Consider the following 57,671-nt stretch of genomic DNA (forward strand, 5'->3'; position numbering starts at 1 on the left):
GGCGAGGCGTAACGTTTGTGGCTACAAATGTTGAGCTTCTCCGAAGCTGTTCTTCGTCAATTTTGCCTCGGAGAGGCACAACCTTTGTAGAACGTGTGTTATTTGGTTTTCGGTTTTTTGAAGAGCGGTACCGTGCTACAAGGCTCGCCAAACATAAGCGATTGCACAACGGGTTGAAGTTTGCGCGTCAGTTCTACGTAAGCCGCCGTCGGAACGGGGTGTTTGCTACAACCTTTCACCACCACGCGAACATCGCGATAAGCCTCCACATCAATGCGGGCAATGGCATCAAAATAAAGTTTTTCTTCGAGGTCGTTGAGGCTACCAAACACGACGGTATTGGCGTGAGGCTCCAATTGTAGCGTCAACAGCATATAGGCCCAAGTTGGGATGATGGCGTCTTCGGTGCAAGTGATGGCCACGTTTTTGCCTGCGTACTGTGCCCAATCGTGACTTTTGAGAAACTCACGAAAGTCTTTTTCCTTGAGAATCAGCCCCATAAAAAGGTTGTCTTTTAGGTCATACACTACGCGCTCACCTTGGTGGTAGTAATCTTCCAAATCCAAGGTAACAAGCCCACTATTGGCTACTTTATTAATTATTTCTTCCATTGATACTTTTTTTCTTCCTGAATGAACACCAACTCACGGGCGAAAGTTTAAAGAAATAGTATCTTTGCAGTTTGCAAAAGCAATCCGAATGAATTTTAGTGAAGTTTTAGCCTCCAATTCCCTTTTTAAGGTCATTGCCGATAGCGCCCGTGAACTGGGTGTTGAAGCCTATGTCATTGGGGGATACGTGCGTGATTTAATCCTGAATCGTCCTTCCAAGGACATTGATATAGTAAGTGTTGGAAGTGGAGTAGAGTTAGCCGAGAAAGTAGCAGAACGGCTTGGAGTACAGGTTATTGTATTCAAAAATTTTGGCACTGCCCAACTCAAAACTGACGACCTTGAGGTGGAGTTTGTAGGGGCGCGCCGCGAGTCGTACCGCAGTGAGTCGCGGAAGCCGATTGTGGAAGATGGTACTTTGCAAGACGACCAAAATCGCCGTGACTTTACCATCAATGCCATGGGAATCAGCTTAAATATAGCGAACTATGGCGACCTCATCGACCCTTTCAATGGGATGAGTGATTTGCGAAAAAAACTCATTCGTACCCCTCTCGAACCTGGCATTACTTTTTCTGACGATCCGCTCCGAATGATGCGGGCAGCCCGTTTTGCAACCCAACTTAATTTCGACATTGAGCCCGATACTTTTGACGGCCTTGTGCAAATGGCGGAGCGTATTTCCATCATTTCAAAGGAGCGTATCAATGACGAACTCAACAAAATTATTTTAGCCAAAACTCCTTCTTATGGCTTTAAATTGCTACATCAAGCGGGAATTTTAAAATTGATTTTTCCTGAGTTTGTAGAGCTACAAGGGGCTGAATACCAAGATGGTAAGGGGCACAAAGATAATTTCTATCATACGCTTCAAGTACTTGATAATATTTCGAAACATACCAACGACTTATGGCTGCGTTGGGCGGCAATCATGCACGACATTGCCAAACCTGCTACCAAGCGATTTGACAAAAAAGTAGGCTGGACGTTTCACGGTCACGAAGAATTGGGCGCCAGAATGACCCCACGCATTTTCCGCCAAATGAAATTGCCAATGAACGAAAGTATGCGCTTTGTGCAAAAACTCGTTCGCCTTCACCTACGTCCTATCGCCCTGTCAAAAGAAGAAATTACCGATTCGGCTTTGCGTCGATTGTTGTTTGACGCGGGCGATGATTTGGAGGCATTAATGACGCTTTGCCGCGCCGATATTACGTCTAAGAATCCCGATAAAGTTCGTAAGCATTTGGCCAATTTTGACAAGGTTGAGCAAAAATTATACGACCTTGAAGAAAGAGATAAGATTCGGAACTTCCAGCCCGTCATTACGGGTGAGGTCATCATGCAAGCCTTTGGCCTCAAACCTTCGGCAGAAGTGGGGATTATCAAAACAGCCGTTCGGGAGGCGATTCTTGATGGAATCATTCCTAATCAGTACGAACAAGCATTTGGTTTGATGGTGGAAGAGGGGAAAAAACTCGGCCTCGAACTCAAAGTCATTGCTGAATCAGATTGAACGCATTAAAATATAGCTTTACTCTTTATTGCTCCAGAGGACCGACATCTTAGTAGAAAGAATGCTCCAAGTCTCCCCAAAGCCCCATCAGTGCGGCCGACGTTCGGTAAAAGATGTCACCGAGCGACGGCCGCACCGATGGGGCTTTGGGATGGTCTTCACCCCTTTTTTCTACTAAGATTTAGCCTCGCTGAGGCTACTTTTTTTAATGCTTTCAATCTCTTATGGTTGACATCATAGAGAAGAACAGATTACTTCTTATAAGCAGGCATTTCGTCAATCCCCAGGGTTGTGAGAACAGGATTAAGTACGCAAGGAGTAATAGAAATCCTAAACACTTTATACCCTGCTACTTCAAAATCGCAGTGGTATTTATTCTTCATTTTTAGCCCGCGATAGACCGCCGTGTAATTGATTTTTAGTGGCCAACCGTTGAGGGCGAGTTGGGCGGTCAAGTTCTCTACAGTCTTCTTTAAGTTTGAAAAATAGCAAACAAATGGCTCCCGTTCGCGCAGACCAGTGAGGCTACCGATGTAGGTAATTCGTACTTCGTAGATGGTTTGTTGGAGCATATATCTGTCACTTTTTTCAAGAAAAATCAACAAATGTTGATTTTATGCAATAATATGAAAAATAGTGAGATTATTTTTCAAGGCTAAAACTTTTTCTGCCTGAGCGTCGTTTTTATATCAGTTCCGTTTATCAACGACAAAAGCCGCTCTGTCAAGTAGCGGCTTTTATTATTTTGGAAAGTCAATATTTCTCAAAAGAACTCAGGCAATCGTTATTTTGGTGCCCCTCAAAAACTCTTCAATTCCCATTCTTTTCTTTCCTTCCAACTGTAGCTCGTCAATGGACAACCAGCCATCGGCAGTTTTGAAAAGCAGTAGGTGTTTGTTGTCCGTAAATAAGTGACTACCGTTGTCGGTTGGTATTTGTGTTGCCACTGAGCTTTTGTAAATTTTACACAATTTGCCATTTAAGGTAGTCCAAGCGGCAGGATAAGGCGATAGACCCCTGATAAAATTCCGAACCGCTTCGGTGGACTGATTCCAATTGATTTCGCAAGTTTCTTTAAAAATCTTAGGGGCAGCTTTGAGTACTTCGCTTTGCGATTGGGGTAACTGTGGATAGTTTCCCGCCTCAACGGCATTGACAGTCCGAACGACCAATTCCGCTCCTTTGTGCATCAATCGTTCGTACAAAGACCCAACGTTATCTTCGTAGTGAATAGGCTCGGTTTCTTGAAAAATAATGTTCCCTGTATCAATTTCGTGTTCAAGAAAAAAGGTAGTAACGCCCGTTTCGGTTTCTCCGTTGATAATCGCCCAATTGATAGGTGCTGCACCGCGAAACTGAGGGAGGAGAGAGGCGTGTAGGTTGAATGTGCCTTTGGGGGGCATGTTCCAGACAACTTCTGGCAGCATTCGAAACGCCACTACAACCTGCAAATCGGCTTGGTAGCTACGTAATTCTTCCAAAAAAGCAGGGTTTTTTAGCTTTTCAGGCTGTAAAACAGGGATACCTTGAGCAACCGCATAGTGTTTTACGGGGGAAGGAGTAAGTTGCAGCCCACGCCCAGCGGGCTTATCGGGGGCAGTAACAACGGCTACCACGTTGCACCCGCTTTCTACAAGTTTTTGAAGGCTACTCACGGCAAACTCGGGAGTTCCCATAAAAATGATTCGAAGCTTTGACATATACACTGAGAAAATCGTTTTGTCGATTATTAGATATGATTTTTAGAGTAATTTTTTGGATTCAAACTGATGTAGTCTTGATTCCCGTTGCAAATATTGCTAATTTTGTGGTTCAAATTTCGACCATGAACCGACACAACCAATTCTTTTCGGTCTTTTAGGAAGAAGTGACAGAGCTACCCCATTTGTAGTAGAGCGGTCATTTCACCGTTCTTTTTTTTTGTCTTTAGTGGAAGAAATAAGTGATAGGACAGATATATAATACTAAACAATTAACGTACACAACAGCACTATGGCTAAGTTACAATATTACACCGAAGAAGGTCTCAATAAGCTCAAGGCTGAATTGCAGGACTTAAAAACACGCGGCCGTCAGGAAATAGCTCGTGCAATAGCCGAGGCCCGTGATAAAGGTGATTTGAGCGAAAATGCCGAGTACGATGCAGCCAAAGATGCGCAAGGCTTACACGAAGCAAAAATCGCTAAATTAGAAGAAATAGTAGGTAACGCGCGGGTCTTGGATGAATCGTCGATTGATACATCGCAAGTGAGCATCTTATCAAAAGTAAAAATCAAAAATTGCCGTAACAATGCAGTTGTAACCTATACATTGGTGGCAGAGGAAGAGGCAGATCTTAAACAAGGAAAAATTTCAGCAGGCTCACCCATTGGGAAGGGCTTGATGGGGAAAAAAGTAGGCGAAAAAGCCCAAATCCAAGTACCAGCGGGGGCAATGGAATTTGAAGTACTTGATATTTCTCGGTAATTTTTTACCAATAAGACATCATATATAGATTAAGGGGACGCGGGAACGCGTCCTTTTTTGGCTTTTGTGAAAATATTTTTTTGCTAAAAATGAGTTGTAAAAAGAAAGATAAAAAGGCATTTTTTGGGAAATACCTTCAAACTTGGATGTCGCCAAAGGGAATAGTAATAAAAATAGGCATTTTTTCCTTTGGATTAGATTAAAACGCAACTGAGTGTAAAATATAAATAATTCAATAAAATATATAAAAAGTTATGAAAATAGATTTGTGTGTGCCATTTTTGTCGCATTCCAGTGGTTTTCTAAGTAGAAAAGCTAGGTATTCCAATAATCAGATTAAGTAAAATGAACTATCAACCACCTGTTTATCTGACGCCTCATTTGTACATGACCAATGAGGAAGAAGAAATTATTGATGCACTGGTTGACCATCACGAAATGCCCAAGAAGTTTGACGTTGACAAAGTGATTTCGTACTTCGAGGGTGAAAATTTTTGCCTTGTCCTTTATTTTGCCAATTTACAAGACCGAGGATTTCAAAAGTTTGTGGTGAATGACTTTTCAGTGAATGTCGAAGAAATGTATATGTTATCGGCATCATTTGGCAAATTGCTCGAACAAGAAGTAAATATTCATGTACTCAGTCAAGCCAAAAATCGGGTTGATCACGTGATACACATGGCGGGTACTTTTCGGGCGTTGTTTAGAAAAAAAGAAGTCGTCGATTAGGTTAAATTCAGTACATCAAGCATCAACAAAACCAAACACGAAGCCCGACTTAATTAGCTAAGTCGGGCTTCTGCATTTTAAAGGTTATTTTTATACACCTTGCCGTCTTTCATTATAAACTTCAAAAATTCTTCGGGCTTCGTGACAATATCTAACTTTTCGAGGGGATTCCCGTCGTAGATTAATAAATCGGCGTAGGCACCTTCTTTAATGACTCCGAGCGGGGCGGGGTATGGATTCAGCTTGCCCGTTTGGGCAAACAGTTCGGCATTGAGGGAGGTGGCTTGGCGAAGGATTTCGACGGGCCTGTACCAACGAAGCCGAGAAGTAAATTCTTTGAGAGCATCGGTTTCAATGCCAATTTTACCAAAGACATCGGTACCGAAAGCTACTTTTACCCCGTATTTTTTTGCCAAAGCCATTTCATTGAGTGCACCTTCCTTGACAAGTTTGAACTTTCGGGCGTTCGACGAAAATTGGAGCGGGATGTCAGCCCAGTAACTTTGAGGCACCAAAAAAGCGCCTTTTTCCTTCAAAAGTTGCATGGCCTCTTCGTCGATTAGGTGGCCATGTTCTATCGTTTTTGCCCCAGCGGTCAATGCTCTTTTGATAGCATCAGGATAATAAGCGTGAACCGAAACATAGGTGCCCCAATCGGCCGCCGCTTCGACTCCCGCTTGTAATTCGTCGAGGGTAAATTGAACCGTATGCAAGGGGTCAAAGACGGTAGAAATGCCTCCACCTGCCATCATTTTGATTTGGGATGCTCCTTGTCGAAGGTTTTCACGTACGGCATTAAGGACTTGTGGACGGCCATCGGCTAGGTATCCCCAGCCCTGCGTTTGTGCTACATTGACGGCTTGTCCTGTCCAATTTGGGTTTGCGTCATTGCGATTGCGTAAATCGCCATGCCCCGAAGTTTGACTGATAAAAGCGCCTGATGGATAAATACGGGGGCCAGGAATGGTACCCTCGTCGATGGCTTCTTTGATGCCAAAAATAGGGCCGCCCATGTCGCGAATAGTGGTAAAACCTAGCATTAGATACGAGTGCACAGATTTAGTAGCGCGTGCACTCACATAAGCCCAATGAGCAGTGTTGCTAACTGCACTCATCGAAACGTTGAGCATGATGTGTAAATGCGCGTCCGTTAATCCAGGAATAAGTGTTTTTCCCTTGCCATCAATGACTTTTGCACCTTTAGGAACGGTCAAGTTGCTGCCCACTTGCTTAATTAAATTGTGAACAATAATCACTTGAGCATTAGGCATCACCGACTCGGAGAGTCCATCCCAAAGAGAAACGTTTTTAATGACAACTACGCTGTCGCTGCTGATTTGAGCTAAAAGAGAAGAAGAGGCCAATAACAGTAAACCAAGTAAAATACGCTTCATAAAAAAGAGTTAAGGTGGTTGATGAACGATTAAGTTTAGGCGAAGAGACTAAGCTGGAAATTATCAAAAAAAAATGAAAAAGCGTTGTTTCGGCTAATAAAAAAGGTGCCGAAAACCCTCGGCACCTTTTTTAAAGGGAATTTTATTTTTAAACCTACACATTGAAGCGGAAGTGCATGATGTCGCCGTCTTGTACAATGTATTCTTTGCCTTCTACGGAGATTTTGCCCGCATCGCGGCAACCTGCTTCAGTTTTGTATTTTTCGTAATCGGGAAGTTTGATAACCTCCGCACGGATAAAACCACGCTCAAAGTCAGTGTGAATCACTCCTGCTGCTTGAGGGGCTTTCCAGCCGCGCTGAATCGTCCAAGCCCGTACTTCTTTGACACCTGCGGTAAAATAGGTAATCAAGTTCAAAATGGCGTACGAAGCACGGATGAGTTTGTAAAGCCCCGATTCCGTAAGACCGTATTCGCCCAAAAACATTTCACGTTCTTCGGCATCTTCCATTTCAGCGATTTGGGATTCGATGGCGGCGCAAAGCACAATTACTTCGGCGTTTTCTTCGGCCACGGCAGCTTTGAGCTGATCTACGTACTCGTTGCCTGTCTGAATGGATGTTTCATCCACGTTGGCTACATAAATAACGGGCTTGATGGTGAGCAGTTGAAGATCGGCAATGGCTGCTTTTTCATCGTCCGTCAAACCGACAGCACGCACGCTTTTTCCTTGAAAGAGCGCATTTTTGACGCGTGTCAGAATTTCGAGCTCTACTTTGGCTTTGGCATCACCTACGCGGGCTGCTTTTTCTACCCGAGCAAATTTTTTCTCAATGGAATCAAGGTCTTTGAGTTGAAGCTCAAGGTCGATAATTTCTTTGTCACTGACGGGGTTGACGCGGCCTTCTACGTGAACAATGTTGTCGTCCGAAAAACAACGAACCACGTGAATAATCGCATCCACCTCACGAATATTGGCCAAAAACTGGTTACCAAGACCCTGGCCTTTGCTGGCCCCGCGAACCAAACCTGCGATGTCAACAATCTCAACGATGGTCGGAACGGTACGTTGTGGATTAATGAGGCGTTCGAGGACAGTGATGCGCTCGTCGGGTACTTCAACCACTCCAACGTTGGGCTCAATGGTACAAAAAGGATAGTTGGCAGCTTCGGCTTTGGCACTTGATAATGCGCTAAAAAGAGTGGATTTACCTACGTTGGGCAATCCGACAATACCACATTGGAGAGACATTAGTTGATTTACGATTATTGATTGACGAATTCAGAAGCGGTCCAATCGTGGCCGTGGGTTCTTTATCGAGCAATGTGAATTTGTGATTATACAATAGCAGCCGCAAAATTAGTGCTTTTTGTGGTGGCTACAAAACCAAAAGCCTCTGGGCAACCAGAGGCAGGGCATAGGATAGGTCAGGAAAGGTTGATTAATCCCACTTCAAATCGCTACCTGTATAGTCTTCTTCTTCACGTACGGCGTACTGAGAAAAATCTATGTCGGGCATCAATTCGGTTTTAATGTGGGCTACGGTTTCTTGAAGGGCATCTACAAACTTATCGAAGTCTTCTTTGTAGAGAAACATTTTGTGTTTTTCATAAGCAAACCCATCTCCTTGCGGAAAACGGCGACTTTCTGTAATCGTCAAGTAGTAATCATTTGAACGAGTTGAACGCACATCAAAAAAGTAAGTTCTTTTCCCTGCCTTTACGCGTTTCGAGTAGATTTTTTCTCTGTCTTTGTCTTCCACTATCCTTTTGAGGTTTAGAGTTATACCAAACGCTAAAGTACGTCTTTTGTTGTTGGTAGTCAAAATATTTTCAAAATAAAGTTGTTGGTTTTTACGTTGTTATAGGCTGGGGTTTGTATGTCAATTTGTAAAAAACGTAGTTCGTGTTTGTTTTTTGCTTAATTTTCAGCCCTTAAACTCAAAAAAGGTTGCATTTTTTTGAGTATGCGTTCAAGGGGACTCCTAGTCAAATTGTCATTTTTGGTGAAAAATAACCCGAACAAATCTATGTATTCTACCACTTTTTATGTACTTGTATTGTTGTCGCTGATCAAAGTAAATCCAGCATCAGCCCAATTGTTGGGGAAGGAAGAGCAAGGAAGAGCATCATTTTATGCACAAATCTTTAACGGGCGCAAAACGTCATTAGGTGAGCCATTCAATCAGAAAGAATATACTGCCGCGCATCGTACATTGCCTTTCAACACCATGGTGGAGGTCACAAACCTTTCTAATAAGCGCACGGTGATTGTGCGTATCAACGACCGCGGGCCATACCACCGCACCCGTCTGATTGATTTGAGTCGTTCGGCCGCACAATATTTGGGAATTCTGGGTTCTGGCGTTGCCAATGTCACCCTCCGTGTAGTTGGGATGGAGGGAATGGTGCTGCTGGGCCAAAATGAGATGATTACCGATACAGGTGACATTATTGAGCGGGCTTTGTCCAATTAAAGTAAAATTTCTTCCTTCTTCCGTTTTAAGTTTACAGTCTCCAAATAATGTAGTTTATTAGCACGATATTTGTGCTTGCAACGGCTGTAAACTTAAAACATCCTTGCTTGGCTTCACACCCCAAAAACCTTTTAACGACATGAGCGCTCGCAAATTTGACATTGCAACGGTAAGACAGTACGGAAATTTAGAGTTTTTGGCGAGACAGCTCGTCGAAGGGTTTATCACGGGATTACACAAATCGCCCTTTCACGGTTTTTCGGTCGAATTTGCCGAACATCGTTTGTATAATACAGGAGAAAGTACCCGCCATATCGACTGGAAGGTGTTTGCCAAAAGCGACCGCTTGTTTGTAAAACGCTACGAAGAAGAAACGAACTTGCGTTGCCATTTGCTGGTCGATACGTCGTCATCGATGTATTATCCTGAGCCAAATCACGATAAAATTACGTTCAGTGTGTTGGCCGCCGCAAGCATCGCCAACTTGCTCCAGCGCCAAAAAGATGCAGTAAGCTTGTGTACGTTTTCGGATAAAATAGAAGTTCAAACTCCGATAAAGTCCACTCCATCGCACGTTCATAAAGTGTTTTTGGATTTGGAAAACGTTCTCAAAAAGCCCAAAGAACTCCGTAAAACGGCCGTGGCAGACGTACTGCACGAAATCGCCGAAAAAATTCACAAACGCTCGTTGGTGGTGATTTTCAGTGATATGTTTGAAGACATAAATCAAGCCGAAAGAATTTTTTCGGCCATGCAGCATTTACGTCACAACATGCACGAAGTGTTGTTGTTTCACGTTACCGACCGCCGTACCGAAGAGGAGTTTGCTTTTGATGACCGTCCGTATGAGTTTATTGATTTGGAATCGGGTGAGCGGGTGAAAATTCAGCCTGGACAAGTTAAAAAACAATACCAAGAAGCCGCCAAAAAATACTACCACGAACTTCGACTCAAGTGCGGACAATATAAAATTGATTTCATCGAAGCCGATGTTGCCAAAGGCTTAGATCAAATTTTGACGGCTTACTTGGCCAAACGAGCAAAAATGCGGTAGTCTTTAATCAAGATTACCCGTCCAGCCCAATCCCTTTAGTTCCTTGGCGTTCATCTGAACAACCCGAATCTTCAGTGTAATCGGCTTGAGCGGGGTGTCTGTTGAATCAGTTTTGACGGCAACGATGGCGTCCACAATGTCCATCCCCTTAAAAACTTGCCCAAACACCGTGTATTTATCGTCAAGACGCGCCAAACCTTTTTTGTTTTGAACAATGTAAAACTGACAACCCGCCGAAAGCATATCGGGGTTGTTGTCGCGGCCTGCCCCCACAGCGCCATACACGTGCCGAATCTTTTTGTCGAATTCTGGCTTGAGCAAATAAGGTGAATTGGCGAAACCTTCGGGGGTATCAGGACAACCGCCTTGGGCAACAAAATTATTGATGACTCGGTTGAAGGTAAACGAATCCCAGTAATGCTCTCCCGCTAATTTTTTAAAACTTGCTTTGTGGTTGGGTGTTTCGTTGTACAGCCAAAAGTAAATATCACCCATGCTGGTTTTGATGTGACCAACATCGTATTTTTTTTCTTTAAATGTGAAACCAAGTAAAACGGCTGAAAATAGAGTGGCCAGTAAAGCTTTGTTCATGAGGCGTAGGTGTTAAGTTATCTTGAATCATCAGCTAATGTACGAAAGTAAGGGGCAATTTTGCAACTAGCCTATTGCCCTTCACCCTTTGCGTACTTACTCCTTATTCCTCTTCTCCTTCGCCTTTGGTCAGTTCGGCTTGCAGGGTTTGCGCGCCTGTGATAACGATGGGTAAGGTTGGTTTTTGGTTAAAAATAACTTCTACAAAACCATCTTGTGTAGCGCCCGTTTTTACGTCGATGGGGCGATAAATACCTTGTGGAGTTTTGACAAATACGTGGGCAGTTTCTCCCGTGCGAACAATCGCAGCTTCGGGGAGAGTTTCGGCTTGACGCGGCGAGGATACCACTTTGCCATTCACGTATTGGCCTGCCAATAAGCGGGTTGTGTTGAGGGTAGCGTAAGCATCAACGGTACGACTGTTGGGGTCGAAGGTAGTTCCTAAACTGCTAATGGTGGCTGTGCCATTGTCAAACGTTACTTTTTGGCCTACTTTTATGCGAGCTACGTCTTTCTCAAATACTTTAAGTACCAAACGCGCACCCGTCTGATTAATGATTTCAAACAACGATTCTCCGCCGTTAATGGACTTTCCAAGGGTTGTTTGAACGCTCTTAACTACACCGCCAATCGGAGAGCGAAGGGCGATGGTACGAACGATTTGATTTGTTTTGAGGGATTTTGGGTCAATTCCCACCACTTGAAGTTTTGCTTCGATGCCTTGTTTGGTCGCTTCCAAAACCCGCATTTCCGATTCGGCTTGTTGTAGTTTGCGTTTGGCTCCTACTTCTTCCTGCGATAGGGTGGTTTGACGTTGGCGTTCTTGTTCGGCAAATTGAAGTTGACCTGCCGTTTTCCAATAATCTTCCTGTAACTGAATGAGTTCGAGGCTTTCGATGGTGGCAAGTGTACTCCCTTTTCCTACTGAATTGCCAGATAAGACTCCAATACTGCGGATAATCCCAGTGAGCGGAAAGCTCACACTAGCGCTTTGTTGAGGTGAGGATTCAACAACGCCATTGAGAATAATGGCGTCAAATACGGTTCGGGTTTCGGGACTTCCGAGGCTAATGCCAAAGTTCTTTTCTTGTTCCGCCGTGAGTTTAAGTTCGGTAGGAGCCTTTTCGGGGGCTGCTTCTTCGGTTTGGGCGGTTTCAGTCTTGTTGCAACTACTGAGAGCTGCTACTAAGCAAAGGGCGATAGGCAAGGGGCGAGGGGGAAAATGCAGAGAAAATAGGCGGCGTATAGAGTGAATTAATGTGTTCATTGGAATTGTGTTGAAGTTGTTAGTCGTCGTTCGTCATTCAAAAAATCGTCATTCTATTCAATACCTAGCCATTTTTCAAGCTCAATGACGGTTTGGGTAAAGCGCAATTGTTCCGTTAAATAAGCTTCACGAATTTGCCAAGCTTGACGGGTATTTTGGAAAAATTCTACGTATTCAATGTCCCCCAAACGAAATTGTTTGTAGGCAGTTTTAAGTAATAATTCTGTTTGAGGAAGTGCCGATTGTTCGTAATAATTGAGCGTTGTCTGAAGTTTTTGGAGACTTTCTCGTAAAACTTTGGTGTTGGCTTCGGTCTGAAACTGAACGGCTTTGAGTTGATTTTCGCTGGCTTGCTCGCTCACTTTTGCCGCTTCGATACGCGCTTTTTGGGGTTTATTGGTCAGCGGTATTCCTAAACCACCAGAAAGGTACATAAAGCCAAGTTTACCTTCAATGGATTGATTGGCGGCTCCAACTCTCCAGTCGGGTTTGAGTTGTGCTCGTTCTAAGTCCGTAAAATTACGACTCAATTGAGATTCTTCCGATGCAAGGGCAGTGTACCGATTGATTCCTTCTTGGGAAGGGGTGGGGCGTTGTAAATTGAGCAAGGTATCAATCATTAAGGATTCATTACTGTACAGTAAGGTTTGTAAACCCATGAATGCCAGCTGAATCTCGCGGTCAATAACCGTCCGACGGTTCTGAATTTCACGCCGATTGGTTTCGCTTGCTACCACTTCCAACTGGTTGGTTTCCCCCGTTTTGTAACGAGATTTGGCGGCCTCCAGCGCTTTTACGTACAAGGTGTCTTGCGCTTGAATGAGTTGGCGATTTTTATACAAAAATAAAATTTGATAATACTGCTGCTTGACACTGAAAGCCAGTTCATTTCGCTGGATTTCCTGTTGTTTTTGAGTTACATTCACTTGTTGGGTCAACACTTTTGCGCGATTTCGATATACGCCGAAGGGCTCAAAACTCTGCACTGCACTGAGCGTATAATCAAAGGGACGGCTTTGGGTTTGCCCCGCAGCCAAATCGGCGGAGAGTTTGGGCAGCTGCCAAGCCGATCCAATCAACGCCTTTTGTGATTGTTGGGTTAACTCCGTTGTTTTTAGGGTTAGGTTATTCTGTGAAGCTCGTTCAATCGCTTGTTGTACGCTGATTTGTGCGTGGGATGGTAATGAAAGTGTAATCAGTACCAATACGCTTGCTACTCCTTTTGTAGAAGTGGACACCTTCGAAAACAACGCATACAACACAGGCAAGACAACCAACGTAAGGAGCGTAGCGGATAAAATCCCGCCAATCACCACCGTGGCCAGTGGACGCTGTACTTCGGCTCCACCAGAGTTTGAAATAGCCATGGGTAAAAAACCTAATGAGGCTACCGTCGCCGTGATGATTACGGGTCTGAATCGTACCTCGACAGTGCGTAGGATGCGTTCTTTTAAGTTAGTGACTCCTTCTTTTTCAAGGTCGTTGAGGTAGCTGATAAGTACAATTCCGTTCAAAACCGCTACACCAAACAACGCAATAAACCCAACACCCGCCGAGATACTAAAGGGCATGTCGCGCATCCAAAGAGCGATAATTCCTCCGATGGCAGACATGGGAACGGCGGAGAATATTAAGAGCGATTCTTTTAAAGAATGGAAGGTAAAATAGAGCAAAGTAAAGATGAGGAAAAGTGCCAAGGGTACGGCAAAACTTAGGCGTCCTTTGGCGCGTTGAAGGTTTTCAAAAGCTCCCCCGTACGTATAAAAATAACCCGATGGTAAGGCTACTTTTTTCTCAATCGTGGCCTGAACGTCGTTGACGACACTTTCTACGTCACGGTTGAGAACACCAATACCAATTGTAATGCGCCGACGGGTTTCTTCGTGGGAAATTTGGGCGGGGGCTTTGCGGAAACCAATGTCAGCCAACTCTGCCAACGGAACTGTTCCTCCTTGTGGCAATGGGATGAGCAATTGTCGCACGTTTTCAATGTCTTGACGATGTTGCGCATCCAACCGCACTACTAAGTCAAAACGGCGCTCTTGTTCATAGACGGTTCCAGCGGTTTCGCCCGCAAAACCACTGCGAACGAGGCGGTTGATGTCGGCGATACTCAGGCCGTATTGGGCAATTTTCGCTCGATTGTAGTTGATACTGATTTGAGGTAAACCCACAATTTGCTCCACACGTACACTGGTGACACCCTCAATTTTTTCGATGACTTTGGCCGCAGCGTTGGCTCGTTCGTACAAAACGTCAAGGTCGTTGCCAAAGATTTTAACGACTACATCGGAGCGTACCCCCGTAATCATTTCATTAAATCGCATCTGAATAGGTTGGGTCATTTCTACGCTGGTTCCAGGTAGCTCTTCGGCCAATACTGCCGCCATTTTTTCGGACATTTCTTCACGGTTTTTGGCGTTTTTCCACTCCGAAATGTCTTTCATGTTAATCATCTGATCCACCATTTCAATGGGCATAGGGTCGGTAGGGATTTCGGAAGCACCCACACGCCCTACAATCTGTTGGATTTCGGGGAAATGTTTTCGGAGAATTTGATGGGCTTTATTGGCAGAATTAATTGTCTCTGTCAAAGAAGTCCCCGAAGCTGTGCGGAAGTCAATCGCCAAGTCGCCCTCGTCGAGGGTAGGGACAAATTCGCCGCCAAGACGGTTAAAGACAAGAAGTGAAATTATAAAAAGCCCTAAAGTAATGCCAACTGTAGCTTTCTTCCATTGTAACGACCAGAGGATGAGGGGTTCATAACGGCGGTACAACCAAGCGAGTACCCGCTCTGAAAAATTCCAGTGTTTGTGTAAATTTTTGCCCATGACCAACGACGACATCATTGGAACGTAGGTCAATGATAAAATGAACGCCCCAAAAATGGCAAAACCAACCGTCATGGCCATGGGTTTGAACATTTTTCCTTCAATTCCTACCAGTGATAAAATAGGCAAATACACCATCAAAATGATGATTTCTCCAAAGGCCGCCGAGGTACGAATGCGTTTGGCGGTTTCATACACCAATTGGTCGCGTTCGAGCGGGTCATCGACATTGTTGCGCTTGTTGTCGGCGTACCAAACTTGAAAACGATGGACAATCGCCTCCACGATAATCACGGCACCGTCCACAATAACCCCAAAGTCAATGGCTCCTAATGACATCAAGTTGGCCGAAATATCGAAGGTGTTCATCATTCCAATGGTGAATAACATGGCCAACGGAATGACCGAAGCCGCTACCAATCCTGCCCGCAAACTGCCCATGAGAAGTACCAGTACCACAATCACGATTAGTCCCCCCAAAAGCAGGTTTTCGCTGACGGTGGTAATGGTTTTATTGATGAGTTTGGTGCGCTCAATAAACGGCACAATTTCAATGCCTTCGGGAAGGCTTTTTTGAATGCGCGCGATGCGTTCTTTGACCGCATTTACGGTGTTGGCGGAGTTGGCACCTTTGAGCATCAATACAATACCTCCAACGGCTTCGCCTTCGCCATTCCGCACCAAAGCCCCAAAACGATTGGCATGGCCGAAATCAACCCCAGCTACGTCGCGTACCAAAACGGGGATTCCTCCTACGTTTTTAATCACAATTTGCTCAATGTCGCTAAGGCTTTTAACGACCCCTTCGCCACGAATAAACTGCGCTTGCCCGATTCGTTCGATGTAGCTTCCGCCCGTGTTGGCGTTGTTTTTTTGTAAGGCGTCGTACAATTCCGAAAGGGTGACATTGTGCGCGCGCAGGCGTTCAGGATTGACACTTACTTCGTATTGTTTTACGAATCCCCCAAAGCTACTGATTTCGATCACCCCTTCAATGCCTACCAATTGGCGTTTGACAATCCAGTCTTGAATGGTACGAAGCTCGGTGAGGTCATATTTGGACTTCGCCCCTTTTTTAACGGCCAATGTATATTGATAAATTTCACCCAAACCCGTTGTGAGGGGGGCAATCATGGGTTTTCCGAACTCCGCAGGAATATCAGCTTCTACGGTTTTGAGTTGTTCAGTTATCCATTGTTTACCTCGGACAATGTCCACCTCGTCCTTAAAAACGACCGTCACCACCGATAGCCCAAGTTTGGACACCGAACGAATCTCGGTCACATCGGGGATGTTGGCGAGCGACAACTCAATGGGCGTAGTTACAAACTGCTCGACTTCTTGGGCAGCCAAGGTGGGCGTGAGCGTCAAGATTTGAACTTGGTTGGTGGTGATGTCAGGAACGGCATCAATCGGCAACCGCGAAAGTGAGTACCCTCCCCAAATCACCAGTGCCACCACTGCCAATCCGATGACCAGCTTGTTTTTGATACTGTAATGAATCAGTGAATCAATCATATTTTGTTTTATTTTTGTTGAAAATTGAAGTTGTAATCCTATGCAAATCACGGTCACCGTCCCCGCAAAAAAAGCAGAAGAGTTTTTGGCGCTCATCAAGGAACTTGGTTATAAGTCCAAGTTGGAAACGCCTAAAAAATCGAAACCTAAAGAACCACGATTGTAGGGAGGCTAGAACCAGTAGCCGATGCTTTGATTGACGAATGGATTGAGAATTTGCCCGAGTGACCTATTGTTATAATAGATGAAAAGCGGGAAATGCAGCATTGAAAGGATACACTTCTCCCATCAAAGAAAGAAGCCCTAGGCTCGGGGTGGACAAATGAGTGCCTTGAATGATAAAAAGGCGTAGGAATTGAGCCAATGAAAATTGGCGGAAGTTAAGAAGGTAACGACAGTTTGGGCATCAAACGATACAGAAGCCGAAGGTAGCACAAAAAAGCTGGCTACACTGTTGAAATCAAAACTTGGAAGATGATGCTCTTTTTGTTTGGTATGCTCCGAATCGGCGGAATAGTGCATCCACAAAAAATCAAGAAAACTTAATGACGCTGGGCACTCCGCCTTGTGCTCCTCAAAATGTTTCCACACGTCAGGTGAATGCAACAACTCAGTCGCCGACCGAGGAAGGAGACTTTGTGCAAACACAATGGAGGCCAATAAAAACGCGAGCGTGGCTTTCATTCGACGGCGAAAAATGGAAAAGCAAATGTAGAGCCTTGACCAAAACAATGTATTGATTGAAGTAATAATCTTTAAAATTTAGAATTAGTATAGATATTATTTGTTGTAATGTATTGATAAACAGTTGTATGTCTGCTCGTGTGTATGGCCTGTTTGGAAAACATGATAGGTGTCATTTGATATTGTTGGCTTGAAAATGTTATTTTGTGCAGTTCTATTTAAACTCAATCTAAATAAATTGCGTTATATGACTCAAAACCCTTTTGAGAAAATAGACTGAACCACCCGTCCAATATGAAAACCATCGCCGACTTACAACTGGGAGAAAGAGCTTTTGTGAAAGAGTTTCGCCAGGAAGATTTATCGTTGAAACTACTCGAAATGGGTTTTTTGCCTGGCATTGAGGTGATGCTCGATTTTGTGGCACCTTTGGGCGACCCAATTGGTGTGCAAGTAAACGGCTATTGTCTGGCAATGCGCAAAGAAGAAGCGGCTACGGTTATTGTTGAAGAAAGCATTTAATATCCCTTGAAAAAGAATCCCATCATCGCCATCGTCGGCAATCCGAATATTGGTAAGTCATCGTTGTTTAATCAACTGACTGGATTGCGTCAAAAAGTTGGAAATTTTCCGAGTGTTACGGTAGAAAAAAAATCAGGCCCTTGGATGCTCAATGATGCCACTGAAGCAGTGGTTGTTGACTTGCCTGGGCTGTATAGTCTATATCCAAAAGCGCTGGACGAGCGAGTGGTCATTGATATTTTGGCGAATCCCGCCCACGAAGATTATCCTGATGTGGTGGTGGTGGTGGCTGATGCCTCCAACCTCAAACGTAATTTGCTGTTGTTTACCCAAGTAGCAGATTTGGGTTTGCCCGTAGTTTTGGCTTTGAACATGCTCGACGTAGCTCGGGATAAAAATTTGCAAGTCAATGCCGTAAAATTAGCGATGAAATTGGGCGTGCCTGTCGTTCGCATTAATGCGCGGGTAGGGGAAGGCTTAGACCAACTCAAACAGGCAGTGGTGCAACAGCTAGAAAGCCCCAAAATTTCGGTTGAGAAATATTATTTTAATCCTGCGGACCAATTCCCTGAATTGATTGACGAAGTAAAACGCACGAACGATATTTCCAATAATTATTTGGCATTGCACCACGTTCAGCAACACGATATTTTTTCGTTTGTACCGCACGAAAAGCGGGTCGCTTACGATAAAATGATTGAAAAACACGGCTTCAAAGAAAGTGGTTTTCAAGCGGCCGAAACCATGCACCGATATGCGGTCATCGACGGTCTCGTCAAAGAATCGGTAAAAACGGTGGCAGAGTTTTTGGTGAAGCCATTGTGGACGAGGCGTTTAGATGAAGTATTGCTTCACCCAATCTGGGGATATGCAGTTTTTTTGGCGGTGTTATTGGTGATTTTCCAAGCCGTATTTACATTCGCCAGTTATCCCATGGACCTGATTGATGCGGGCATGGCGTCGTTGAATGATTGGTTAAAACAACAACTTCCAGAAGGAGCACTGACCGATTTATTGACTGACGGACTGGTGGCGGGCATCGGCGGGGTTGTGATTTTTATTCCTCAAATCGCCTTCTTGTTTTTCTTGGTTTCGTTGCTCGAAGAATCTGGCTACATGGCTCGGGTGATGGTCATTATGGACAAACTCATGCGAAAATTTGGCTTAAATGGTCGGAGTGTAGTGCCCCTTATTTCAGGAGTAGCCTGTGCCGTTCCAGCCATTATGGCAGCCAGAAGTATCGGAAATCGCAAAGAACGACTGTTGACAATATTGGTTACCCCACTGATGAGTTGTTCAGCTCGCTTGCCAATTTATACGGTGCTTATTGCGTTGGTCGTGCCTTCTACGGCAGTACTTGGCTTTTTTACCCTCCAAGGACTGACGCTCATGGGCTTGTACTTGTTGGGTCTGATCAGTGCCTTGGTATCGGCTTGGGCCATCAAAGGAAGGGTTGAAAGCGCTGAAACGGGCTATTTTGTCATGGAAATGCCTACTTACCAAATTCCGCGCTGGTACCATGTGGGTATTGCCGTTTGGGACAGTGTCAAGTCATTTGTGACCCAAGCGGGTAAAATCATCGTAGCGATTTCTATTATTCTTTGGGTGTTGGCTACGTATGGCCCAGGTGATGCCATTTCAAAAGCAGAAGAAACCATTCAAAAAGAGCAACCTAAGCTGACAGGTGCTGAAATGGAAAACGCGGTAGCGGCCTACAAATTGGAACATTCGTACGCGGGTCATTTTGGTAAATTTATTGAACCTGCCATTGCGCCTTTGGGATACGATTGGAAAATAGGAATTGCGTTATTAGCCTCGTTTGCGGCCCGCGAAGTGTTTGTGGGTACGATGAGCACTATTTATAGCATTGGAAGCGAAGCCGATGAAGACAACGGCACAATCAAAGCCCGAATGCGTGCTGAGATAAACCCCAAAACAGGCGAAGCCATGTACACGCCTGCGCTGGCATTTTCGTTGTTGGTATTTTACGTATTTGCGATGATGTGCATGAGTACCATTGCGACTGTAAAGCGCGAAACCCACGGCTGGAAATGGCCGCTCATTCAACTCGCTTACATGACAGTACTGGCGTATGGGTTGGCGTTTTTGACTTACCAAGTACTACGCTAATTTTTTCACACAGAGAAACACAGATTTTAAGACACAGAACAACACAGAGAGAGTCAGTATTTTTCTGTGGGCTGTTTCGTCTGTGGCTTTCTGTGAGAGTAAATGGAGTTCAGAAATACATCTGCTGGGCAATTCGATACGTATTACAATGTGCTTCCACAATATCGGCCAAGCGCGGTGAATAGCCTCCACCCATCGAAACCACCACAGGGATATTTCGTTGCTTACACTGAGAAAATACAAACTCATCACGTCGATAACAGCCCTCGCGGGTTACTTTTAATTTCCCCAATTTATCCGTTTCCAAAATATCAACGCCCGAAATGTAAAAAACAAAATCGGGCTGTTGCTGGTCGAAAAGGAAAGGTAATGTCTCATAAAGCAAGGGCAGATATTCATGGTCTTGCGTTCCCGTAGGGAGTTCAATGTCGAGGTCTGATTTTTCTTTGAACAAAGGATAATTGTCTTTTCCGTGCATTGAAAAGGTAAAAACTTGAGGGTTGTTCTGAAAAATAACGGCTGTTCCATTGCCCTGGTGCACATCCAAATCGACCACCAGAATTTTGGCCGCAAGTTGCTTCGAAAGCAAATAATTGGCGGCAATAGCCACATCGTTCAACAGGCAAAACCCTTCGCCACGGTCGGCATAAGCGTGGTGGGTGCCGCCTGCGACATTCATCGAAACGCCAAACGTTAACGCAAAATGACAACATTCGATTGTTCCTTGGGCAATGCGTGTTTCGCGGTCAATGAGTCGTTGATTCAGCGGAAAACCAATTCGTCGCACCATTTTGTCAGAAATTCTCAAGTTTTTTAAATCTTCCCAGTAGTCATTATCGTGTACGCCCAAAATCCAACGTTCGTCCAAGTAGCTAGGAGAGAAGAAGTTATCGGACGTGCAAGTGCCTTCATACAAGAGCTGTTCGGGAATAAGTTCGTATTTGGCCATTGGAAAACGATGGGGTTCTCCGTTTGGGCCTTTGGGCAGGGGATGACAAAAAATTGGGTCGTGGGCAATTTTGAGCATAAAAAAGATGAAATGATTTGGGCCAACTTTTCGTTAGTAGGTTATAAAAAAACCGAGAATAAACCATGAAAGTTAAATTTCAAGCACTTATTTTAGGAGTAACGGTTGCAATGATAGCCACTGCTTGCGCACCTGACCCCTTGAAAGATTTGACGGTAGAGGAAACCCAAGTTTTTATTACTAATTACGAACCTACGGTCAATTTTGCTAATTACCAGACCTTTAGCTTGGCCGATACAGTATATGTAATTCAAAACCAGCAAACGGGGGTTTCGACTTCTACGCAAGATTATTTGGCATTAGACCGTATCACATCGACCATGACGCAGCGCGGATACAAGCGAGTAACGCGTGAAGCCAAACCAGATTTGGGCGTCAGTGTAGCTCGCATCAGAGAAACCCAAACGGGGCTTGTGGCCAACTATAACCCTTGGAACAGCTACTGGGGATACACTGGCGGCGGCGGCTTTTATTATCCTCCAACCTACTCTTACTATCAAACTTCAGAAACCTATTGGTATTTGGAAATGGTGGATTTAAAAAATGCGACCAACGGTCTGCAACCCAAAGTGGTTTGGAATGCCCAGATTCGAGGAAATGGCATTTTTGACGCGGCGTCTTTGACGAATGTGATTGACAATGTATTTAAGCAGTCGATGTATTTGAAAAAGTAGTAAAACAACAACTTATGATGGTTGGCATGAAAATCAGAAAAGTAAAAACAATAAGCGCCATTGTGCTCTGCTTTATGGGGGTGTTTTTGGCAAATATAGCTGAGGCACAGCAAGTTATTGACCGACCTCAGTTGTTCAAAAGAGAGTCTCCTTACTTGAGATACACCTCTTATCGTGTTTCCTTGACGGGAGGTTTGGGGGTTGCTACAGGTTCGTTAGGTGATTTTATGGCGGCCAATACGTTTCGTAACTATTCATTGGCCGTTGATTTTGTTTTCCCCAAAAACAATATGTCGGTGGGGTTTGCGATTGGTTCACAGTATTTTGTGAATCGCTTGCCTCGTCAGGTGTATGAATATGATAATGGCGCTATTTCTGCGGTACAAACGCGTACAGTCACGGCTTATCCGATTACGTTGACTGGTAGCTATCACGTTGGGGATGTCAATGCGCGTGTTCGGCCGTATGTGCAGGCAGGATTGGGAGCAGCGTTTGCCGAAGTAGCCAATTATTACGGAATGTTATCAACGGGCGACAATGGCTTTAAGTTTGTCGCACAGGGAGGCGCAGGAGTGCGCGTGTTGTTGAGCAAAACAGGAAATGTGGGGCTTGAATTTGGGGCAACTTATCAGCACATCCCTTTTAAAATTGAAAGCGAAGGACTCAGCGCTGCGTCGTCTATTAATGCGCGGGTTGGTTTGTTTTACCGCTGGTGGTAGGGTGGTTTTTGGGTTTGGGGTTTCCTGTTTCCTGTTTAGAGTTTCTTGTTTGGGGTTTACGGTTTCGGGTTTACCGTTTTGGTTTTGAACCCTCAAACTGTAAACCCGCAACCCCAAACTGTAAACCCAAAAACCCCAACCTCTTTTACTCCTCAATGGTAATTGTGTGTCCTATTTGCGCTAAAGGCTCAAATTGTGCCGTTGCCGAACAGTATTTTTCCATCGACAATTTCACCGCACGTTCGATTTTGGCGCGGTCGAGGTTATTTCCTTTGAAGAAATAATGAATAGTAACCGAGCGGAAAGGTGAGCGTTCGGTGGTCTCTTCTTTTACGCGGTCGCCCTCAACGGTGATTCTGAAGTCGGTGACTTCTTGGCGCTGTTTTTTGAGAATAAGCACAACGTCAATCGCACTACAACTCCCAACCCCCATCAACAACAACTCCATGGGACGTACTCCCGCGTTTTGGCCACCAATGGCTGGCGACGCATCGGTATGTACTTTTATATCTGACGAACCTGTGGCCTCAAAGTGAAACCCATCGTCAACGCGAACTAATTCTACTTTCATACGTAGCTTGGCTTGTGATTATAATGAAAATACAACTATTAAAAGCACTTGGTTCAAAATAACTTGTGCTTCACACGTACTTTTTTGTAAAAAAAGTGAAAACTATTTGTTCGGAAAATAGTTTTGATTGCATGGCAAATCATGACGTAATTATTGTAGGCGCAGGCATGGCGGGGCTTACCTGTGCTACTTATTTAAACCGTTTTGGGGTTTCATCGTTGGTATTGGAAGCATCGGAGGCCGTGGGTGGCCGCGTTCGTACCGATAAAATGGATGGTTTTTTACTAGACCGTGGATTTCAAATTCTTCTGACGGCGTACCCCGAGGCGCAAAAACTGCTTGATTACCAGGCTCTTGATTTGAAAAGTTTTCGTTCGGGGGCACTAATACGTCTCGATGGTGCTTTTTCGGTCATGAGCAACCCTTTTAAAGAGCCTTCTCAATTGGTCAATACGCTGCTTTCTCCCGTAGGTTCGTTGGTGGACAAACTCAAGGTTTTACAGTTGTCGAATGAGGTTTCTAAGGAGTCAACGGAGGCCTTTTTTACCGATAAATCCACCGATACGTTGTCGTATTTGCGCGATTTGGGTTGGAGTGAAGGCATGATTAGGAGCTTTTTTAAACCCTTTTTTGGGGGCGTTTTTCTGGAAAATGAGCTGGCAACGTCGAGTAATTTTTTTCGGTTTGTGTTCAAACAATTTTACAACGGAGAAGCCGTAATTCCCGCGCAAGGGATGCAGGAAATTCCGAATCAGTTGGCGGCCAAACTACCTGAGGATGCGGTGCAGCTTCAAACGAAAGTTGCGAAAATCGTTGGGAATAAGGTGACATTGGCCGATGGTAAAACCCTCACTGCAAAGGCCGTGGTAATAGCAACGGATGCCTTACAAGCGGACCGACTTTTGGGGCGAAATGTTCAACGTAGTTTCAATAAAACCACCTGCACGTATTTTGCCGCCGACCGTTCTCCTTTGACGGAAAAAATGCTGGCCTTGAATCCCAATCGTCTTTCAACTGTTCACAATGTATGCGTGCCAAGCGACATTGCGCCTTCCTACGCCCCCGCAGGGAAAACGTTGGTTTCGGTGAGTACGCAGGGGTTAGAAGGGGTAGATGAACAAAAACTGACGACGCACATTGTCAAGGAGTTGACAGAATGGTTCGGAGTCGATGTCAAATCGTGGAAACACTTACGAACCTATCATTTGCCCGAATCGTTGTTGAGCTTTCCTGCAAATTCGTCAGCAACTGCATTAAAAATAACGGATACATTGTACGAATGTGGCGACCACGTAGCGTATCCGTCCCTCAATGCCGCCATGGCAACGGGAAGGGAAGTCGCGGAGATGATTGCGGGAATTTGATTCAATAAAATCAATTAAGGTAAATTAAGCTCGGTAATGATTATTGCTATTTTAACCCCATGCCTTTAGGCTGGGGTCTGCGGATAAAAGTAATCATATTGGGGCTTTAGCCTTGACTATTATGGAATAGCTAGATTTTACTAAGTATAAACTCTTGTAAAGCGAAGGTTGACTCAGTATTCATATTTTAAAATCAGTTTTGTTGGTAAGAACTCAGCCAATCCCCGCCAATTTTGGTTTGATTCACCAGCCGAACGCCCGTGGGGAGTAGGGGGGCGGCAGTGCCTTTTTGTATAGCATTTGCACTCTTAAAAATGTGTATTTCGTCAAAAATTCCTTCGTTTAGAAACGTTTGTAACATCAACGTCCCACCCTCTACGATGACCGATTGGGTTTTGCGTTGGTATAAATCAGCCAGCAGATGTTTGAGGAAATTTTCGTCAAAATCAATTTGTACGAAGGTCGTATTGCCTTGTTCTTCGTTCTTGAATGCGTTGTAACAAAGCGTCTTTTGTGAATTATCAAATAAGCGTAAATCCTGCGGGAGTCGTAACGTACGGTCAATGACAATTCGAGTAGGGTGAGGGCCTTCCCAAAGTCGGGTATTCAGTTGGGGGTTGTCGTGAAGCGCCGTGTTGGTTCCTACCAAAATGGCATCTTCTTGGCTACGCCATTGATGACTCAACACCCGCGATTGCAAGCAACTGATAGAAAGGGGCTGTTTGTGCTCGTCGGCAATGAAACCATCGGCGGTTTCGGCCCATTTCAAAAGAATATAAGGGCGTTTTTGCTCAAAAAATGTAAAAAAACGAGCGTTTAGTCGTCGTCCTTCTTTGACCAAAATACCATTTATTACTTCAATCCCTGCCTCTCTGAGTTTTTGAATTCCCTTTCCTGCCACCAACGGATTGGGGTCGTCGTTGCAAATAACGACTTGTTTGACTCGTTTTTCGACCAACAAATCTGCGCAAGGTGGTGTCTTGCCAAAATGTGAGCAAGGTTCTAGGGTAACATAAACGGTGCTTTCGGATAATAAATGTTCATTTCCCCGCGCAATCGCGTCATTTACGGCATTGACCTCCGCGTGCCAATCGCCGTAGCGACGGTGCCAGCCTTCTCCGATGATTGTGTCGTCGTGCACAATCACACAGCCCACCATGGGGTTGGGGCTTACATTTCCTCGTCCAAGTGCGGCTAGTTCAAGCGCACGAATCATGTATTTTTCAATCATTTTAGCATTTTTTGGTTCAATGTTTTATTGGTTGTCGGGTTTTGAGAAACCCTTTTCACTTGGTTACAAATGTTTCGCCTCTACCGAGGCTACTTTGAGTTACTCTAGAACTTTTACTCAACCACTTAAAACCTGAAATAAACGAGACAAAAAAACGGAGAACTCATTACTTTTGCACACTTTTCTGAAAAATAGACAAAAAGTAAATTTTTAATCTGATACTGACGTGATAACAACCATTATAGGAATTGGACTTTTGGGAGGGTCGTATGCGCTTTCTTTGCGCGATAAATACCCAAAAATGCACTTTATCGGCGTTGACGCTTCTGAAGTTCACGGGCGATTGGCGGTGGCAAAAGGCATTGTGGATGAAATACTGCCGCTTGAATTGGCGGTGCCTAAGTCGGATTTAGTGGTTTTGGCCGTTCCCGTAAACCACATTGTTACGCTAGTCTCGCAAGTGCTTGATTTAATCAGTAACAAAGGAACAGTGGTAGATTTGGGCTCGACAAAAGGGTTGATTTGTGAAACGGCAGATACCCATCCAAAGCGTGACCGTTTTGTGGCGGCGCACCCGATGGCGGGAACGGAAAACTCAGGACCGTCGGCGGCTTTTCGGGAGTTGTTGCCCGAAAAAAACGTGATTTTGTGCGATTGCGAAAAAAGTAGTCCCGAATGTGTGGCGTTGGCGGAGGCATTATTCCGCGACATTGGCATGAAAATCCACTACATGACTCCTGCCGAGCACGATTTGCATTTGGCGTATGTGTCTCATTTGAGCCATGTTACCTCCTTTGCTTTGGGCTATACGGTGCTTGAAAAGGAGCGAGACGAACAAAATATCTTCGATATGGCCAGTACGGGTTTTAGCTCAACGGTGCGTTTGGCCAAAAGTTCACCCGCGATGTGGGCGCCGATTTTTGACCAAAATCGGGAAAATTTATCCCGCGCTTTGGGCGATTATATTGAGTTTTTGCAGCAATACAAGCAGTTTATCGACGACCGCGACGTAAAATCGAGCTTTGATTTTATGCAACGAGCCAACGACATCCGCCGTATTTTGTCGGGAATTGAAAAACGGTAATGGCTTATCCGCATGACGAATTTCTTTCGGGTACTTACCCTAATTTTTATAATTTGGTTTCCTTCGGCAGTCAATGCGCAAACGAAGGAAGCCAAACCATTTGTCCTTGGAAAAATTGAGCAGATTCAATCAATAGAATTGGGCGAACAGCGCACCTTAAATGTCTATTTGCCCGAAGGCTATTCTCCCGATTCCGCACTGCGATACCCTGTTATTTATTTGTTGGATGGTTCTGCCGACGAGGATTTTATTCACGTGGCGGGTTTGGTACAATTTTGTAGTTTTCCTTGGGTAAATATCTTGCCAAAAACCATCGTGGTGGGGATTGCCAACCACGACCGTCGTCGAGATTTTACCTTTCCAACGACCGTTGAAAAAGACAAAAAAGACTTTCCTACCACGGGGGCTTCTGCCAAGTTTATTGCGTTTTTAGAAAAAGAAGTGCAGCCATTTGTTGACCGAAATTATAAAACGAACAAGGATAAAACACTTATCGGACAGTCACTTGGTGGTTTGCTAGCCACCGAAATTCTTTTCAAAAAACCGCACCTTTTTAACCAATACGTGATTGTGAGCCCAAGTCTTTGGTGGGATAATGAGTCGTTGTTGACCACCAAACGCCAACCACTGACGTCTTCAACGAAGGTATTTGTTGCGGTAGGAAAAGAAGGAAAAGTGATGGAAAGCGACGCAAAAAGCTTGTTTGAACTACTAAAAAAAGAAGATAGTGGCTTTCTGAAAACGCTGTATCACTATCTTCCCGACGAAAATCACGCTACTATTTACCATCAAGCCTTGTACGAGGCATTTGTGCAGCTTCAAAAAGCGCATTAAATCTGGTACTATAAATACTCTATACTTCTTTAGCAACTGTTTGTCGTTGCAATCGGTAAATAAAGCCATAATCTCTCTTACATTTGTGCAGGATTATTCCAAGCTAAACCAAATAGACGAGTAACAAAATCTTTGACGATGCAAGCCTCAGATAAAATTCAGATTTTAGACACAAAAAACGAAGAAGCATTGCTCGGTGGCGGTGCCAAGCGCATTGAGCAGCAGCACAAAAAAGGAAAACTTCACGCCCGTGAGCGCGTAGAGTTGTTGCTCGACCCAGGTTCTTTTGAAGAAATTGGGAAGTTTGTTATGCACCGTTGCAAGGATTTTGGCCTCGACAAAGAATATTATTTGGGCGATGGCGTCATTACGGGTTATGGTACCATCGACGGGCGTTTGGTCTATGTTTTTGCGCAAGATTTTACGGTTTTTGGAGGTTCATTGTCCGAAACTCACGCCGAAAAAATCTGTAAAATCATGGATTTGGCCATGAAAAATGGCGCTCCCGTCATCGGTCTAAACGATTCGGGCGGGGCACGTATCCAAGAAGGCGTGTTGTCATTGGCAGGTTATGCTGACATTTTTTACAAAAACACCCTAGCTTCGGGCGTCATTCCTCAAATTTCGGCCATCATGGGGCCGTGTGCGGGTGGTGCTGTTTATTCACCAGCCATCACCGACTTCATTATGATGGTAGAAAATACGTCGTATATGTTTGTGACGGGGCCAAACGTGGTAAAAACTGTCACCCACGAAGACGTAACTTCGGAAGAACTGGGCGGAGCGATGACGCACGCGTCTAAGTCGGGGGTGACGCATTTTGTGAGTGCCAACGAAGTGGAGTGTATCAGCGATATTCGTCGTTTGTTGAGCTATATGCCCCAAAATTGCGAGGAAGAAGCCCCAGCGTTACCGTACGAAGGGGGCAACGAAAAGCGCGTTAAATTAAACTCGATTATCCCCGCAAACCCCAACCAGCCGTATGATATGCGGGAGGTCATCAGCGAAATTGTGGATGAGGGAAGTTTTTGGGAAGTACATAAATATTTTGCAGAAAACATCGTCGTAGGGTTTGCTCGCTTGGGGGGGCGTAGTATTGGTATTGTTGCCAATCAGCCAGCCGTTTTAGCAGGCGTACTCGATATTGACTCAAGTACCAAAGGTGCCCGCTTTGTACGTTTCTGCGATAGTTTTAATATTCCATTGCTTGTACTTGAAGATGTCCCAGGCTTCTTACCTGGCACTGACCAAGAGTGGAATGCGATTATCACCAACGGTGCCAAATTGTTGTACGCCTTTTGCGAAGCTACTGTTCCACGAGTGACAGTCATTACGCGCAAAGCCTACGGCGGAGCCTACGATGTAATGAACTCAAAGCACATCGGTGCCGACATGAACTACGCTTGGCCAAGCGCTGAAATTGCAGTGATGGGGGCAAGCGGGGCCGCCGAAATTATCTTCAAAAAAGAAATCGCGGAAGCAGAGGACCCTGCGGCCAAATTGCAGGAAAAAGTCCAGGAATACACCGAAAAATTTGCTAATCCGTACCGTGCGGCTCACCGTGGCTACATCGACGAGGTGATTTATCCAGAACAAACGCGTGAAAAATTGTTGCGCGCCTTCAAAATGCTCGAAAATAAAGTGGCGACGCTTCCCAAGAAAAAACACGGGAATATTCCATTATAATACCTCAACCTCCCGAAAGTTTTTAACTTTCGGGAGGTTAGATTACTCAAAAAACTGCGCGTGAAAGTTCATCATAAAAACTTCGTCCGTAGCGCGCGTTACGGCGGTGTAAAGCCAACGTACAAACTCACGGTTCAGCTGGTCTTCGGGCAAAAAACCTTGGTTCACAAAAACCGCCTTCCACTGTCCACCTTGTGATTTATGACAGGTCAGGGCATACGCAAATTTCACTTGTAACGCATTCAGGTACACGTCTTGGCGGATGGCTTCCGTTCGCGCTTTTTTCGTTTTAAGGTATTGGTAATCTTGCGAAACCGCATCGTACAGTCGCCGATTTTCTTCTTGACTCAGCGACGGGCTTGGAGAGTGAAGTGTATCTAAAAATATTTTTGCTTCAAACGGTGGTTGGTCTTCATAATCAAGCAGTTGTAATTCGACAGTGGCAAAACGGAAACCGTGAACTTCTTCTTCGCGTCGGATTCGTTTTACTTCCACAAAATCACCGTTGGCCAAAAATCCTGCGGGAGAGTCTTCGCCTAAAACGGTGTAATTGTTTCTTACAATCATCAGCAAATCCCCCGCGTCTAATTCTTCTTCCGCACCGTTGATTTGTCGCCTTACAAACTGGTTAAGCTGAACGGCTTCGCGATTGGAGCGGGTAATCATCGTCACATTTTCGCGTCCATATTTGTCATAAGCATATCGCAAACCATCTTCTAGGCGGTCGCTGGGCATTTTATAAAAATCGCGTAAGCCTTTGGTTTTTAGCTGAATGGAAAGGTTTTCTTTGGACAACGAATCCCGCAAGCGGGTTGCATTATGGAGGATGCCAGAATCCTGTCCTTGGCGGGTTACCTCGGTCAGTTCTTGCTCATAGACGCTCATGTAATAGGCGGCTTCGAGCACCGACTTATCGAGGGCGGGGCTTATGTCTTTGTTGACAGGAGGGAGCTGTGCTACATCTCCCACAATCAGCATTTTGTTGCCAATTCCCTCAAAAACGTATTCTACTAAGTCCGACAGCAACCCGCGTGAGCCAAACTCCGCCTCGTCCGAAATCATGGAAGCTTCATCGACGATAAACAGCGTATCGCGGTGTTTGTTGGATTGTAACTCAAAGTGTAAAGCGCCTGTATAAGCATCCGCTACCTGGCGATAAATTTTTTTGTGAATGGTCAACGCTTTTTTGCGCGAGTAGTTGGCCATTACTTTAGCGGCTCGGCCTGTGGGGGCAAGTAAAACTATTTTAAATCCAAATTTTGGAATGACTTTGATGAGGGTGCTAATCAGGGTTGTTTTACCAGTACCCGCATACCCTTTCAGCAAAAAACAATCACGTAGGTTTTCATCTTCCAAAAATTCGGCTATTTTTAGGAAAAAATGTTCTTGTCCAGCAGTGGGCTCGTGCGGAAAACTCTTTTTGAGTAAGTCGGACGGCGAAGGAGGCGATGTTTCTTTCATGTATCCAAAACTACGGCAGGAATGCAAAATTCACAACCATTTAAAATTATTCCCAACTAAAAGTTGCCATTATAAAAGAAAAAAAACTATTTTGATGCCAATAACGCGTTCAAAATGGAAACGCCACCTTGTAAAACCCGCAGTTAATCTTTTATAAATCCTATAACTTAACCTTCCAAATGAACATTAAAAATGTACTTCGCGACAAGTCTCGCAATGCGATTTTCTCAGTAACCTCCGAAACAACAGTGTATGAAGCGCTTCAACAAATGGCTGAAAAAAACATTGGAGCGGTATTGGTCATCGACGAGGGAAATCTTACAGGGATTTTTTCGGAACGGGATTATGCCCGTAAAGGAATTTTGCAAGGCCGCTCGTCCCAAAGCACCCTCATTAAGGACGTGATGACCTCAAAATTAATTACTGTGAGCTCCGAACAAAAGCTTGAAGAAGCCATGTTGATTATGTCAGAAAAGCATATTCGCCACTTGCCTGTGGTGGATGAAGGCGAGCTGATTGGAATTATTTCTATCAACGACGTTGTTTCGAGTATTATCAAGGACCAAAAAGCGCGCATCCAATCGCTCGAAAGCTACATTTCGGGTAGCCCATATTAATATATGCGTATCTTTGCAGCCTTGTAAGAAAACCATAACTGTTTTCAACCGTTGGAAAAGGCGAGAGAAGAAGTAGCACGACTTTATGGAAACCGACTTCGCATACGTGTTTGCGGGGTGTGTATCCAACATAATAAAATATTGATGTTGAGTCACCGTGGTATCGGAAATACCGATGTTTTTTGGTGTCCGCCTGGGGGAGGTGTCCAATTTGAGGAATCAACCTTAGAAGCTCTACAGCGTGAGTTTGTCGAAGAAACAGGCTTAGAGGTGGAAGTAGGGAATTTGTTGTTTGTCAACGAATTTATGCAACCACCTCTGCACGCGTTGGAATTATTTTTTGAAGTGAAAGTGGTCGGTGGACAACAGCACCTTGGAAGTGACCCCGAAATGACCGATGCCAACCAAATCATTCAGGAAATGAAATGGATGAGTATCGAAGACATAAAAAAATATCCTGCGAACGAAGTTCATGCCATGTTTAAGTATTGCGACTCGCTGGAAGCTATTTATGACTTAAAAGGGTACTTAGGACACGTCCCTACCGAAATACACGACGAACGTAGCACAAGACAAATCGTATTTCAAAACTGATGATTGGTACGCAAGTGGCTATTACTCCATTATTGGAGATCAAAGACCCTTCATTCAACCCCGATAAGTGCGCCGAGTACGAATTGATGCTGGAATTGGGAGTTGAACGTTTTCGGTTTTTTGTATTAGAAAGCAAAACCAAACACGTCTTGTGTTTGGAAGATTATTCTATTGGCGGACTTCCCATGGAAAATAAATGGGTTGTTTGGCTGAAACAATTGTACGAAGAGCACCCATTTTTGAACAGTAACCTTTGGAAAAATGTATCTGTGTGTTTCAATACACCTTCTTTTACCCTGATTCCCGACGTCTTTTTTAGAAAAGAATATGCCAATAGCTACTTGGGATTGGTACAAGGAGAGGTACCTGAAGGAGAGCATTTGTTGCACCACGAGGTTCGTAAACTTGGTGCGCGCAATGTGTTTATGGTAGAAAAAGAAATCTGGGAATGGTTTCTGACAACTTATACGCAGCACGTGCCTCATTTTATTCACCAAACGAGTGCGCTTATTGAAGGAACACTCAGTTTGGCGTCAGTAGAAAAAGCACGGACGTTGCTGACTTGTTATTTTGAGGACGACTTTGTGACGCTGACGGTTGCAAAAGCGGATAAGTTGCTGTTTTGCAATAAGTTTGGTTACAAATCGGCCAACGATATGGGATATTTTGTGATGTTCGTCCTCGATTCTCTTGGCCTTGCGCAAGAAAATGTGCTTTGTAACATCTACGGCGAAACAACCCCGTACTCAGAAGATTATCAATTGCTCCAGAAGTTTTTACCTTATCTGCAATTAGGTAAAAATCCGACGGGTTTTTTGTTGAAAGAAGTTTTTGAAGACCTACCCGAACACCGTTACTTTAGCCTTTACAACGTTTATTTTGCAACCCAACCTCCCAAAAAATGACAGATCGCATCGCTCTTTTTCCTGGATCATTTGACCCATTTACCAAAGGCCATGAAGACATTGTCTTGCGGGGGCTTAATCTGTTTGACAAAATCATTGTTGGAATAGGACATAACTCTAATAAAAAGAGGTATTTCTCCCTAGAGGCAATGCAAGGGCTGATTGAAAAAACCTTTGAATCTTTTCCGCAGGTAAGTGTCGTTACGTATGATGATTTGACAGCCAATATGGCACGCTCACTTGGCGCCCGATTTTTGGTAAGAGGTTTGCGAAATACCACAGATTTTGAATACGAAAATAGCATTTCACAGGTAAACCGCCACGTTTACCCCGATGTAGAAACGGTATTTTTGATTACATCGCCCCATTTAGCTCCCATCAGTTCGACGATTATTCGTGAATTGCACAAGTACGGACATAACGTCAATCAGTACCTGCCTTATCAATTGTCAGAAGTTACCATTTAGGCACATTACGATGGGGATTTTTAGGCGCTTCTGAGTCATAACTGACAAAAATATTAATCCATAGCAAGCGACCCCAACGAAAAAAAAGTGGTTGTGAAATGATAATGATGGGGATTAATACGCCCAAAACGTAAAAAATGTTCATTTCCCACATTACTACACAAGTAACGAACACTGCGGCAATCAGTGCGGTATAGAGCGCGTAGCTGCCGTACATCCCTCCAAAATAAAAGCCAGGCTCCCGCTCAAACGGCTCGTTGCAGACTTCGCAGTGGTCGTTCATTTTGTCGAAGTCTTTAAAATTGAACGGATTATCGTTTTTGAAAAAAGCACCCTTGTGGCAATGCGGGCATTTGTTGCCAAAAATACTGTATAGTTTGGTTCCTTTTAACATGAGTGGCATCGGTAGTTACTGCCCAAAAGTACGCCTTTTTTACTACATCTTACAGCAAGCTGCCATTGAGCAGCCCTTTTTCAAGCGCGACCCCAAATGCCTTCGACCTAAGGGCGTCAGATGCTTGCCCCCAATCACGCAGATTGTGCGCGTTACTGCCCAAAAAGTCCACGAGTCCTTCATTGATAAGCCGTTCGGCTAGGAGGCGAGTGGCGGGATGGTTCGATTGCCACGCCCCAAGATTTACCTGAAAAAGAACACCACTTCGATGTAGTCGAAGCACTTGGTTAAAATCTTGTTGCAAATAGTAATAACGCTCAGGATGGGCTAAAACGGGCGTTAGTTGTTGCTTTTGTATGAGTGAAATGGCATCATTCAAGAACGACGGAAGCCCTACAATGCCTGTTTCAAAGAGTAAGTAGTTGTTGGCAATCGTTAAAAGTGGTTGTTGGGTGTCAAGAAGTGATAAAAAAGAAACATCAAGGTAATATTCTGCCGCTACTTCCAGTTCGATGGGGATACATCGGCGAATGAGGGCGTGGTTGAGTACTTTTTTGGAAATTTGAATATCTTCAAAACTATTGGGGTAATAGTCGCCCATGATGTGTGGAGTGGCAATGACTTTACGAATACCTTTGGAAGCCATTTCATGCAACAAAGTAAGCGCGTCTTCGAGGGTTTCGGGGCCATTGTCTAACTTTGGCAGTACGTGCGCGTGCATATCTACCGTAAATGCAGAAGAACGTGGGATGGTGTCGGGCGTTCGGTTGCGCTTTAAAAATGAGAATGGCATAAACGGATCAAATCATGGAAAACCTATTGTACTGTTTAGGTATATCATTTCCATGAATTGTGCCAAACTTCCCCCTAAAAAAAAAATAAATTCTTTTGTCTTTTAAAACATAAATAAGTGGTTTTTTAACTCTTTTGGTACATCAAAAAAAGGCAAAGTGAAAAGTGTGGTATGTAAATTGCTAAAAGGAAATTTGGTCAAATTGGGGTAATTCAAGGTCTTTTGAGGAGACAATAGGGTTAGTTACTTGCCAGTCGATATTGAGTGTAGGGTCATTCCACAGAATACCTCCTTCGGCTGCTTTGTTATATAGATTGGTACATTTATAAATAAATACAGCATCCTCTAAAGCGACAAATCCGTGGGCAAAACCTTCGGGTACATAAAATAGGTTTCCGCGGGTAGCATCAAGCTCTACGGCCTCGTATTGACCAAAGGTGGGAGAGTTGGGGCGGATATCAACGGCAAAATCTAGCACACGACCCATGACAACCCGAACCAATTTTCCTTGCGCGTGCGGCTCCCGTTGAAAATGTAAACCACGTACTACCCCTTTTTTGGAAAAAGACTGGTTATCTTGCACAAAATGAGTGGGCAAGCCGTGGGCCTCGAATGCTTGCTTATTGTAAGTCTCAAAAAAATACCCTCTTTCATCTTTATAAACCGTTGGTATAATTTCTAGCAATCCTTCGAGCGATTTTTTGATAACTTGCATAGGTGAGTTAAGATTGAAAACTGCGACAAAATTAGATAAATTGAACGAATGACGAAAAAAAGAATATATTGGATTTGCCAAGTTGGAGGATGGACGGCGCTAATTCTTTCTGAATTAGCGATTTATACCCTCGAAGGAGAAGTAACAATGGGGGACTTTTTTTTCGCTTTGGCTAATATTTTAGTCTGTGTTTTACTCACCCACTTTTACCGCCTAATCGTGCGGGAGCAAAATTGGGTGAGCTTGCCCGTGTATCAAATCGCCCTTAGGGTGGTCATTTCTGGATTAAGTTTAGGGCTTTTAATGACCCTGATGAATTACCCCATTGATTTAAAAGTTTTGAAGGATACCTTCAAAAGTCAACCTTATATCTTTTTTGCTGATTGGCTTTCGTGGAGTAAAAGTATGTTTATGTGGGTGTTGAGCTACACGGTTTACCATTACGTAGAACACAAACTAGATGCCGAAATCGAGCGTATTTTACTCAAAACTTCCATCAAGGAGTCGGAGGCAAAAGTACTGCGCTCTCAGCTGAATCCACACTTTGTTTTTAATGCCCTTAATTCGATTCGAGCGTTGGTGTCGGAAGACCCTTCCAAGGCGCAGCAAGGTGTTACGCAGCTTTCTAATATCCTTCGCAATTCGTTGTTGGCCGACCGCCGTAAAACTGTGGAATTACGGGAAGAACTCAAAACGGTAGAAGACTATTTAAGCCTTGAAAAAGTTCGTTATGAAGAACGTTTGAAAGCCGATTTCCACATCGACCCCAAAACGGTTTACTTACAAGTACCACCCATGATGCTGCAAACCTTGGTCGAAAATGCCATCAAACATGGCGTCCAAAAAGCCATGAGTGGGGGGTTTGTACAAGTAACGACATTTCTTGAAGGTGATTACGTACAAATTCACATCCGAAATACGGGCGTTTTAGCCAAAAAAGATAGCATTGACAAACAAAAAGAAGCCAGCGGTTTTGGCCTTGAAAATACCGAACGCCGCTTACATTTGTTGTACGGAGAAGATGCCAAGTTCCGAATTTTTCAAGAATCGGAGGAGGTAGTTCGAGCCGAAATCATCGTTCCTACCCAAACCGAGGGTGTTTTTAAGAGTGGTTCCAGCCTTTCTTTTTCAAAATTGACATCCCAAACTTCGTAAGAGAATCTACTAATATATAACCAATAACCGTGGCTTGCCCACTTAAATACCACGAATGAAAGCCCTTATTATTGATGATGAACGGTTGGCGCGGAACGAATTGCGCCGTTTGCTTGAAAATTTTCCTAAAATCGAAATCGTGGGAGAAGCTGCCAACGCCGATGAAGCCAAAAAACTCGTTGAAGACCTTCGTCCCGACTTGCTTTTTTTGGATATTCAAATGCCTGGCAAAAATGGATTTGAACTGTTGGAATCGCTCGAAGATGATACCATTCCCGAAGTGATTTTTACAACTGCCTACGATGAATATGCGCTCAAAGCCTTTGAATACAATGCCTTGGACTACATCCTCAAGCCAATTGATTTGGCGCGTTTGAGCGAGGCTGTTCACCGTGTTTTTGAAGAATTTGACCGTAAGCACGAAGGAGAGTCGGTGTCTGAGCGTAAAATTTTGGGGGAAAACGACCAAGTATTTATCAAAGACGGCGAAAAATGTTGGTTTGTAAAATTAGGAAAGGTGCGTCTTTTCGAGTCGATGGGTAACTACGTGCGTTTGCATTTTGATGACCAAAAGCCGTTGGTTCTCAAGTCTTTAAATGCCTTGGAAGAACGACTTGACCCCGTGTGTTTCTTCCGCGCAAATCGCAAGCACATCATCAATTTGCAGTGGATTGATAAAATTGAGCCGTGGTTTTCGGGAGGGCTTTTGGTGACGTTGAGAGGAAGCGGGGAGAAAATAGAAATTTCGCGCCGCCAAGCCATCCGATTCAAAGACATGCTGAGTTTGTAAGAAATAACCCAAAATTGTCTTTGGTTTTAACCTCATCCCAACCCTTCTCCTTTCTGGAGAAGGGCTTTTTAGTCTTACTTGTTACGTTCAATCGTAAACTGTACCAAGCCTTCCAAGGAATTACGATAAGCTGATTCGGGGAAAGAGTGCAAGATAACCTTAGCCTCGTCCACCAAGCGCTGCATGGCCTGTGTAGCGTACTGGATGCCACCCGATTCGCGAACAAATTTGATGACTTCCGCAACTTTTTGCGGCTTGTCGCTATGGTTTTTAATGAGATTGATGATGTGGCGTTTGGTACTCCAAGAAGACTGACTCAGCGCATGAATGAGCGGAAGCGTCATTTTTTTCTCTTTAATATCAATACCGAGCGGTTTACCAACTTCCGCATCGCCAAAGTCAAAAAGGTCATCTTTGATTTGAAAAGCAAGCCCGACTTTTTCGCCAAACTCTCTCATTTTTTCCACTAAATCTTCGGTCGCACCTGCCGACTGGGCACCTACGGCGCAGCAAGAAGCGATGAGCGAGGCCGTTTTTTGGCGAATGATTTGAAAATAAACTTCTTCGGTAATATCAAGCCGACGGGCTTTGGCCAGTTGGAGTAGTTCCCCTTCACTCATTTCACGTACAGCATTTGATACAAGCTGTAGGAGTGTAAAGTCTTTATTATCAACGGATAAAAGCAGTCCTCGTGAGAGTAAATAGTCGCCAACCAATACCGCAATTTTGTTTTTCCAAAGGGCATTGACCGAGAAAAAACCGCGACGGTAGTTGGAGTCGTCCACCACATCGTCGTGCACAAGGGTCGCCGTATGGAGCAATTCAATAAGCGCAGCACCACGGTAAGTAGCTTCGGTAATTGTACCACTTACGCCCGCCGTTAAAAAAACAAACATGGGTCTCAGTTGTTTGCCTTTACGACGGACAATGTAATTCATGATTTGGTCGAGGAGCATCACCTCGCTTTTCATAAACTGCCGAAATTTGCTTTCAAAAGCATCCATTTCGGAGGCAATTGGCGCCTGAATATCTTTTATTGAGAGGGACATATTATCAGTGGGCTATTCAGTAAACAGTGAATGTGGGGAAAATAGTTTAGCTGAAAGTGCCTGCAACTTTAACCTTTTTTTGATTTGTTGTCTAACAAACGCCAAATTTGGGACAAAATCTATTAACATTACACCAAAGTGGCATAATTTGTTTGGAATTTGTGAAGAAAATAAAAAAATCAGGCTAAAGATAGATGTATGAGAGCATTAGTATTGGGCGGTGGTTCGCTTAAAGGGGCATTTCAAGCGGGAGTTATTCAGGCTATTTTAGAAGAGGGTTTTGAACCCGACATGATTTACGGAGTATCGGTCGGAAGTTTGAATGCAAGTTATTTGGTGAACGAAGCGGGGCGTCAGACAATTGAACATAAAAAAATTGATTGGCCGCGCTTGAGTCGCCTCCTCATTGAGTTTTGGATCAAAAATATTACAGGCCCCGAAGCCATTGCAAAACCCCGCTCACGTCTTACATTAGGTTTTGATACGCTTATGAGCCGTTTTGATGGCCTCTTGGACAATACGCCCCTAAAAAATTTGCTTCGCACCAACGTGGATGAATTTATTTTACGAACAAGCCCCATCAAGCTCAAAGTAGGTGCGGTGGATGTTATCAGTGGCAAAATGGTGTATGCCACGCCCCAAGAAGCCGATTTTTTGGATTATGTACTTGCAAGTAGCTCATTGCCGACGATTATGCCGCCCGTGTTGATTAAGGGGCAACGAAAAACGGCCCTGTTGGATGGAGGGTTGAGGGTGGTCGCGCCTTTGAAAGCAGCCTTAGAAGACGGAGCGACCGAAGTGGTGTGCGTGGCTTGTCACTCCGAACATATTTACGGCGAAACGGTCAATTACCGAAATGTGCTGCAATTGATGGAGCGAGTAAAGGACATCAACGTCAACCAAATTGTAAACAGTGACATCGCCTGGGCGCAAAGCTATGTCGAAAATGAAAACCTAAAGGGGCGACCGCTGAAGCTAAAGGTGATTCGCCCACACGAACCTTTGCATTTGGACATGCTCAAATTTCAATCGGAAGACATTGTACGGTTGATTGTACAAGGGTACAAAACGGGCGTAGAGTATATTCAATCAGAAGACAACAAGTATTTTTTTCAAAGTAAGTAGTTATGCAAATTACCATTCGTAAAGGTACACCCGAAGATGTACCGCAAGTATTCGCGTTGGTTCAGGAGCTTGCCTTGTATGAGCGTGCGCCTGAGCAAGTCACCAACACCCCCGAAATGATGTTGAAGGATGGTTTTGGCCCAGAACCCATTTTTGGCCTTTTTGTGGCGGAGGTAGATGGTCAAATCGTCGGGATTTCGCTGTATTATTATCGGTACTCGACTTGGAAAGGAAAACGACTCTATTTGGAGGATTTGATTGTGACGGAGTCGATGCGGGGGCATGGATTGGGAAAAATGTTGTTGGATACCACCGTTCAAGAGGCAAAAGATACCAATTGCACAGGAGTGATGTGGCAAGTGCTGGATTGGAATGAGCCGTCCATTAAGTTTTATGAACGCTACGGCGCGCGTTTGGATGGAGAGTGGATCAATTGTCATTTAGATTTTTAAAGGCCAAAGAAGGATGGGTATTGCTGAAAATATACAACAAATAGTAACCGAAATTTCACCTGCTGCACGGCTCATTGCTGTCACCAAAACCAAGCCTGTTGAGATGCTCATGGAAGCGTATCAAGCTGGTTTTAAGCGGTATGGAGAAAATAAGGTACAAGAAATGGTGGGTAAATACGAACAAATGCCGAAAGACATTGAATGGCATTTGATTGGACATTTACAAAGCAATAAAGTCAAATACATGGCTTCTTTTGTTGCCATGATTCATTCGGTGGATAGCCTGAAATTGTTGCAAGAAATCAACAAACAAGCAGCCAAAAACAACCGAGTGATTGACTGTTTGTTGCAGGTATTTATTGCCCAAGAAGAAACAAAATTTGGACTTTCGGAGGAAGAATTAGAGGCGCTATTGCTTTCGGAGGAGTTAAAATCAATGCAAAATGTGCGTATCGTAGGGCTGATGGGTATGGCTTCTAATACCGATGACGAAGCCCAAGTGCGGTTGGAATTTAGAGGGTTAAAACAGCTTTTTGACAAGCTCAAAAACCAATCTGCCGCTTTTCCCCCAAACGTTGATTTGCAAGAAATTTCGATGGGAATGAGTGGTGATTATCCCCTTGCGGTGGAAGAGGGAAGTACGCTCGTCCGCGTAGGTAGCGCTATTTTTGGTTCGCGATAAACGTGAAGAGGGTTGCTCACAACCCGATTATCAACCGAATAAAGAAGAAAGCCCCGACCATGCGGTCGGGGCTTTCTTCTTTATTCGGTATAGTAGAACTTAGGCAATCACGACACAATCGCCGCGTTCTACTTCGTGTTCTACTTTCTTGTATTTTACATCTTTCACCACACGGCCATCGCGGTACTGAACCGTCACTTTTTGGTTACGGTCGGCGATTTTAATGGCACGTACAGGCATCGTTTTTTCGGTCTGACGAGCGGCGTAAGCATCTGGGCCGCCTACTTCCTCAAACTCCTCATCCTCGCGGTTGGTGTGAAGTTCTGGCTCAGGCTGACGCACTTGGCGTTGCGATTGCTGCTGCGGTGGTTCTTCCTGAGGAATGAACGATTTTACCAAGAAACTTACCGTTTCAAAATTGACTTTGCTCATCAACTTCTTGAACAACTCAATCGACTCAAACTTATAGATCAACAATGGGTCTTTTTGTTCGTAAGCCGCGTTTTGTACCGACTGTTTGAGGTCGTCCATGTCGCGAAGGTGCTCTTTCCATTCTTGGTCGATGAGCGAAAGCACCACAAATTTCTCCATTTCACGAACAATCTCACGTCCGTTTGACTCAATGGCTTTCACGAGATTGACGCCAATTTGCGTGCCTTTGATACCGTCCGTGAAAGGAATTACGATTTCTTGGATGGTACCACCGCGTTCTTCATGGATTTGTTTCAAAACAGGCAACACTTGCTCTGCAATGAACTTATTTTTATTCGCATAATGGCTCTCAGCTGCTTCGTATAAGCGTTGAATACGTTGCTCAGGTTTAAGCTTGTTGTAGTCATCGCGCGTAAATGGTGGTTCAATGCCAAAATTGGTGATGACGGCCAATTCAAGTTCTTCGTAGCTACCTTCGGTATTATTGATGATGTCGTTACAAACATCGTACATGGTGTCAGCAATGTCAATCGCGAGGCGATCTCCAAAAAGGGCATTCCGACGGCGTTTGTAGATGCTTTCACGCTGCATGTTCATGACGTCATCGTATTCGAGGAGGCGCTTACGTGTACCGAAGTTGTTTTCTTCGACTTTCTTCTGCGCTCTTTCAATCGACTTTGACACCATCGAGTGCTGAATCACTTCGCCTTCTTCCAAGCCCATGCGGTCCATCACACCTGCGATGCGGTCAGAACCAAACATACGCATCAGCCCATCTTCCAACGACACAAAGAACTGCGACGTTCCTGGGTCTCCTTGGCGACCTGCACGCCCCCGCAACTGACGGTCAACGCGGCGGCTTTCGTGGCGTTCGGTACCAATGATAGCCAAACCTCCCGCTGCTTTTGACTCTGGAGTAAGCTTGATGTCGGTACCACGACCTGCCATGTTGGTCGCAATCGTAACCGTACCAGGTTTCCCTGCTTCCGACACAATTTCGGCTTCGCGTTGGTGTTGTTTGGCGTTCAAGACTTGGTGTGGAATCTTACGAAGGGTAAGCATACGGCTCAATAACTCTGAGTTTTCGACCGAAGTTGTACCCACCAACACTGGGCGTCCTTTGCCCACCAGCTCAACGATTTCGTCCACCACGGCGTTGTATTTCTCCCGTACCGAACGATATACTTTATCTTCTTCGTCTTTACGCGCAATCGAGATATTAGTAGGAATACTAACAACGTCCAATTTGTAAATCGTCCAGAATTCACCTGCTTCGGTTTGGGCAGTACCCGTCATACCGCAAAGCTTGTGGTACATACGGAAGTAGTTTTGGAGCGTAACCGTGGCGTAAGTCTGCGTAGCGTCTTCTACTTTTACGTTTTCTTTGGCTTCAACGGCTTGGTGCAATCCGTCTGACCAACGACGGCCTTCCATGATACGGCCCGTTTGTTCGTCAACGATTTTTACCTTTCCGTCCATCAACACATAGTCCACGTCACGTTCAAACAACGAATAGGCTTTCAACAACTGTTGGATTGTGTGAATACGCTGCGTTTTGACCGAATAATCGCGCAAAACTTCTTCTTTACGAATAAGTTTTTGCTGATCGGTAAGCTCAGAATCTTTGTCAATCACATTCAAATCAATCGACAAGTCAGGCAATACGAAGAAGTTAGGGTCTTCGGCCGAGCCTGTCATATAGTCAAGCCCCTTTTCAGTAAGCTCGATACTATTGTTTTTCTCTTCAATGGTAAAATAGAGTGGAGCATCGGCTTCTGGCATCAACTTTTGGTTTTCGGCCAAATAGATTTTCTCCGTTTCTTGCATGAGGGTTTTGATACCCGTTTCACTCAAGAACTTAATAAGCGGTTTGTATTTTGGGAAACCACGGTGCGCGCGGAAAAGGGCCAAACCTCCTTCTTTTTTGTCGCCTGCCGCAATTTTCTTTTTGGCTTCGTTGAGCAAATCTGTCACGAGACGTTTTTGGGCTTCGACAATGCGCGATACGCGGGGTTTTAGCTCGGCAAAGTCTTGTTCGTCGCCGCGCGGTACAGGGCCGCTGATAATCAAAGGCGTACGGGCATCATCCACCAAAACGGAGTCAACTTCATCGACCATTGCAAAGTGGTGTTTGCGTTGCACAAGCTCTTCGGGCGAGTGCGCCATGTTGTCGCGAAGGTAGTCAAAACCAAATTCGTTGTTGGTTCCGTAAGTGATGTCAGCCAAGTAGGCTTGGCGGCGAGCGTAGGTATTGGGTTGGTGGCGGTCGATACAATCAACGCGCAAACCATGAAACTCAAACAAAGGAGCATTCCACTCACTATCGCGGCGGGCAAGGTAGTCGTTGACCGTCACGACGTGAACGCCTTGTCCTGCAATGGCATTTAAGAAAGCAGGGAGCGTTGCAACGAGGGTTTTACCTTCACCCGTAGCCATTTCGGAGATTTTCCCTTGGTGCAATACCGTTCCCCCGATGATTTGAACATCGTAGTGAACCATGTTCCACTTGATAGGGTGGCCTGCCACATCCCAGGTCGTTCTCCAAATAGCTTTATCGCCGTCGATGGTAATATGATTTTTCCTAATTGCGAGTTCGTGGTCTAAGAGACTGGCAGTGACCTCCAGACTTTCATTTTCGGTAAAACGACGCGCGGTTTCTTTGACAATGGCAAAGGCCGTGGGCAAAATCTGCATCAGGACTTTTTCCAACTCTTTGTCGCGTTCAAGCCCTAAGCTATCAATTTTTTTGAAAATGTTCTCTTTGGCATCAACGTCCATGTCGGTATTGGTAGCCACTTGCTGGCGCAGCGCGTCTATTTGGTCGTCGATGGCCTTGAGTTCATTCGCAATAAAAGTCTTGAGTTCTTGCGTTGCGTTTCGAAGCTGGTCATGGCTGAGTGTACGTAGTTTAGCAAATTCGGCATTTACTTTGTCCACGTAGGGGGCAAGTTCTTTCAAATCACGTTCCGATTTGGTCCCAAACAGCCCAGAAAAACTTTTTGTGAGGAATTTAATCATTGTTACTGTATGAGTCAACCAACAAAGGCCAACGGTTTATGTATTTTTCTATAGCACAAATATCGCACCCACTTCGGGAATTTTCTACAAAATTAGCTTTTTGTCAGCAGTTTAATGACATTTTAAGGGTTTGATTGCTTGTTTCGGTCAAAATGTCAGCCTCAAATTAAAGTCGGCTTGCACGTTGAGCGGGAATAAACGACACCAAAATCGTGATGGAAATGACGGTGACAGCCGTAATAACAAAGTCTGGCCATTCCATTTTTACGGGATAAGCATCTACCACCGAACTCACTATGCCCATGGAGAACAAACCATATTGTTTTTGTAATAAACAGGCACCGATTCCCAAAAATAATCCAAAGAGTGCTCCTGTGAATGCAATTAGACTACCTTCTAACAAAAAAATGCGTTTGACGGTAGAAGCATTTGCGCCCATGGCAAACAGCATTTTAATATCGTCTCGTTTTTCAATCACCAACATCGAAAGTGAAAAGAAAATATTGATGGCCGCCACCAAAATGATTAACCCAAGAGAGACTGTGACAAACAGTTTTTCGATGCGAATGGCGCGTAAAAGGTCGGCATTTTGCTCATCGCGGGTGCGCACAACAAATGTATCTCCAAGTAGGTCTTGAATCTCGTTTTTTACTTGATTGGAGTCTGAGTTAGGTTGAAGTTGAATTTCAAGTGCTGAACGTTGGTTGCCATAGCCAAGAAGCCCGGTGGCAAATTCGAGGGGTACAATTACGTAATCGTCAAACCGCAGTTCCAACATATAGACTCCACCAACGCGAATAATTTGTTGGTTAAAAGCGTCAGCATTGGTCAAATTAAGCGTTTTTACGTCCGAACGAGGGTAAGCAAGCTCAAGCGGAGTAAAAACATCGTTGACCGAAATTCCCAATAGTTGTTGGACTGTTCCGCCTACTACCGCTTTGGGTTCGCCGTTGTTTACAAGGGCAAGTTTGCCTTCAATCATTGCGGTATCAAGCTGATGCCGTTGGGTGAAAGTTTCATCTACTCCTTTAATTTTGGTCACTACACGACGATTACCGTAGGTGGCTAAGGCATTGTCTTCTACTACTTGAGTTACGAATTTTACTCCTTTAATCTTCTTTATTTTGTCTAAATGTTGTGGCAGAATAGTGAACCGCTTACCTTGAGCGGGCGTAACTTTAAGATCGGGGTCAAAACTCCGAAATAGCTGTCGATTTAGCTCTCCCATGCCATTAAATACGGACATTACTACAACTAGAGCCATCGTTGAGACACATACCCCCAGCATCGAAATGATAGAGATAATACTAATAAAGCTGTTTTTTTTCTTGGAAATAAAATAACGGCGTGCTACAAATAAGGGGAAATTCATTTATCTGTTTTCAGTTTCGGGTTTTCTGTTTGGGGTTTCCAGTTTTCTGTTTCGGGTCTTACTTTTTGTCCTTTGCTTCTTATTTATTACTTATAACCAAAGTCCAATCGCAGGTAGGGCAGGCTACGGGAGGTTTAAATTCTTGAATACCTTCGTTTTTAAACGCTCCAATCGGCGTAGAAACACCATCGCGGGGGTTAAACCAAGTGGCTTTGAGTTGAGGTATAGAGAACTTGGCAAGGTCAATTTTTAATGGTTTTCCTGTTGGAGAATAGGCAAACATAAACTCTTTATTTTCACCGACAGCAGCCATTTGATACCCAGCATCTTCGGAGTTGTCATTTTTCAGAATGCCCTGGTCGGGTATTAGTTGTGCCCAAGGATAGGCTTCAAAAAGTTTACGCATGTATCCCATTTGCCAAGCCCCTTCGTGATTGGTGGCTGCCCGCCAATGCGTGCGGGCTACCGAAATGGCGGGATTGCGATTGGGGTCAAAAAACTGCCAAACGTTATGGTCGCCGTAAGTATGGCCTGCGCCGCCCGAAAGCATCGCCCACCAAGCGGCCTGACGAACATCGTGCGAATTGAAATAATCTTTTTCAGGTTTCCAATCAATCGGATGGTCTTCGTAGCGTGGTTCACCATCGAGGGTAGGCTTTACGGGAAAAAGTTGGTAATTCTGGCGCTGCATAACGTAATTTTTGGCGTTTTTGGCCGAGTGCCCCGACTGAAACATGTTGAAATTGAGCCAGTTTTCTTTGTGGAAAAACGCGGCCGAATTACTACCCCCTGTTGGATGATAGGTCATAAGTTGGGTGCCTCCGTGGCCTGCTTTGAGGCCCTCAGCCATGGCATTGATGATAGAAAAATGTTTTTCAGTTTCGGGGTTACGGTCGCCGCCCAAAATCCAAACAATGGGCTTACCTTTATAACGTTTTCCAAGCCATTGACCATATATTCGGGCGTTTTCGGGTGTAAAAACTTCGGGGCCAACGCCCCATTTTTTGTTGAATTTATCCCCCCACGTAGGCAGCATGCCAATCACTAGCCCCAACGATGCAGCTTTGTTTACCACATAGTCAACGTGTTGGAAATACAACTCATTGGGCTGCGAAGGGTCATTGTTTTTCAAGGGAAGCTGTCCGTATTGGTTGGGCTGCCCGAGCCCGTCAAACTCTGCCAAAGCCACGGCCTGAATGACCGTAAAACCTTGTTCTGCGCGGCGTTTAAGGTAAAAATCAGCCTCTTCTTTGGTGAGTCGATGAAACAATTCCCAAGCGGTATCCCCCAACCAAAAGAACGGTTTGCCATCGCCACGCGAAATGACCCGTTTGTCAGGAGCGATGTATAATTTTGACCACTGCGCTTGTTTGGGTGCAGGTTGAGCAAAGGCACAAAAACTCAGGCAAACTACCGATGAAAAGGCCAACAAAAATCGTTTCATGGGGTTGAAATGGTTCAGTTTAGGAGGGCGAAAGTAATAAAAAAAGCCGACGGTTGGTCGGCTTTGGGGAGGTTAATCTAGTTTGGTTACTTTCAAATTTACTTGCTGGGTTGGGGTGGTTATTCGTAGGAAATAAAGCCCCGTTGGCAAGCTAGTGATGTTAAGCTGCTCCGTGTGATTGTCTGTTTCGGCGACAAATTGGCTTTTATGATGCACCCGCCCAGTAACGTCCACCCATTCACACTGAATTTCTTGTTGCTTGGCTTGTTTCACACTGAGAACGGCGGTAGTAGCGGCTGGGTTGGGCGTAATACTGAATGATGAAGCATCTGGCGATGAATCAACGGAGCGCCTAGCTGAGGAATTTCCCACCTTTGATTGAATACGAAACCAGTGTTCTTGATAGGAAATGGATGTCCCCTGAGGAAACCGTAGTGAAGGGGTTAGTCCCATCCCTTTTTGCGTCCAATAACGAATACTGAGTTTGTACAAACCCGCTGGCAGACCATCGTCGTAGCGGTTTTGTTTGTTTTCGTTTTCTGCGTAGAATCCAAAATTAGGGTGGTTTTGGGCGTATAACTCCGTAAATCCATCCCGATTGGCATACATAAAATAGGGTGCATTATTTTCATGGGTATTGAAGGAAACGGGAATGCCAATCTCGGGGGTCGCCAGCATGTCAAATGAAACAGAACCTTCGCTAGAAACATCACAAATATCAACGTAAGCTGTCCAAAAACGAGGTTGAATTTTGTTGGGATTATCGAGATAATAGATGCTAGGGGTTGTTTGTGTGCTAAAGGCCAAAGATGGGCCATTGTCGGGGGTAACAAATTGCGAGTTCCAAGCAGAAAGTGTGATGTTTTGTCCCTGTTTGGTTGCACTTTTTGACTGGCCAATGTTGATGAGAATTACCTCAAAAGGTTTCCAAAAAATGGTTTTAACGGGGCTTTCGGGCGATTGGATGGCGCCTGTACTGCATTTTGCCGTGAAGGTCCGACTTGTTTGCGTGGACGAATGGATGTCGATAAATGGTGCATTTTCTCCTGTGCTCCAAATAGTAGAAGTGTTGGGGGGACAATTGGAGGTGAGCCGAATCGTTTGGGTTAAACATACCGTATCACGAGGGCTTGCTGTGATTGTCGGTGGAGAGAGCGATTCGTCTTTAACCGCCATCGTAAACGCTTTTGCCGTGAAAGTTCCAGAACAAGCAGAAGCGACCACCAACCGATACTCACTGCCATTGTCGGCGACAGTTACGTTGGCGATTGTATAGACAAAGTCAGCGTTTGCTGCGGTCGAAATGGTATCAATTTTCAAGTCAGAATAATCACTGTCGTTTAATTTCTTACGTTGCCATTTTATTGCTACCGTACCTGTATAGTTGCGCTTTACAACCAACGAAACTGTTGTGTTTGGTATCACAGGATTAGGGACATTGGCAGTGACGTCCGAAAGAATAATGGGGTTGCTACATTCGGGGTAGGTGGTAAGTTGTTGACTTGACGGAGTCCGTAAAGAAATGCCACTTTTTAGGTTTTTTAAACACCCAATTTTATGATTATCAAATTCTAAATAGTTCAGTGAAAAGGGCAGGGATGGAAGGCAGGTGATTTTATTGTACGAGCAGCGTAGTTCAGTCAAAGAAGCGGGTAGAGTTGGAATTGTTGAAATTTTATTGTTGACACAATCTAGCCTTTGCAAACTGTTTGGAAGCGCAGGTAATTGTGTTAAAGAGTTATTGCTGATGTATAATTCAGTAATATTATTAGGTAGAGAGCTAATGGATTGTAAAGCATTAGACCTTACTTCCAGCGTGCGTAAAGTAGGGGGTAATTTGGGTAAAGTTTTGAGTAAATTTCCAGTAATATACAGAGAATGAAGAGACGCGAACCCCTCAATACCAGTCAAATCATTTATACGACTATAACTTACTGATAAGTAAGTGAGTGATGCGGCAGGTGGTAATAAATAATTGCAATCGTCAATGCAATTTGAACAGCTTCTCCGAATTGCATTGGCAAAATTTATGTCTGGGATAAAAGTACTACAAGCAGATGGCTTAGGGATTATTTCACCTTTTGAATTGAAAACTTTTAAATTCAAATTTTCACTAGATACACATTTGATCTTTTCTTCATCAATTTTAATTGAAGATACTGAGTTCGGCAAGGGAGTAAGGCAGATGACAGGGTTGTTAGAAATATCAATTGATTCCAAATTTGGGAAAAAATGCAAGTCCACAATTTTGTCAATATTTTTTCCTGAGAGGGTCAATGATTTTACTTTTTGAGTCTCAATAGAATTTATTCTCATGCAATCATCAAAACAACTCGGACAATTCTCCGCAATAGCTTTTTGTAGATTCGAATCTGAAATTCCGCAAAATGGAAGAGAAGAATTTGCGTTTACATAAATCTCACGTACCGAATTTGGTAAACAGGTTATTTTTGTGTTATAAATACTAATATTTCTTAATTTTGGGGGGAGGAATGGTAAGCATTCTAGCTGAGGATTTTGATCGAGCGAAATTATTGATAGCTCGGAAGGTAGCTCTGGAAGTTTTGTTAGATTATTGTTGCTACAATATAAATAAGTAAGACTCTGAGGTAGTTTAGGTAAAGTGGTTAGCAAATTGTAATTGGAGTTAAGGTTGGTAATTGAAGACGGTAGTTCCTCTATTTCTAACAAATTGTTTGAAGAAAAATCTAAATAATTTATATTCTTAGGCAATTTATTGAATTTTTTTATTGAATTATTGGATATATTTAAGGAAGTTAAACTACTTGGCAGTTCTGGAAGAAATGTTAATTTGTTGTTGCTACAGTTTAAAGTTTTAAGTGATTGAAATCCAACGATTCCTGTTATATTTTTTATTTCATTGCCGTAGATGTTCAAATTTTCAAGTGCTTTGGCGGGTGGTAAGAGATTGTTACAATCATCCAAGCAAGTTGGGCATTGTTGTTTGATTGCTTTTACAAAGTTAATATCAGAAATGCGTTCTGGGCATAATACGGGTGTGTCTATCAATTGCCCACTTTTATCATACACTTTGAGATTGGAGTTGTGGGCAGGTAAGCAGGTTATTTTTTCAGTATCAATGGTCAATGAAAGGAGACTTTCGGGTAAAAATGGAATACAAATAATATTATTGTTGCTTACATTTAACGTCTCAATATTGGGAAAGTTCTCAAGCCCGACTAAACTGTTTATACTTTTGCCTGAAATGTCAAGACTTGTTATTTTTAAAGCTTCTTCACGGTTAATTTCGATACACGAATTGAAACAATTACTGCAAACTTCACGAATAGCCATGATTAAATTTGGATCGCCCAAACTGCAAAGAGGTAGTGGATTTGTATAATTAGTGTTTAGGATAAGATTGTCAACTTTATTGGGAAGGCATTTGATTGCAGCATTTCCGTATATTTCTAGACGTTTTAACCCTTTAGGTAGAAAAGGTAAACAAGTAATTAGTGGGTTTTGGCTACAATTTATAACCTGTAAAGACGAAGGTAGTTCTGGTAGTGAGCTTAGTTGATTGAATCGAACATTAAGCTCGATAAGTGTATTCGGAAGTTTATCAATAAAAGATATTTGATTGCTAGAAACGTCGATTTTTTGTAGAAAATTAGGTAGATTTTGAAGAGATTTTAACTTGTTATCTTGTAAAGATAATATTCTCAAATTAATAGGTAAATTTATTATTTCAATAATTTTATTTGCTGAAAAACTAGCTTCTATTAAACTATCAGGTAAATTTTCGATATGCGTTAATTTTCCACTCGACCAGGTCAGTGAACGTAAATTTTTAGGCAATTTAGGAAGCCTTTCTCCTTCACAGTTATAGCATGTTAAATTGGTTAGTGCCCTTAGTTTTGATAACTCATCAATGCCTTTCGTTTGGTAGATTGTTAGCCAAGTCAAAGATTGAGAAGGCGGTAAAAGATTATTGCACTCATTTATACAATTATAACAAGAATTACGGATACTATTTGCTAATATGTTGTCTAAAATTTTGACACATTTTTCAGGAGTAGGTACAAGTTGGCCTATTGAATTATACACTTTTAACTCTGGCAATGAATCTGGGATACAAGTGATTTTGTCGGTATCAATAGTAATGTTCAATAAGTTTTTAGGAATATTAGAGAGACAAGTGATAGGGTTATTGCTGATGTTTAAAGACTGAAGTGATGTAAACATCTCAATTCCTTCAAGCGATGAAATATTCTGCCCTGATAAATTGAGATTTGTAATTTTCTCAATTTCTTGCTCTTTTATTTTTAAACATTCATCAAAACAAGAAGGGCATACTTTTTGGACAGCAGCAATAAGATTGATGTTAGCTATACCACAAAGCGGGAGCTCTTTCCCATTGAGATAGATAGTGGTGCTTCTAATTTTATTTGGAGCACAACTTATGGGGTTATTATTAATAGAAATGCTATAAATTGAGTTAGGAAGCAGTGGTAAACACGTAATTGAATTATTATCGCAATAAAGTGATGTAAGTTGAGATGGTAAAGAAGGTAACTTGGTAAGTGAGTTAGATTTGACATCCAACGTACCTAATCGAGAAGGAAGAGGGGGGATCTCAATTAATTGGTTATTGTAGGCTATAAGTGTGTTCAGATTAGATAATGACGCAGGTAAAGTACGAAGGAGGTTATAACTACAATCTAGCAGTGTAAGTGTTGGGGGGAGTTTTGGTAAAAAGGTAATTAAATTATTATTACAATATAATTGGTTAAGAGCAGCGGGTAAAGTGTCTATTTTGGTAAGTTTGTTTTGTGCCAGTTGCAGAAATTGAAGGTTTGGAGGAAGAATAGGCAATGATGTAATTTTATTGTTCTGAACATCAAGACGAAGTAATGAATTTGGCAGATTATCAGGTAAACTTTCTAGTTGAGCATAGCGACATGAAAGGTTTTGTAGGGACTTGAAATGTTCAATTCCGTTAAGTGAGTTAGTAGGAAGTCCATCAAGGCTAAGATATGTTAAAGTGAACGCATAGGGAGTCAAATTATTACAGTTGTCAAAACAAGCCGAGCAGTTATTTTTAATTGCAGTGAGTAAAACTGGATTGCTTATCTTCACACAAGCCCCCATCCCTTCCACAAGATTCCCCTTGGCATTATAAACCTTCAAATCTGCTATGGCCGTGGGTAGGCAGCTAATTTTATCTGCATCTAAGTATAAAACTGACAGAGAACTGGGCAAGGCGGGCAAACAGCTGATTTGGTTTTCCTGACAGTATAGGGTTGCTAGGCTATTGGGTAGGGTTGGTAATTGGGTGAGTTTGTTGGATAAACAAAACAATGTTTTAAGACCCGCAGGCAAGGCATTAGGCAGGGCTACCAACTGATTGTTGGAACACGTGAGCGATGTCAGCGTGTTTGGGAGGTCGGGTAAGTTGGTAAGTTGGTTGTTGTTGCAGGCCAAGGCCGTTAGGGTATTGGGAAGATTGGGCAAAAATGGTAGCTGATTATAGCTGCAAGACAGCGTCGTCAAACCAGCAGGTAAAGTTGGTAAACTCGTGATTTGGTTGACATCACACTGGAGGGTCGTCAGGGTAGATGGAAGTGTTGGTAATTGAGTGAGTTTGTTGCTGTGACAATTCAGGGACTTTAAAGATGTAAACCCACCAATCCCAGTTAAGTCACTCACTCCTTTGTTGGAGATGTCCAAAGACGTAAGGGTCGTTGCGGGGAAAAGTAGCTTGTTGGCGTCGTCAATACAAGTTGGACAGACCTCTCGGATGGCTCCTGCGAAGGCATTGTCGGTAATGGTTTGGGCCTGCGTAGGAAGGGTGCCCAGAATGCTTGTCAAAATTAAAAAAAGCCATTTGCAAACGTTTGATGCAGTTAATGGAAGTAAGATAGGTTTCATGGCAAGGATATTTTCAGTAGATTTACTCGGAATAGTAAGCAATTCTAACGCACAAATTCCAGATAAACAAGTTAAAACCTGATTTTTTCGTTAACCTAAACTTTACTCTTCATCATGCTTCAGCGGTTTATTTTTCCAACCCTTATTGGTTTTTTAGTACAATCGTTCGCTTTTGCCCAAAATTTCTCAACGGAAGAAATCGCCAAGTGGCAACAGCAAGCCAACCAAATCACCATCGTCAAAGACAAGTGGGGGGTGCCTCACGTATATACTAAAACCGACGCAGACGCCGTGTTTGGGATGATGTACGTTCAGTGCGAAGAGTTTTTTAGTAAAGTAGAAAACTCATTAATAGTTAGACTTGGACGACAAGCAGAAGTGAACGGCGAATCGGATTTGTACCAAGATTTATGGGCAAAAACGTTTATTGACCCTACCAAAGCGCTTCAACTCTACTATCGCTCTCCCAAATGGTTGCGCAAATTGTGCGACGCCTACGCCGCTGGGATCAATTTTTATTTGCTTTCGCATCCTCAAATAAAGCCTAGGTTACTGACTCGCGTTGAGCCTTGGATGGCACTGATGAACAACATCCCTTCCATTGCCAACAGTAACTTGACCGAGGCCGAATTTCGGGCATTTTACGGGAAAGATGCCAGCGTTTCTTTTACTTCGGTAAGTTCGTCACTTGAACATGACTTTCAGCAAGCGGGTGGGTCAAATGGCTGGGCGATTGCTCCTTCACGGACACAAAACAAAAACGCTATTTTACTCATCAACCCCCACTCCGAGTTTTATGGTCGTATCGAAATTCACCTCGTGAGCGAAGAAGGACTTAATTCCTACGGAGCTCCGTTTTTGGGGCAATTCAATATTTTTCAGGGATTCAACGAATATTTGGGCTGGATGCACCCCGTTACGCTGTCGGATGGGAAAGACCTGTACGCCGAAACCGTAACGCGAAAAGAAAATGGCTATGTTTATCAGTACGATGGTAAATCGAAAGCAGTTGATAGTTCAAAAGTGACGCTGAAATACAAAAAAGGAGGGGAGTTGTTGTCAAAAACATTCACTATCTACCGTACTCACCACGGCCCAGTGGTGGCAGTACGCAATAAAAAGTGGATAAGTCTCAAATCCCAAGAGTCGAATATTGATTTGTTGGCAGTAAATTGGCAGAAAATGAAGGCAAAAAACCTGACGCAATTTACCAAGGTGCTCAACAAACGCGTGATGGTAGGAAACAACATCGTTTATGCCGACCGCGATGGTAATATTGGTTACTGGCACGGCAATTTTGTGCCAAAACGTAACCCTTCCTACGATTGGAAACGCCAAGTGGACGGCAGTATTAAAGAAACGGAATGGCAAGGAACGCACGCATTGGAGGAATTGCCATATTACATTAATCCTACCAATGGTTGGCTTCAAAACTGTAATTCCACGCCTTTGTATGCCGCAGGAAAGTTTGATTCAGTTATGAATAGAAAGCCCATTTATATGCTTCCCGACGGAAACACCCCAAGAGCGGTTAATGCCGTTCGGGTGTTAAGTCAACTTCAAAATGCGACTTTGGACGACGTAATCAAGGCAGCTCACGATTCTTATTTGCCCAATGCTGCTCGTTTTATTCCTTCTCTGATTGCATCTTTCGAGACGGTAAAAAATGATACAGTTTTTGCGGCTTTGGCAGGGACAATCAAAACGTTGAGCATTTGGGATTATCGTACTGACACATCCTCCGTGGCAACGACCTTGGCCGTATTATGGACAGAACGATTGGTGCAAATGAACGTGGCCAAATTGCCAAGACCCATCACCAACGAAGAACAATACTCCGTAACCAACGGATCTAATTTGTCGGTTGATTTTTTGTCGTCTGCCGAACAAGTAAAAATGCTTAGTCAGGTAGTGATGGATTTGCGGAAAGACTTTGGTACTTGGGAAGTTTCTTGGGGAAAAATCAATCGTTTTCAGCGCCTAGCGGATGGGAAACCTTTTAGTGACGCAGAGAAAAGCTGGGCAGTGCCTGCTACACCAGGGTATATGGGCTCACTCAATGCGTATGTGAGTCGGAAAGCAACGCAAACCAAGGCGCGTTACGGCGTCACAGGTAATACGTTTGTGGCAGCAGTTGAATTTGGTAAAGTGTTGAAAGCCAAAACGGTATTGACAGGAGGCGCCAGTACAGACTCGACTTCGCCTCATTACACCGATCAAATCAATGGATATATCAATGCGCAGTTTAAGGAAATCTTTTTTTATAAAAAGGATGTTTTGGCAAATGCCGAACGAACCTACAAGCCTGGAGAATAACGGGGTATTTTTTTGAAACATAATAAGAAAACAAACCCAAGCAATCGTCGGCAAAAAGACCACAGATGTCCCCCAAAATGCGTTATCCGCAGAATCTTTCTAGCAAACCATTACTTTTTGCATCATTTTTGCGTTATCTTTAAACGTATCTTCGTACAAGGAGTTATTTTACTATTGACTAAACACCAGCCAATAAAAAAATCGAGTTTATGACAACCCCAACCCTTTCCGTACTGCTGGAGCGCATTGGTGAGTACAAACGGAAATTTTACCTCAATCAGCTCATAAAAGGCGTCATCTTTGCATCCGCTTTTGTTTTGTCAGCCTATCTGTTTGTCAACACATTAGAGTACTTTGGGCGATTTAGTTCGGGCGTACGTGCTGCGCTTTTTTATGGATTTATCGGCATCTTGGGCTATGCCCTTGTGCGCTGGGTAGCCATCCCCATTTTTCATTTGTGGGGGTTGCGTAAATCACTGTCAGACGAAGAAGCCGCCAGCCAAATTGGAAGTTTTTTTCCCGAAATTGGTGATAAACTTGTCAATACCCTCCAGCTTCGTGGCTTGTCGGGACAGCAAACGGACTTGATTGAAGCGAGTATTCAACAGAAATCGAAGCAATTGATGATTGTTCGGTTTTCGGATGCCATCAAAATTGAACAAAACCGCCGTTACCTCAAATACGCAGTCTATCCTTTGGCCGCTATTGCGTTGGTTTTGATCATCAATCCCCGCTTTTTTGCAAGCAGTTCTGACCGTATCATTCACTTTGAAAAAGAATTTAATGACGCTCCTTTTACTTTTCAATTAGATAATCCAAACTTAAAAGCGTTTCGTAATGAGGATTTTACGCTTCGGTTGTCGTTGGCAGGAGGGGCTTTGCCAGAAGCTGTTTATGTAGTTCATAACAAGGCGAAGTTTAAACTTGATGCCGAAGACAACAATACGTATTCTTATACCTTCAAAAACGTACAACGTCCGATTGATTTTCAATTTGAGGCAGCGGGTTATAAGTCGAAAGAGTATGAATTGACCGTGGCCGAACGCCCAAGTTTGCTTTCTTTTGATGTTACTTTAAATTATCCTGCATATTTGGGAAAACCCGCCGAACAGTTAAGCAACGTGGGGAATTTGACGATTCCCGAAGGAACAACCATTAGTTGGGACTTTAATACAGATGCTACCAAAGACATGTCATTGGCTTTTGAAGGTGACCAAAAAGCCTATACTGCCGAGAGCAAACTGACGGGAGGATACGAGTTTAAACGTACGGTGCGCCGCTCGGGAAATTATGAAATCAAACTCAAAAACGATGATTCGCAAAACCGCGAGAAAATTAGCTATTTCCTCAACGTCATCAACGACAAGCACCCAACACTGACCCTTGAGAATTACCAAGATACGACCTTGTATAATTATTTTGTGTTGGGAGGAAACATAGCCGACGACTACGGTTTTTCTAACCTACGGGTGTTTTATAATTTGCGCCGCAAAACCGATAAAACCGACCCTAAAAAGGTGGCTTATAAAGGATTTAGTATTCCTTTTAATAAATCTACTACGAGCCAAACGTTCTATTTTCAGTGGTATGTGGATAGCCTCCGTCTGACGCCTGGCGACCGCATCGAGTACTATGTGCAGGTATGGGACAATGACGGCGTAAACGGGCCTAAATCCGCGAAGTCGCGCATGATTGATTTTGCCGTTCCGTCGAAAGAAGAGGTGCGGGCTGAAGCCGAAAAATCGGCCGAAAAAACCGAAGCCCAAATCAACAAAACCCTTCAAAAAGCTAAGAGTTTACAAAAAGAAATCGAAAAACTCGACCAGCGTTTGAAGAGCGAAAAAGAGTTGGATTTCAAGGACAAAAAACAAATTGAAGACTTGTTGAAAAAACGCGATGAACTGCAAAACGACATGAAAAGTATGCAGGAACAAGCGCAAACTTCGCAAGAAAAGCAAGATAGATTTTCGGAGCAAAGCCCTGAGATGAAGCAAAAAATGGAACAGTTGCAAAAACTGATGAAGGAATTGCTCGACCCAGAAACGCAAAAACTGTATGAACAACTTGAGAAATTACTCGATCAACAACAGCGTGATGATAAAATGCAGGAGTTGATGAACAAGTTGAAAAACAAGGAGTTCAACGCGCAAAAGGAAATTGAGAAGGCCCTTGAGATGTTCAAACAAATGCAGGTGCAGCAAAAGGCGGAGCAGATTCAGAAGGATTTGAACGAAATGGCGGAAAAAGAAGAAAAACTTGCCGAAAAAGCCGAGCAGCTGGCCAAAGAACAAGAGCAGAAAGAGAAAGACCAAAAGGGAAAAGACCAACAAAATAAAGACGGTCAAAACAAAGAACAGGAGCAAAAACAAGAAGAGCTTAAAAAAGAGCAGGAAGAGCTAAACAAGGAATTTGACGAAACCAAGAAGGACATTGAAGAACTCGAAAAGCTCAATGAAGAATTAGACGATAAAAATGACATTGATACGGGCAAAGAAGACCAAAAAGATGTCGATCAAGAACAAGATAACAGCTCGAAAGAGTTGCAGCAAAAGCAAAACAAGAGCGCTTCGAAGTCGCAGAAAAATGCCGCGAAGTCGATGAAAAAAATGGCGCAAAAAATGCAGGAGTCGATGGAAAGTGCCGAAATGGAAGCGATGGACGAAAACATTGATAACCTCCGCGATATTCTCGAAAACCTCATTCATTTGTCGTTTGACCAAGAACGCGTAATGAAAGATTTTCGCGGCGTAGGGCTGCAAGATCCTCGTTTTATCAAATTGGCACAAGACCAACTCAAGCTACAGGACGATGCCAAGGTGATTGAAGATAGCCTCTACGCGTTGGCAAAACGAGTGATGCAAATTCAGACTTTTGTTACCCGCGAACTGAACGACATGAAGTTTCACATGACCGAAAGTACGCGTTTTATTCGCGAACGCCGCCTGAATATGGCCACCAGCAAGCAGCAATTTGCGATGACGTCGATGAACAATCTGTCGTTGATGTTGAGCCAAACCC

46 protein-coding genes (1 of these 46 only partly in view) are annotated in these 57,671 nt (G+C 43.8%); 24 read left to right on the plus strand and 22 right to left on the minus strand.

Features of this window, described 5'->3' with window-relative positions; translation table 11 throughout:
• Positions 1-98: 98 nt before the first annotated feature.
• Positions 99-611, minus strand: a complete 513-nt coding sequence (locus K339_RS0125600; RefSeq protein ID WP_028526156.1) for a DUF2480 family protein — start codon at positions 609-611, stop codon at positions 99-101.
• An 88-nt stretch (positions 612-699) separates the two neighbouring features.
• Between K339_RS0125600 and K339_RS0125605 the strand changes: the two genes are divergently transcribed.
• Positions 700-2,127 carry a CCA tRNA nucleotidyltransferase gene (locus K339_RS0125605; RefSeq protein ID WP_028526157.1) on the plus strand — a complete coding sequence of 476 codons (1,428 nt, stop codon included), beginning with the start codon at positions 700-702 and terminating at the stop codon, positions 2,125-2,127.
• Positions 2,128-2,378: 251 nt separating this feature from the next.
• Here the strand turns inward: K339_RS0125605 and K339_RS0125610 are convergent, their stop codons facing one another.
• Positions 2,379-2,699 carry a hypothetical protein gene (locus tag K339_RS0125610; RefSeq protein WP_028526158.1) on the minus strand — a complete coding sequence of 107 codons (321 nt, stop codon included), beginning with the start codon at positions 2,697-2,699 and terminating at the stop codon, positions 2,379-2,381.
• Between the two features lie 201 nt (positions 2,700-2,900).
• Positions 2,901-3,827: a methionyl-tRNA formyltransferase gene (fmt, locus tag K339_RS0125615; protein ID WP_262506079.1), complete on the minus strand. Its 927-nt coding sequence runs from the start codon at positions 3,825-3,827 to the stop codon at positions 2,901-2,903.
• A 292-nt stretch (positions 3,828-4,119) separates the two neighbouring features.
• Between fmt and greA the strand changes: the two genes are divergently transcribed.
• On the plus strand, positions 4,120-4,593 hold the full coding sequence (gene greA / locus K339_RS0125625; protein ID WP_028526160.1) for a transcription elongation factor GreA: 474 nt from the start codon (positions 4,120-4,122) through the stop codon (positions 4,591-4,593).
• 345 nt (positions 4,594-4,938) lie between these two features.
• A complete protein-coding gene (locus K339_RS0125635) occupies positions 4,939-5,322 on the plus strand; it encodes a hypothetical protein (protein WP_157607748.1) in 384 nt (127 codons plus the stop codon).
• Between the two features lie 77 nt (positions 5,323-5,399).
• Here the strand turns inward: K339_RS0125635 and K339_RS0125640 are convergent, their stop codons facing one another.
• The 3 genes from K339_RS0125640 to K339_RS0125650 all read right to left on the minus strand — a co-directional run bounded on the left by K339_RS0125640 (position 5,400) and on the right by K339_RS0125650 (position 8,479).
• Positions 5,400-6,716, minus strand: coding sequence for a metal-dependent hydrolase family protein (locus K339_RS0125640; RefSeq protein WP_028526162.1), 1,317 nt, complete (start codon positions 6,714-6,716; stop codon positions 5,400-5,402).
• A gap of 154 nt (positions 6,717-6,870) precedes the next feature.
• Positions 6,871-7,968, minus strand: coding sequence for a redox-regulated ATPase YchF (gene ychF, locus K339_RS0125645; protein ID WP_028526163.1), 1,098 nt, complete (start codon positions 7,966-7,968; stop codon positions 6,871-6,873).
• Between the two features lie 190 nt (positions 7,969-8,158).
• Entirely contained in the window at positions 8,159-8,479 is a 321-nt protein-coding gene (locus K339_RS0125650; RefSeq protein WP_028526164.1) for a DUF3276 family protein, read from the minus strand.
• A 267-nt stretch (positions 8,480-8,746) separates the two neighbouring features.
• Here K339_RS0125650 and K339_RS34810 point away from each other — a divergent pair, with 267 nt between their 5' ends.
• The gene (locus tag K339_RS34810; RefSeq protein ID WP_037301947.1) at positions 8,747-9,193 is read left to right on the plus strand and encodes a septal ring lytic transglycosylase RlpA family protein; all 447 of its coding nucleotides are present in this window, start codon (positions 8,747-8,749) and stop codon (positions 9,191-9,193) included.
• Between the two features lie 139 nt (positions 9,194-9,332).
• On the plus strand, positions 9,333-10,247 hold the full coding sequence (locus tag K339_RS0125660) for a DUF58 domain-containing protein (RefSeq protein ID WP_028526165.1): 915 nt from the start codon (positions 9,333-9,335) through the stop codon (positions 10,245-10,247).
• Positions 10,248-10,250: 3 nt separating this feature from the next.
• Here the strand turns inward: K339_RS0125660 and K339_RS0125665 are convergent, their stop codons facing one another.
• The 4 genes from K339_RS0125665 to K339_RS36225 form a co-directional block, all read right to left on the minus strand.
• Positions 10,251-10,838, minus strand: a complete 588-nt coding sequence (locus tag K339_RS0125665) for a peptidylprolyl isomerase (protein ID WP_037301891.1) — start codon at positions 10,836-10,838, stop codon at positions 10,251-10,253.
• 103 nt (positions 10,839-10,941) lie between these two features.
• The gene (locus tag K339_RS0125670; RefSeq protein WP_084332314.1) at positions 10,942-12,105 is read right to left on the minus strand and encodes an efflux RND transporter periplasmic adaptor subunit; all 1,164 of its coding nucleotides are present in this window, start codon (positions 12,103-12,105) and stop codon (positions 10,942-10,944) included.
• A 53-nt stretch (positions 12,106-12,158) separates the two neighbouring features.
• Complete coding sequence (locus K339_RS0125675) at positions 12,159-16,550, minus strand: CusA/CzcA family heavy metal efflux RND transporter (RefSeq protein ID WP_310586652.1); 4,392 nt, start codon at positions 16,548-16,550, stop codon at positions 12,159-12,161.
• Between the two features lie 207 nt (positions 16,551-16,757).
• On the minus strand, positions 16,758-17,138 hold the full coding sequence (locus K339_RS36225; protein ID WP_051398252.1) for a hypothetical protein: 381 nt from the start codon (positions 17,136-17,138) through the stop codon (positions 16,758-16,760).
• A 294-nt stretch (positions 17,139-17,432) separates the two neighbouring features.
• On the opposite strand from K339_RS36225, the gene K339_RS0125690 reads away from it, so the two are divergent.
• The gene (locus K339_RS0125690) at positions 17,433-17,660 is read left to right on the plus strand and encodes a FeoA family protein (RefSeq protein WP_037301893.1); all 228 of its coding nucleotides are present in this window, start codon (positions 17,433-17,435) and stop codon (positions 17,658-17,660) included.
• Positions 17,661-17,666: 6 nt separating this feature from the next.
• The gene (gene feoB / locus K339_RS0125695) at positions 17,667-19,790 is read left to right on the plus strand and encodes a ferrous iron transport protein B (protein ID WP_028526170.1); all 2,124 of its coding nucleotides are present in this window, start codon (positions 17,667-17,669) and stop codon (positions 19,788-19,790) included.
• 109 nt (positions 19,791-19,899) lie between these two features.
• Here feoB and K339_RS0125700 read toward each other — a convergent pair whose 3' ends face one another.
• Entirely contained in the window at positions 19,900-20,817 is a 918-nt protein-coding gene (locus K339_RS0125700) for a histone deacetylase family protein (RefSeq protein ID WP_028526171.1), read from the minus strand.
• Positions 20,818-20,882: 65 nt separating this feature from the next.
• Between K339_RS0125700 and K339_RS0125705 the strand changes: the two genes are divergently transcribed.
• Positions 20,883-21,491, plus strand: a complete 609-nt coding sequence (locus K339_RS0125705; RefSeq protein WP_051398253.1) for a DUF4136 domain-containing protein — start codon at positions 20,883-20,885, stop codon at positions 21,489-21,491.
• A gap of 26 nt (positions 21,492-21,517) precedes the next feature.
• The gene (locus K339_RS36230; RefSeq protein ID WP_169731898.1) at positions 21,518-22,210 is read left to right on the plus strand and encodes an OmpW family outer membrane protein; all 693 of its coding nucleotides are present in this window, start codon (positions 21,518-21,520) and stop codon (positions 22,208-22,210) included.
• Positions 22,211-22,355: 145 nt separating this feature from the next.
• Here the strand turns inward: K339_RS36230 and K339_RS0125715 are convergent, their stop codons facing one another.
• A complete protein-coding gene (locus tag K339_RS0125715; RefSeq protein WP_028526173.1) occupies positions 22,356-22,781 on the minus strand; it encodes an OsmC family protein in 426 nt (141 codons plus the stop codon).
• Positions 22,782-22,912: 131 nt separating this feature from the next.
• Here K339_RS0125715 and K339_RS0125720 point away from each other — a divergent pair, with 131 nt between their 5' ends.
• Complete coding sequence (locus K339_RS0125720) at positions 22,913-24,145, plus strand: NAD(P)/FAD-dependent oxidoreductase (protein ID WP_028526174.1); 1,233 nt, start codon at positions 22,913-22,915, stop codon at positions 24,143-24,145.
• Between the two features lie 193 nt (positions 24,146-24,338).
• On the opposite strand, the gene ribD is transcribed toward K339_RS0125720, so the two are convergent.
• Positions 24,339-25,376 carry a bifunctional diaminohydroxyphosphoribosylaminopyrimidine deaminase/5-amino-6-(5-phosphoribosylamino)uracil reductase RibD gene (gene ribD, locus K339_RS0125725; RefSeq protein ID WP_028526175.1) on the minus strand — a complete coding sequence of 346 codons (1,038 nt, stop codon included), beginning with the start codon at positions 25,374-25,376 and terminating at the stop codon, positions 24,339-24,341.
• 226 nt (positions 25,377-25,602) lie between these two features.
• Here ribD and K339_RS0125730 point away from each other — a divergent pair, with 226 nt between their 5' ends.
• The 3 genes from K339_RS0125730 to K339_RS0125740 all read left to right on the plus strand — a co-directional run bounded on the left by K339_RS0125730 (position 25,603) and on the right by K339_RS0125740 (position 28,980).
• On the plus strand, positions 25,603-26,460 hold the full coding sequence (locus tag K339_RS0125730; protein WP_028526176.1) for a prephenate dehydrogenase: 858 nt from the start codon (positions 25,603-25,605) through the stop codon (positions 26,458-26,460).
• A gap of 12 nt (positions 26,461-26,472) precedes the next feature.
• Positions 26,473-27,294, plus strand: coding sequence for an alpha/beta hydrolase (locus K339_RS0125735; RefSeq protein WP_028526177.1), 822 nt, complete (start codon positions 26,473-26,475; stop codon positions 27,292-27,294).
• Positions 27,295-27,432: 138 nt separating this feature from the next.
• The gene (locus tag K339_RS0125740; protein WP_037301897.1) at positions 27,433-28,980 is read left to right on the plus strand and encodes an acyl-CoA carboxylase subunit beta; all 1,548 of its coding nucleotides are present in this window, start codon (positions 27,433-27,435) and stop codon (positions 28,978-28,980) included.
• A 42-nt stretch (positions 28,981-29,022) separates the two neighbouring features.
• Here the strand turns inward: K339_RS0125740 and K339_RS0125745 are convergent, their stop codons facing one another.
• Positions 29,023-30,441 carry an ATP-dependent DNA helicase gene (locus K339_RS0125745; RefSeq protein WP_028526179.1) on the minus strand — a complete coding sequence of 473 codons (1,419 nt, stop codon included), beginning with the start codon at positions 30,439-30,441 and terminating at the stop codon, positions 29,023-29,025.
• A 179-nt stretch (positions 30,442-30,620) separates the two neighbouring features.
• On the opposite strand from K339_RS0125745, the gene K339_RS0125750 reads away from it, so the two are divergent.
• Genes K339_RS0125750 through coaD form a run of 4 tightly spaced genes read left to right on the plus strand, consistent with a single transcriptional unit; the run spans position 30,621 to position 33,024 of the window.
• A complete protein-coding gene (locus tag K339_RS0125750; protein ID WP_028526180.1) occupies positions 30,621-31,058 on the plus strand; it encodes a CBS domain-containing protein in 438 nt (145 codons plus the stop codon).
• 51 nt (positions 31,059-31,109) lie between these two features.
• Entirely contained in the window at positions 31,110-31,652 is a 543-nt protein-coding gene (locus tag K339_RS34825; protein ID WP_051398255.1) for an NUDIX domain-containing protein, read from the plus strand.
• The gene (locus tag K339_RS0125760; RefSeq protein WP_028526181.1) at positions 31,652-32,557 is read left to right on the plus strand and encodes a DUF3822 family protein; all 906 of its coding nucleotides are present in this window, start codon (positions 31,652-31,654) and stop codon (positions 32,555-32,557) included. Before K339_RS34825 ends, K339_RS0125760 begins: the two co-directional genes overlap by 1 nt.
• Entirely contained in the window at positions 32,554-33,024 is a 471-nt protein-coding gene (coaD, locus tag K339_RS0125765; protein WP_028526182.1) for a pantetheine-phosphate adenylyltransferase, read from the plus strand. The genes K339_RS0125760 and coaD overlap by 4 nt, the downstream gene beginning before the upstream one ends.
• On the opposite strand, the gene K339_RS0125770 is transcribed toward coaD, so the two are convergent.
• From K339_RS0125770 to rfbC, 3 genes are all read right to left on the minus strand, one after another.
• Positions 33,014-33,418, minus strand: a complete 405-nt coding sequence (locus K339_RS0125770) for a DUF983 domain-containing protein (protein WP_028526183.1) — start codon at positions 33,416-33,418, stop codon at positions 33,014-33,016. The two genes, coaD and K339_RS0125770, sit on opposite strands and share 11 nt — an antisense overlap.
• A gap of 49 nt (positions 33,419-33,467) precedes the next feature.
• Positions 33,468-34,211, minus strand: a complete 744-nt coding sequence (locus K339_RS0125775) for a tyrosine-protein phosphatase (RefSeq protein ID WP_028526184.1) — start codon at positions 34,209-34,211, stop codon at positions 33,468-33,470.
• A 181-nt stretch (positions 34,212-34,392) separates the two neighbouring features.
• Positions 34,393-34,926: a dTDP-4-dehydrorhamnose 3,5-epimerase gene (rfbC, locus tag K339_RS0125780; protein WP_028526185.1), complete on the minus strand. Its 534-nt coding sequence runs from the start codon at positions 34,924-34,926 to the stop codon at positions 34,393-34,395.
• Between the two features lie 48 nt (positions 34,927-34,974).
• On the opposite strand from rfbC, the gene K339_RS0125785 reads away from it, so the two are divergent.
• The gene (locus K339_RS0125785) at positions 34,975-36,081 is read left to right on the plus strand and encodes a sensor histidine kinase (protein WP_028526186.1); all 1,107 of its coding nucleotides are present in this window, start codon (positions 34,975-34,977) and stop codon (positions 36,079-36,081) included.
• Positions 36,082-36,136: 55 nt separating this feature from the next.
• The gene (locus K339_RS0125790) at positions 36,137-36,871 is read left to right on the plus strand and encodes a LytR/AlgR family response regulator transcription factor (protein WP_028526187.1); all 735 of its coding nucleotides are present in this window, start codon (positions 36,137-36,139) and stop codon (positions 36,869-36,871) included.
• A gap of 74 nt (positions 36,872-36,945) precedes the next feature.
• Here the strand turns inward: K339_RS0125790 and K339_RS0125795 are convergent, their stop codons facing one another.
• Positions 36,946-37,920 carry a polyprenyl synthetase family protein gene (locus K339_RS0125795; RefSeq protein ID WP_028526188.1) on the minus strand — a complete coding sequence of 325 codons (975 nt, stop codon included), beginning with the start codon at positions 37,918-37,920 and terminating at the stop codon, positions 36,946-36,948.
• Between the two features lie 198 nt (positions 37,921-38,118).
• Here K339_RS0125795 and K339_RS34830 point away from each other — a divergent pair, with 198 nt between their 5' ends.
• Genes K339_RS34830 through K339_RS0125810 form a run of 3 tightly spaced genes read left to right on the plus strand, consistent with a single transcriptional unit; the run spans position 38,119 to position 40,179 of the window.
• Entirely contained in the window at positions 38,119-39,045 is a 927-nt protein-coding gene (locus K339_RS34830) for a patatin-like phospholipase family protein (protein WP_051398256.1), read from the plus strand.
• Between the two features lie 2 nt (positions 39,046-39,047).
• Complete coding sequence (locus K339_RS0125805; protein ID WP_028526189.1) at positions 39,048-39,497, plus strand: GNAT family N-acetyltransferase; 450 nt, start codon at positions 39,048-39,050, stop codon at positions 39,495-39,497.
• A gap of 13 nt (positions 39,498-39,510) precedes the next feature.
• Positions 39,511-40,179: a YggS family pyridoxal phosphate-dependent enzyme gene (locus tag K339_RS0125810; protein ID WP_028526190.1), complete on the plus strand. Its 669-nt coding sequence runs from the start codon at positions 39,511-39,513 to the stop codon at positions 40,177-40,179.
• Between the two features lie 99 nt (positions 40,180-40,278).
• On the opposite strand, the gene secA is transcribed toward K339_RS0125810, so the two are convergent.
• The 4 genes from secA to K339_RS36790 all read right to left on the minus strand — a co-directional run bounded on the left by secA (position 40,279) and on the right by K339_RS36790 (position 52,337).
• A complete protein-coding gene (gene secA / locus K339_RS0125815; protein WP_028526191.1) occupies positions 40,279-43,629 on the minus strand; it encodes a preprotein translocase subunit SecA in 3,351 nt (1,116 codons plus the stop codon).
• Between the two features lie 166 nt (positions 43,630-43,795).
• Positions 43,796-45,001 (minus strand): ABC transporter permease, encoded by a 1,206-nt coding sequence (locus K339_RS0125820; protein ID WP_028526192.1) that lies wholly within the window; start codon positions 44,999-45,001, stop codon positions 43,796-43,798.
• Between the two features lie 79 nt (positions 45,002-45,080).
• Complete coding sequence (locus K339_RS0125825; protein WP_211243844.1) at positions 45,081-46,445, minus strand: glycoside hydrolase family 140 protein; 1,365 nt, start codon at positions 46,443-46,445, stop codon at positions 45,081-45,083.
• 72 nt (positions 46,446-46,517) lie between these two features.
• Complete coding sequence (locus K339_RS36790; protein WP_157607749.1) at positions 46,518-52,337, minus strand: T9SS type A sorting domain-containing protein; 5,820 nt, start codon at positions 52,335-52,337, stop codon at positions 46,518-46,520.
• A gap of 114 nt (positions 52,338-52,451) precedes the next feature.
• Here K339_RS36790 and K339_RS0125850 point away from each other — a divergent pair, with 114 nt between their 5' ends.
• Both K339_RS0125850 and K339_RS0125855 read left to right on the plus strand, forming a co-directional pair.
• Positions 52,452-54,653 (plus strand): penicillin acylase family protein, encoded by a 2,202-nt coding sequence (locus K339_RS0125850; RefSeq protein ID WP_028526198.1) that lies wholly within the window; start codon positions 52,452-52,454, stop codon positions 54,651-54,653.
• A 209-nt stretch (positions 54,654-54,862) separates the two neighbouring features.
• Positions 54,863-57,671: the 5' portion of a DUF4175 family protein gene (locus K339_RS0125855; protein WP_028526199.1), read on the plus strand. The gene runs 611 nt beyond the window's last position; 2,809 of the gene's 3,420 nt are visible here — the first part of the coding sequence; its start codon is at positions 54,863-54,865; the stop codon falls past the right edge of the window.

It is taken from the genome of Runella limosa DSM 17973 (assembly GCF_000482465.1).
GTDB lineage: Bacteria > Bacteroidota > Bacteroidia > Cytophagales > Spirosomataceae > Runella > Runella limosa.

Coding starts and splice junctions, on each gene's coding strand:
- K339_RS0125600 (WP_028526156.1), bottom strand. CDS start 611: ATGGAAGAAATAATTAATAAAGTAGCCAATAGTGGGCTTGTTACCTTG.
- K339_RS0125605 (WP_028526157.1), top strand. CDS start 700: ATGAATTTTAGTGAAGTTTTAGCCTCCAATTCCCTTTTTAAGGTCATT.
- K339_RS0125610 (WP_028526158.1), bottom strand. CDS start 2,699: ATGCTCCAACAAACCATCTACGAAGTACGAATTACCTACATCGGTAGC.
- fmt (WP_262506079.1), bottom strand. CDS start 3,827: ATGTCAAAGCTTCGAATCATTTTTATGGGAACTCCCGAGTTTGCCGTG.
- greA (WP_028526160.1), top strand. CDS start 4,120: ATGGCTAAGTTACAATATTACACCGAAGAAGGTCTCAATAAGCTCAAG.
- K339_RS0125635 (WP_157607748.1), top strand. CDS start 4,939: ATGAACTATCAACCACCTGTTTATCTGACGCCTCATTTGTACATGACC.
- K339_RS0125640 (WP_028526162.1), bottom strand. CDS start 6,716: ATGAAGCGTATTTTACTTGGTTTACTGTTATTGGCCTCTTCTTCTCTT.
- ychF (WP_028526163.1), bottom strand. CDS start 7,968: ATGTCTCTCCAATGTGGTATTGTCGGATTGCCCAACGTAGGTAAATCC.
- K339_RS34810 (WP_037301947.1), top strand. CDS start 8,747: ATGTATTCTACCACTTTTTATGTACTTGTATTGTTGTCGCTGATCAAA.
- K339_RS0125660 (WP_028526165.1), top strand. CDS start 9,333: ATGAGCGCTCGCAAATTTGACATTGCAACGGTAAGACAGTACGGAAAT.
- K339_RS0125665 (WP_037301891.1), bottom strand. CDS start 10,838: ATGAACAAAGCTTTACTGGCCACTCTATTTTCAGCCGTTTTACTTGGT.
- K339_RS0125670 (WP_084332314.1), bottom strand. CDS start 12,105: ATGAACACATTAATTCACTCTATACGCCGCCTATTTTCTCTGCATTTT.
- K339_RS0125675 (WP_310586652.1), bottom strand. CDS start 16,550: ATGAGCGCCAAAAACTCTTCTGCTTTTTTTGCGGGGACGGTGACCGTG.
- K339_RS36225 (WP_051398252.1), bottom strand. CDS start 17,138: ATGAAAGCCACGCTCGCGTTTTTATTGGCCTCCATTGTGTTTGCACAA.
- K339_RS0125690 (WP_037301893.1), top strand. CDS start 17,433: ATGAAAACCATCGCCGACTTACAACTGGGAGAAAGAGCTTTTGTGAAA.
- K339_RS0125700 (WP_028526171.1), bottom strand. CDS start 20,817: ATGCTCAAAATTGCCCACGACCCAATTTTTTGTCATCCCCTGCCCAAA.
- K339_RS0125705 (WP_051398253.1), top strand. CDS start 20,883: ATGAAAGTTAAATTTCAAGCACTTATTTTAGGAGTAACGGTTGCAATG.
- K339_RS36230 (WP_169731898.1), top strand. CDS start 21,518: ATGAAAATCAGAAAAGTAAAAACAATAAGCGCCATTGTGCTCTGCTTT.
- K339_RS0125715 (WP_028526173.1), bottom strand. CDS start 22,781: ATGAAAGTAGAATTAGTTCGCGTTGACGATGGGTTTCACTTTGAGGCC.
- K339_RS0125720 (WP_028526174.1), top strand. CDS start 22,913: ATGGCAAATCATGACGTAATTATTGTAGGCGCAGGCATGGCGGGGCTT.
- ribD (WP_028526175.1), bottom strand. CDS start 25,376: ATGATTGAAAAATACATGATTCGTGCGCTTGAACTAGCCGCACTTGGA.
- K339_RS0125735 (WP_028526177.1), top strand. CDS start 26,473: ATGACGAATTTCTTTCGGGTACTTACCCTAATTTTTATAATTTGGTTT.
- K339_RS0125740 (WP_037301897.1), top strand. CDS start 27,433: ATGCAAGCCTCAGATAAAATTCAGATTTTAGACACAAAAAACGAAGAA.
- K339_RS0125745 (WP_028526179.1), bottom strand. CDS start 30,441: ATGAAAGAAACATCGCCTCCTTCGCCGTCCGACTTACTCAAAAAGAGT.
- K339_RS0125750 (WP_028526180.1), top strand. CDS start 30,621: ATGAACATTAAAAATGTACTTCGCGACAAGTCTCGCAATGCGATTTTC.
- K339_RS0125760 (WP_028526181.1), top strand. CDS start 31,652: ATGATTGGTACGCAAGTGGCTATTACTCCATTATTGGAGATCAAAGAC.
- coaD (WP_028526182.1), top strand. CDS start 32,554: ATGACAGATCGCATCGCTCTTTTTCCTGGATCATTTGACCCATTTACC.
- K339_RS0125770 (WP_028526183.1), bottom strand. CDS start 33,418: ATGTTAAAAGGAACCAAACTATACAGTATTTTTGGCAACAAATGCCCG.
- K339_RS0125775 (WP_028526184.1), bottom strand. CDS start 34,211: ATGCCATTCTCATTTTTAAAGCGCAACCGAACGCCCGACACCATCCCA.
- rfbC (WP_028526185.1), bottom strand. CDS start 34,926: ATGCAAGTTATCAAAAAATCGCTCGAAGGATTGCTAGAAATTATACCA.
- K339_RS0125785 (WP_028526186.1), top strand. CDS start 34,975: ATGACGAAAAAAAGAATATATTGGATTTGCCAAGTTGGAGGATGGACG.
- K339_RS0125790 (WP_028526187.1), top strand. CDS start 36,137: ATGAAAGCCCTTATTATTGATGATGAACGGTTGGCGCGGAACGAATTG.
- K339_RS0125795 (WP_028526188.1), bottom strand. CDS start 37,920: ATGTCCCTCTCAATAAAAGATATTCAGGCGCCAATTGCCTCCGAAATG.
- K339_RS34830 (WP_051398256.1), top strand. CDS start 38,119: ATGAGAGCATTAGTATTGGGCGGTGGTTCGCTTAAAGGGGCATTTCAA.
- K339_RS0125805 (WP_028526189.1), top strand. CDS start 39,048: ATGCAAATTACCATTCGTAAAGGTACACCCGAAGATGTACCGCAAGTA.
- K339_RS0125810 (WP_028526190.1), top strand. CDS start 39,511: ATGGGTATTGCTGAAAATATACAACAAATAGTAACCGAAATTTCACCT.
- secA (WP_028526191.1), bottom strand. CDS start 43,629: ATGATTAAATTCCTCACAAAAAGTTTTTCTGGGCTGTTTGGGACCAAA.
- K339_RS0125820 (WP_028526192.1), bottom strand. CDS start 45,001: ATGAATTTCCCCTTATTTGTAGCACGCCGTTATTTTATTTCCAAGAAA.
- K339_RS0125825 (WP_211243844.1), bottom strand. CDS start 46,445: ATGAAACGATTTTTGTTGGCCTTTTCATCGGTAGTTTGCCTGAGTTTT.
- K339_RS36790 (WP_157607749.1), bottom strand. CDS start 52,337: ATGAAACCTATCTTACTTCCATTAACTGCATCAAACGTTTGCAAATGG.
- K339_RS0125850 (WP_028526198.1), top strand. CDS start 52,452: ATGCTTCAGCGGTTTATTTTTCCAACCCTTATTGGTTTTTTAGTACAA.